This is a genomic window from Flavobacteriales bacterium, from assembly GCA_021296215.1.
Taxonomy (GTDB): Bacteria; Bacteroidota; Bacteroidia; order Flavobacteriales; family ECT2AJA-044; genus ECT2AJA-044.
The window spans coordinates 1-45,957 of record JAGWBA010000010.1; the positions used below are offsets into that span (position 1 = coordinate 1).

Consider the following 45,957-nt stretch of genomic DNA (forward strand, 5'->3'; position numbering starts at 1 on the left):
CGGAGCTAAGCTCCGAGGATAATCCCTCGAACAACTCTTGTAAGCCGGCTTTCGATATTTCTTGCTTTTTCATATCACAGTGACACACTTTTCTGAACAGACTCTGCCCCACCGAAGGATGGCTTTCAAAATTCTATTCATTCAATCAATTGAAGTTCTTATATCTCAGGAAGTCTTATCACCTTACTGAAATCCGTTTTCCATATATCAAGTTCGAATAAATCACCATTGTTGTCTAAGTTTAAAGAGGCAATTACTTCTATACCATCTTGGTCAGTAAATTGAAATTCACTAACCGACTCTCCAAAACTTCTATCATCTTCTTTTATCTCACCTTTTGGAAAAAGACATAAACTGCCCATTCCATCATCATTCATAGAACGAACCAGTAAACCTTCCTTCCAATCTGTAGGAAGTATAACTGAAGACTGTTTAACTAAGATGGATAAAAGATTTTCCTCTTGTGGTGTAAGTTTTCTATTTGACCCCATGTATCCTCCCTATATTAAATGTACCATTAGGTAGTTTAAATGCAGTATACTGTATTCTTTGCCCACCTATATTAATAATTTGATTGAAGGGCTTACCTGCTACTACTTGAGATGATACTGTTTTAAAATGTGTTTCAACTGACGACTGGACAAGTGACCTATTTAATCCTAACTTATCAGTGTGCCGAAATGCATGACTAACCTGATTTGCTCCTTTACCAAACTGAATTGTAAGCTTACTACTCGACCTAGCGGCTAGACTCGCCACCTCTCCCAAAATTTCATGATCTGGTCGTACCTCTTTTTCTGAAAGTACTCGACTTAGCCCACCAGTAAACCCCGTATCTGCCCAAATCGAACTTTTAGTTTTATCATAGGTATAGGTTTCTGAGATACCAGTATGATGACCTGATTCAAAAATGATCGGACTTACTGAAGCAGTTACGCAAAATTGAGAAATGAAAATAGCTATTAGGCTGAGAAGTATTTTCACCAACCAAGACATACTATATTTTAGTACTTCACTCATTCTCCTTTTTGTCAATGGCTACCAAAACTTTTTCTCCTTCAAGTTCTCTCTGCTCCACACTGACTTTAGTACCTGGCAGAAACTCCCACTCTTCATCCTCTGGATCAAAAATTTCTTCTCCCTCCAGTTGATAGATATTCTCACCTACTTCAATAGCCGGAACAGGTCGATAAGCAAGCGTTCCTTCCCCTAAAAGCTGTATGTATATTACCTTTTTCATTTCCTTAGTATTTGAATCCCGGACCGGGTCTGAAATCAAATTTACCAACACACAGAAAATCAATTGTTAAACCCAATAGCTCTGCTAAATTAATCGGTAATTTCTGTCCAATTTATAGAGGGTGGGGGTCAATACAAAAGAACTTCGGTTTATCCAACTTCGTGGAGGGTTCTGGCTGGAGGACCGTCATCATACCCGGTACCGAATCAGCTACCGACTTCAGTCGCATGGGGAAAATAAGATACACGCTAGATTTTTCTGCCTACGGTGGAGCAACCATTAAATTCAAAAACACCCCGGCACGGGATATCGCGGTATTCGTAGAGTAATCCGTCAGCCCATTGTTTTTTGCGATTCGCCAGCGGCGAAAAAAATTGAACCACAAGTTCATTCGCTTACCCCGAGTACATTCGCTCTACGAGCGAGTAGAACTGGCCACTTCTCTTGTAAAGCATCCACTAGACTTCAGTCTAATTGACTCAGGCGAAGCCTGAATAGATCTTAGCTTTGCTAAAGCTCAAACCGCCCTCAGAAACTTCATCACGTTCACCCCATCGGCGTACTGCCACAACTCGGGATTTTGGGTGAATCCGGGCTTTACGTGCAGTGGCCAGCTGTCGTCGCGACTTACGATGCACTGCAGTTGGTCTTTTTGGGTCGATAAGTGCTCGCGTACCACTTCGGGGTCGGTATACTCCTCGTAGAACAAGGTGCTCACGGGGGCCGACAACTTTTCGGAACGCTTCAAAAGCACGAATCCGTTCTCGAAAATATCGTCGCGATTCATTAAAAAGATCGCCTTGTGGTAGTCGTAGTTATTCGCATACTTGTTGTTGTCGATAACGTACTTGAAGGGGGAAAACGCCCCAAAAAGCTTGTTGAGGTCGTACCCTTCGGGCACATAAATCTTGCTTACGCTGCGGCAGCCCTTACCGAAATAGCGGAACACATCTTCGGCCAATCCGGCCAATTCCTCATCGCTCTCCTCCCCGTCCAAGATCGCCACACTACTGCGGTTTCGGCGGATCAGCGCCGGCATATCTTTAAAATAATATTCGAAATAGCGCGCTGTATTTCCCGAACCGGTAGCGATAACGGCATCGACCTCGCCCAATCGCTCCTCGGTAAAGGTCATGCGCCCTCTCAAGGCCGGTGCCAATTCTTCGAGCAGTCGTCCAATAACGGGTAAAAGTCGCGCGTCATCGCTACTCAGCTTGGCTACGAGCTTATGCCCTGCGGCGATCACACTCAACATATCGTGCATGCCCACCATGGGAATATTGCCGGCCATGATAACGCTAACCGTACGGTCGGAGGTCTCCGCTAACACGTTTTCACGATCGAACCACTGATCTACCGCATCGGCCCGTAGGGCCATACCCCAAGCCCCCACAGCGTGGCGCATGTTATCGGGCGTAAACCAGCCATTCTTGGTGAACTGGTGGTCCAATAATGTTGCGAAAGCATCGTAGTAATTGGCGTTGAGCGGGTGGTCAAGGGTCACGCCCCTAGGGCCAAATTGACTCAGGAAACTACCCAGTGAAACAAGTGCGTTTTTGCGATCATCGATCGGAAACATTGGCAAAGAATTGTTGTTATATTTGCGATTCAAAGGTACGACGATTAACACAAAAGAGTTACCCGATGGCCATCAAGATAACCGACGAATGCATCAACTGCGGGGCTTGCGAGCCCGAGTGCCCCAATAACGCGATCTACGAAGGCGGTCAGGAATGGCGCTTTAGCGACGGAACCGACCTCAAAGGCGGTGTAACGTCCAAAACCGGTATCTTCGCCGATGCCGACGATGCGCAAGAGCCCTTAGATTACGACGTTTACTACATCGTTACCGACAAATGCACCGAATGTAAAGGCTTCCACGAAGAGCCGCAATGCGCCGCCGTTTGCCCGGTCGATTGCTGCGTGCCCGATGAAGACCACGTGGAGACCGGAGAAGAATTGCTGGAGAAGAAAGCTTTCCTGCATTTGTAATCAATTTTGCCATGATCGAGGGCCGCTTCTGCAAAGGAGTGGCCTTTTTTGTATCATCGTAGTCGAATTCCGCGTTAAACTAGTCATGCAAAGACTCCTATTACTTTCCCTTTTTATTTTCTGCGCCTACGGCGCGATTGGCCAGTCCGGCGATTCGGTCACGACTTACGGTATCGAAAAGACCACCATGGACCTCTGGGAAGACGAACTGGGCATGATGGGCCAGGTGGTGCTCAACGGGCGCAGTGACTCCCTCAAACACTACCACAACGAGGTCATGCGGGCCGGGTTCCGCGAAATGCTCAAACAAAAGGAAAGTTACCGCTACCCTTTCGACCGACTCACCACCGTCTCCAAGCTCATGGCACCGGACGAAAAATTTCGAATCTACACCTGGACCCTTCCGCTCGAGAACGGCATGCATGAGTTCTACGGTTTCATTCAGATTCCCGCCGAAAACGAATTCCGCGTAGTTGAACTGTTCGACTCCTACCCTACCTACGAGAATCGCGATTTCGCTACGGGCGATGCCGATTCGTGGTTCGGAGCCATCTACTACGAAATTCAAAAGGAGAAGTACAAAGGCGATACGTACTACACCTTGCTTGGCTGGAACGGCAAGGATATGTTCTCGAACATGAAGGTGCTCGAGATCCTGTACTTCGACGTTGCGGATCGTCCGCGCTTTGGTAAGCCCATCATACACGTCGATAAAAATCCGCGTACACGATTCATTATGGAGTATGCCGAAGATGCCGGGGTTAGCCTGCGATGGAACCGCAAATTGGGCATGTACATCTTCGATCATTTGGTGCCCAAGGACGGCGCCCAACCCGGTATGTTTGCCTTTTACGTACCCGACTTCAGTTACGATGCCCTCGAATTTGAGAACGGGGAATACTGGCTACGCGAAGATGTTGAAGTGAACAACCGATAACACCATCGTGCCGTAGGCAAAAAGTAATAGTCCGGTCACACAAAAGGGCAACGAGAATCCTTACTTTTGCCCCGTAAATGCCTGTTCTATGAAAAAACACAACTACAGTGCCGGACCGTGCATTCTGCTACAATCGGTATTCGATCAATCAGCCGAAGCTATTAAGGATCTGGACGGAATCGGGCTCTCGCTGCTCGAGATCTCGCACCGATCCAAGGAATTCGTTGCCATTATGGAGGAGGCGCGCAGCCTGTCGAAAGAGCTGCTCGGATTCGGAGACGAATACGAAGCCCTGTTTTTGGGTGGTGGTGCCAGCATGCAGTTTCTGATGGTGATCTACAACCTCATGAAGGCGGAGAACGGCAAGGCCGCGTACCTGGATACCGGAACCTGGGCGAACAAAGCCATCAAAGAAGCGAAGCTTTTTGGGGAGGTCGACGTGGTCGCCAGCTCCAAGGACGCGAACTATAATTTTGTTCCGACCGAGTACAGTATTCTGACCGATGCCGATTACTTCCACTGCACATCGAACAACACCATTTTCGGTACGTCGATGCCGGACTTCCCGAAGGCGGACATTCCGATGGTGTGCGATATGTCGTCGGACATCTTTAGCCGCGTGATCGACTTTAGCCAGTTCGATCTCATTTACGCCGGCGCACAAAAGAATATAGGTCCGGCCGGAGCGACGCTCGTGATCGTCAAGAAGGACATCCTGGGTAAGACCGGCCGCACCATTCCGAGCATGCTCGACTACAGCGTGCACATCAGCAAGGACAGTATGTTCAACACGCCACCGGTATTCCCGATCTACGCGAGTATGCTGACCCTGCGTCATCTCAAGGAGAATGGAGGAATTGCCGAGGCGGAGAAAAAGAACATCGCCAAGGCCGAGTTACTTTACGGTGAAATCGACCGCAATCCGCTGTTCAAAGGAACGGCCGAGAAAAACAGTCGATCAAAAATGAACGCTTGTTTCTTGCTCGAGAACGAGGAATTAGCGCCGCAATTCGACGCCTTGTGGCAAAATGCGGGCATCAACGGGCTCAAGGGTCACCGCTCGGTAGGTGGTTACCGCGCCTCGATGTACAATGCCCTTCCGCTCGAAAGCGTACAGGTGTTGGTCGATGTAATGAAGAACCTAGAAGAGAAATACGGTTAACATGAAGATTTTGGCAAATGACGGCTTGGCTGCCGTGGGTATTACCATGCTCGAAGAAGCCGGACACGAAGTACTATTGAACAAGGTCCCTCAAGAGCAGTTGGCCAATTTCATCAACGATAACGATGTTTCTGCCCTCTTGGTGCGCTCTGCTACCCAGGCTCGGAAAGACCTCATCGACGCTTGCCCAAGACTCAAGTTCATCGGCCGCGGTGGTGTAGGAATGGACAATATCGACGTTGCATACGCTCGCGAAAAAGGCCTTCGCGTGCAAAACACGACGGCCGCATCGAGCGAGTCGGTAGCTGAGTTGGTATTCGCCCACCTCTTTGGAGGCGTTCGCTTTTTGTACAGCGCCAACCGCGAAATGCCACTCGAAGGCGAGTTGAACTTCAAAGGCCTCAAGAAGGCCTATGGAGGCGGTCGAGAGTTGCGTGGCAAAACCCTCGGAGTGCTCGGATTCGGACGCATTGGACAAGCCACGGCGAAGATCGCTCTGGGTGTAGGAATGGACGTGGTGTATCACGATCCCTTCCTCGAGGAGGCTACCTTAAAGGTGGAATTCAGCGGTGGAAAAAGTCTCGACTTCGACTTTAAGAGCGTAAGTAAGGACGAGCTGTTGTCCAACTCCGACTTCATCACCCTGCACATGCCGGCTCAAAAGGACGGCAAGTACGTATTGGGTGCTGCCGAGTTCGGTAAAATGAAGGCCGGAGCCGGAGTCGTGAACGCCGCCCGTGGCGGTGTGGTCGACGAAGTGACTTTGTTGAAAGCCTTGGACGACGAGCATTTGAGCTTTGCGGCGTTGGACGTGTTCGAAAACGAACCTACTCCACCCGTACAAGTGTTGATGCACCCAAAGCTGAGTTTGAGCCCGCACATAGGAGCGTCAACGGAAGAAGCGCAAGACCGCATTGGTTCAGAGATGGCCGGCTACTTAATCGAGTTCTTCGGGTAAAAGCTCTGAATTCTTAATTCTTAATTTTGAATTCTTAATGGGCAGTGAGCGAATGACCTCGAGCGCAGCTCGAATTTCCTCGCTCGAAGAACGAATGTACTTCAGCCCTGCTGAAATGTTCTTGAGCGCAAGGCTCCATTAAAGGTTTACATTAATCAGCCTGTGGCCTATGGCCTATGGCTTATGGCTTATAACTATTGGCAAAGATCATCCCCTTTAGAGCTATCCGCCCGCCGCGCGATGTGGTGCATTTGGTCGCCTCGCGTTCGTACGTGAGTTACGATAAGGCCTCGCTGTGCGATAAGCTCGAGAACAACCCCTACACCTTCTTGCACATCATCAATCCCGATTGGCAAGGCGAGGAACTAAGCGGAACCGACAAATATGAAGCTGTTCGTAAGGCGTTCGATGATTTTCGTGCCGCAGGCACCTTTATTCAAGATTCGGCACCGTGTATTTACTTGTACGAGCAAATTGCCCACGGCGAAAGCTTTATGGGCTTGGTGGTAGGCGCTGCGGTTGAAGACTACCGGAACGGGGTCATTCGCAAGCACGAGGACACGCTGAGCCACCGCGAGAACATGTTCAAGGAGTACTTAAAGGTGACCGATTTCAATGCCGAGCCCGTGCTCCTCACCTATCCGGATGCCCCGGGGATCGACGAGCTCATTGCCGCGAAAAGCGAGGAGCGGCCCGAGTACGAGTATTACACCACCGACAAGCACCTGCATCGACTGTGGGTCTTTGAAGAGGCGCGGGACCTCCAGCACATTCAGGAGTATTTTTCGCACATGACGGCCCTGTACATCGCCGATGGGCATCACCGATCGGCATCGAGTAGTCTGCTGGCCGATGAGCTCCATCAAGAGCTGGGAACCGAGGGCGAGCAGCCCTTCGACTATTTCATGGCCTTTATGATCCCGGAGAGCCGCATGCACATCTGGGACTACAATCGTCTGCTGCGCGACCTCAACGGTCTGTCGAAGGAAGAGTTCTTAGAAAAATTGGAGGGATCATTTGAGGTTTACCGCCTCTCGGCGGGAACCGATCCACGTCCGCGCAGTAAACACCATTTGTCGGTGTATATCGGTGGCGAATGGTTCGCCCTCACCTACCACGACGAATCGCTCGACCCTACCGATCCGGTGGCCGATCTCGATGCCCGTATTTTGACGGTAGAGGTGCTGCGTCCGATCCTCGGAATCGAAGATCTGCGCACTAGCGATCGGGTCGATTTCCTCGATGGCCGAAAGGGAATGAAGGGTCTTGAAGCCGCCGTGGATTCGGGAAAATATGCAGCGGCTTTTGCGCTGTACCCGGTTTCGACCGAGCAGTTAAAGCGCATTTCGGATGCCGATTTGACCATGCCGCCTAAGAGCACCTACATAGAACCTAAACTTCGGAGCGGGTTGACCGTTTACCCTATAGAAGGTAAAAAGTAAGACTATGTCCACCATTGCCAAAAACCTCGATCGTATCAAAGGCGAATTGCCCGGGCACGTGACCTTGGTGGCGGTGAGTAAGACCAAATCGAATTCCGCCGTCGAAGAAGCGTACGCTACGGGGCACCACGATTTCGGGGAAAACAAAGTTCAGGAGCTCCAAAAAAAGCAGCCCGCCTTGCCCGATGATATTCACTGGCATTTCATTGGTCATCTTCAGCGGAACAAGGTGAAGTACATGGCTCCTTTCGTTCATTTGATCCACGGGGTCAATAGCCTTCGTTTAGCCAAAGAAATCGACAAGCGCGCGCGTCAAAACGAGCGAAAGATCAATGCGCTGCTGCAGGTACATATTGCCGAGGAAAGCACCAAGTTCGGGTTCGACTTCGATGAACTCAAGGCGCTCGTAGCATCGAATGACTTGGCCGGATTAGAGCATTTGCGTATTCGGGGCCTCATGGGTATGGCCACCTACACCGACGATATGGATCAGGTGCGTCGCGAGTTCAAATCGTTGAAGTCCGCATTCGACCATATAAAAACTTCCTTCGCCGATTGCGACATACTCTCCATGGGGATGAGCAATGATTATAAAGTCGCCATTGAAGAAGGAAGCACTATGGTGCGTATCGGCACCGATATCTTCGGGGAGCGGAACTATTAGAACCGGTAACCCAACGAAAGGATCAACTGACTCGTTCTGGAATCTACATCGAACTGCTGGCCGGCAAAGGTCACGTGGTTCGTCTGTGAGTTGAATCCATCTTCGTATTTAAGGTCGATCAATATCTTCCAAAGATCGAGTCCGATACCGGCTTGGAAACTCCAGAAGGAACCGTCCTGAAGGTCTATACTAATACCTTCGGTTTCGTTGGTGATCACTCGGCTGGCAATTGGTCCGGCATTCACGCGCACGGGTCCGAGTTTGAGTCCGACCATGATCGGGAAGTCGAGCCGTGTATAACTGATTCGCGCATCGTCGGTATTCCCGGTAGGCATGCCGTTCTCGTACTCATCGATGGTGATCTCGGTATTGAGCTTGGTGAACAATGCTTCGGGCTGCACGTACAATCCGAGGAACTTGAATCGGGTGTACAATCCGAGGTGGTAGCCATAATCTTGCGTACCGCTGGTGAGTTTTTGCTCGAGTTCATCGTCCATGTCGAAAATCTCGTTGACCGCTACATCGGCTCGGTTGACTCCGGCTCGTGCACCGATTTGAAATACCTGGGCGTTCAGGGACCCCAAGGATGCAAGGCCTAAGGCGAGGGTCATCATCAACTTTTTCATCACTGTGTGTTTTTGTGTTCCTATTTGGCCAGGAATTCCCGGATGTTTCGCTCTACGCGCTCTGCGACGTTTTCCGTGTCTGCCTTCTCGAACTTTTCACCGGTGATTTGCTCATAGAGCTCGATGTATCGCTCGCTTACCGAAGACACGTAGCCGTCGGTCATTTCCGGAATGGTCTGATCTTCTTTGCCCTGGAACCCTCCGGCGATCAGCCACTGTCGAACGAATTCTTTCGACAACTGCTTCTGCTTTTCGCCACGCGCCTGGTGCTCTTCATATCCTTCGGCGTAGAAATAGCGGCTCGAGTCGGGCGTGTGGATCTCGTCGATGAGCACGATGGTGCCGTCTTCGAGTTTTCCGAACTCGTACTTGGTATCGACCAAGATGAGTCCCCGCTCCCGAGCCATTTCAGTTCCTCGGGCAAACAAATGGCGCGTGTAGTTTTCCAGCTGCGAATAGTCAGATTCAACAACTATGCCACGTTCGATGATGTCCTCTCGGCTGATGTCCTCATCGTGCCCCTCTTCCACTTTGGTAGCGGGGGTTATGATGGGTTCGGGAAAAGCGTCATTTTCATTCATTCCCTCCGGCATGGGCACTCCACACAGCACTCTTTTACCCGCCGCGTACTCGCGAGCGGCGTGGCCCGACATATATCCGCGGATCACCATTTCAACTCGGAAGGGTTCGGCTTTGCGCCCCACGGCCACCTGTGGGTCGGGAGTCGCCATGAGCCAGTTCGGAACAATATCTTCGGTCGCGCGCATGAATTTCGCCGCGATCTGATTCAATACCTGACCTTTGAACGGAATGCCTTTGGGCAACACTACATCGAACGCCGAAATTCGATCGCTGGCCACCATGACCAACAGGTCGTCGTTAATGGTGTACACATCGCGGACTTTACCCCTGTAAAACTTGGTTTGACCCGGAAGGTTAAAGTTGGTCTCTTTCAAAGGCTGGGGCATGAATTCTTAATTTTTAATTCTTAATGGGCAACGGCCAACGGGTTAAGCGTTATTGGCTAATGGTTCATGGTTCATAGCCATTAGCTAACTAAAAATTCAAAATTAAACATTAAGAATTCTGTTCTTTTTCTTTTTGCTCCTGCATTTCATAAGCTTTGATCACCCTTTTCACGAGTCTATGGCGAATAACATCCTTTTCGTCGAGCTTTAAGATCGCGATCCCATCTACATCGTGCAGAATATTCAAGGCCTCTAACAGGCCTGAACGTTGATTGCGCGGCAGGTCGATCTGCGAAGCGTCACCCGTAATGATGAAGCGGGCCGATTTCCCCATCCGCGTCAAAAACATCTTCATCTGCGCGTGGGTGGTATTTTGCGCCTCGTCCAAGATCACAAAGGCATTATCGAGCGTACGTCCACGCATGAAGGCCAATGGAGCGATCTCCACCACGTGGTTCTCGATGAAATACTGGAGCTTTTCATTCGGTATCATATCGCGCAGCGCATCGTACAGCGGCTGCAAGTAAGGATCGAGCTTCTCTTTGAGGTCGCCCGGCAAAAAACCGAGGTTTTCTCCGGCCTCAATGGCCGGACGCGTGAGTACGATCCTCCTTACCTCTTTGCGTCGAAGTGCTCGAACCGCCAGGGCTACTGCCGTGTAGGTCTTTCCCGTTCCGGCCGGACCGATCGCAAACACCAGATCGTTCTTCTCAGAGAGCTTCACCATCTTGCGCTGGTTGGCCGTACGGGCCTTGATCATACGTCCATTAGTACCGTGCAACAGCACATCGCCCCCTTCATCACCTAATTCCTGCGCATCCTCGACCATCAATCGCTCAATGTTTCCTTCGGTTAGCTGATTGTATTTGTTCAGATGCTCCATGAGCAAGTTGAACTTGATCTCGAATTGATCAATGTGGTCATCGGGCCCGATAACCGTGATCGAGTTTCCTCGAGCAACGAGTTTCAGTTGCGGAAAATAAGTTTTGACCAGCGAGAGTTTCTTGTTCTGAGCCCCTAAAAAATCGAGGGGATCAACGTTCTCTAAAGGGAATATGCGTTCGCTCAAATTGGTTACTTTTGGGGCACGCAAATTACGGAACTTTCTCCTACTAAACAGGCGATCTGCGCACCCATGGCCATCATAACGCTTACCACGGATTACGGAACTAAAGACTACCACGCCTCGGCGGTCAAAGGCTCCATTCTCCGCGAATTGCCCGATGCCACTATCGTGGACGTTACACACGAGATAAGGCCCTTTAACCTCAGCGAGGCCGCCTACATTTTGCGCAACGCCTACAAGGATTTTCCCAAGGGCACCATTCACATCATCGGTATCGATTCAGAACTCACCGAAGACAAACCCCATTTAGCCGTAGAAGTTGACGGCCACTATTTCATCGGTGCCGACACCGGTATCTTTGCATTGTTGTTTCCCGACTTGCGGCCTTCGGCTATCATTGAGCTCAATATCGCGCAGGAATCGGACAGCTACAGTTTCCCGGCTCGCGACGTATTCGTGAAAGGGGCGTGTCACCTCGCGAGGGGCGGAAATATCTCCCTGCTCGGATCGGCCCGCAGGGCCTTTGTGGAGCGTAAGAGTATTCAGCCCAGCGCCTCGAGCAACGGAAAAGAGATCACCGCGGCGGTGGTGTACATCGACCATTTCGGGAATGTGGTCACCAACGTAACCCGACAGTTCTTTAAGGACGTGGGTAAAGGGCGCGATTTCAAGATCCACTTGCCGCGCATGCGCCACAGCAAAGAGACCATCAAAGTGCTCCGAAAGTGCTACAGCGAAATGGGCGAAGGTCAGGCCCTGGCATTGTTCAACTCGGCCGGACACTTGGAGATCGCGATCGCCAAAAGCGACCTTCAAACCGTTGGTGGCGCTAGTAGTTTGCTGGGCATCGGCTATGGAGAAACCATCAAAATCACCTTCGAATGATCATCCGTATCGTCAAGATGACCTTCCGGCCGCAGGCCGTTACCGAATTTTTACACATCTTTGAGCAAAGTAAAGAGCACATTCGCGGCTTCGAAGGGTGCGAACGACTCGAGCTTCTGCAGCACGCTGAACAAGAGCACGTTTTTTTCACTTACTCTTGGTGGCAGCACCCCGATCACCTCGAAGCCTACCGACATTCGGAGCTCTTTAAAGAAGTTTGGGGAAACACGAAGGCATTGTTCGGCGATAAGCCGGAGGCGTGGAGTTTGACGAAAAAAGTAGAGTTGTAATGTGGAGACTCTTCCGCAAGGAGATCAGCAGTTTTTTGAGTTCGATCATCGGATACCTGGTGATCCTGGTGTTCTTATTGATCACCTCGCTATTTCTGTGGGTGTTCGACGGCGAATTCAATATCCTCAACGCCGGGTACGCCTTACTGGACCCGCTGTTCATCATTGCCCCCTTTGTATTTCTGTTCCTGATCCCGGCCATCACCATGCGCATGTTCGCCGACGAGCACAAGGCCGGAACCATGGAGCTCCTGGCCACGCGCCCCATCAGCGATGTGGGCATCGTACTGGCAAAATTCCTCGCCGGCTGGACCCTCGTAGCCCTGGCCCTGCTCCCTACCCTATTGTATTACTACACCGTGCACTCCCTCGGCGCCCCGGTCGGAAACATCGACAGCGGCGGCACCATCGGTTCGTACATCGGCCTATTGCTATTGGCCGGCGCCTACGTGAGCATTGGCCTCTTTGCGTCGAGCCTCACCAGCAACCAGATCGTGTCGTTCATCATTGCCCTGTTCCTAAGCTTTCTGCTGTACTTGGGCCTCGATAACCTGGCTTCGTGGTCACTGTTCGGGTCGTTCGACTACCTCATTCAGCAGCTCGGCATGAGCAACCACTACGTCAGCATGAGCCGCGGGGTAATTGATTCGCGCGACGTCCTTTATTTCTTTTCTATAATGGCGGCCTTCGCGGCCGGATGTGTAACTGTACTCCAAAGCAGAAAATGGTGAAAAAGCGGAACCACATACTTCGGCTCGTCCTGCTCCTCGTCATTTTGGTGCTGCTCAACGTGTTGGGCTCGTTCCGGTATTTTCGGCTCGATCTGACCGCTGAAGGGCGTTACACACTTAGCGACCCAACCAAAGAGGTCCTCGATCAGCTCGATGACAAGGTCCTTTTCCGGGTTTACCTGGAAGGGGAATTCCCGGCCGGATTCCGCCGATTGAGTAACGAAACCAAGCGCATGCTGCGCGAGTTCCACGCGTATTCCGATTACATCGAATTCGAGTTCGTAGACCCCGGCGCGGGCGAAAGTGAAGAAGAGCGCCAACAGCTCTACCGCCAACTCAGCGACAAGGGCATTGAAGGCACACAGCTGCAAATGAAGGAGGGCGATCAACGCAGCTCACAGATCATTTTTCCGGGCGGAGTAGTATACTACATGGGTCGTGAAGGCGTATTTACCTTGCTGAAGAGTCAGGCCGGGGCGAGTCCTGAGGCGCAACTCAACACTTCGGTACAGGCACTTGAGTTCGAGCTCGCCAATGCTTTGCGGAAACTTCAGATCAATGACCGCAAAGGCATTGGCTTCGTCGAAGGGCACGGTGAGCTCAGCGATGTTCAGACGGAGGGAATCGCCCGCGTCCTCAAAGAAGCCTACGACATGGCTCGCCTCGATTTGCGCGCCTTTGTCGTCGATAGCGTAACCGGACAAATCAGCATCGCCGAAAAGCAAGAACAGCTCAATCGGTTCGATCTGCTCGTAATCGCCAAGCCACGTGAGAAGTACGCCGATCTCGACAAGTACCTCATCGATCAATACATCATGCAAGGGGGTAAGGTTATTTGGCTTATCGACCGAGTATTCGCCGATATGGATTCTCTGGCCACCAAAAGCCAGGCACTCTCCTACCCGCTCGATCTAAACCTCGACGATATACTGTTCCGATATGGCGTTCGACTGAACGACCAGCTGGTGCAAGATGCCTTGTGTGCCGAAATCCCCGTGGTGGTGAATCTGGTGAATGGCGTTCCACAGTACGAGTTCTTCCCGTGGCTGTATTTCCCGTTGGCCATGCCGTATCAGGATCACCCGATCGTATCGAACATCAATCCGGTCAAATTCGAATTCCCCTCGAGCATCGACACCATCGTAACGCCTGGGGTAAAGAAGACCGTCTTGCTTACCAGCTCCCCATACACCAAAGTGTCGCAAGTGCCGACCAATATCAGTCTGAGCACGTTGAACGAGCAACCGCAACCGGAGGAATTCACTCAGCAGTTCCTACCCATGGCCGTGCTGCTCGCAGGAACCTTTACCTCGAATTTCAAGAACCGATTACAACCCCGCGATGGAAATGGCGAGCAATTATCGCTCATCGAAGAAAGTGAGCCAACCGCTCAGATCGTCATTGCCGATGGAGACGTTGTACGCAACCAGTTCCAACGCGGCGAGGCCCTTCGTTTGGGGTACGATAAGTTCACGGGCAATCAATACGGCAATGAGGACTTCATTTTGAACGCCGTGGATTACCTGCTGGACGATTCGGGTCTAACCGCCGTGCGCTCGCGCGAGCTCAAGCTGCGATTACTCGACGCTGCGAAACTGCAGGGAAATAGAACCTACTGGAAAACCTTGAATACCGCCCTTCCGTTAGTACTAGTAGTACTGATCGGAATATTGTTGAACTACTGGAGACGAAGAAAATACGCGAAGTAACATGAAAAACAGAATTTGGCTCTACGTAGTATTGATCGCCCTATTGGGCGGACTGGTCCTTTGGATGGCTTACTTCCAAAACGAAAACACCACGCGACCTCAACTGTACAATTTCACCGTGGAAGACACCTCAGCGGTATATCGTATCGTCATTAAGGATAAGCGCCCAATGGAAACCGTGCTTACTCGAACGGCCGACGGTTGGATGGTCAACGGTGAACACCATGTGCGCCCCGACGCCATGGAGGTGCTGCTCGAAACGCTGAAGCGCCAAGAGATGCGCAGCTTTGCCCCTGAAATGGCCAAAGAGCGCGTAATGAATCAAATGAGCTCCCGAGGCGTGGAGGTGATCGTCGAATCCAATGGTGAATCCGTAAAACATTTTTACGTGGGCGGAAACGCACCCGACCTGCTCGGAACTTATATGATGATCGACGGGTCCGATGGCCCTTACCTGGTGCATATTCCAGGGTTCAATGGATTCTTGAACACCCGCTATTTCGCCGACCCGGCCTTGTGGCGCGATCGCTCCATAGTGGGCGTAAGCCCGGAACGCATAGAGTCAGTAAGTATTCAGTATCACCGCGAACCAGAAATGGGATTCCGCGTGGAGCAACCCGAAGTGGGGGTCGTGAAAGTGGTCACCATGCCCGGAGAGCAAGCTATGAGCTTCGATTCTACAGCGGCACTGGGTTATTTGCAGGAGTTCCGCCGCATTTACTTCGAGGGCTTGATCACGGAGGACGATCGCATCTGGGAAAAGAAGGACAGCATTCTCAATAGTGAGCCGGTTTTCACCCTGCGGGTGGATGGTGAAGGTGGTCGCGATACCGAACTCGTCGCCTACTACAAGAGCGCCCCTCCGGGAACCACGAATTCAGACGGTAACCCACGCGCGTACGATCTGGATCGCTTTTATGCGCTGTTGAACGGTAAGGATTTCATCCTCATCCAAAACTACGCTCTGCGCAAGATCCTGCGCGATCGGTCCTACTTCGAAGGGAGCGCTGTTGTTAAAAAGTAGTTGATTTCTTTTCGGGCCGTAGGCCCTTAAAAATATATATTTGCCCTTAGGCGAAAACTGGGTCAAAAGGCCCTCAATCAACATATTCATCAGATGAAATTCATTGTTTCGAGCACGCAGCTCTTGAAGGAGCTTCAAACGATTGGCGGGGTCATTAACAGCAGCAACACACTGCCGATCCTCGACAATTTCCTCTTCGAGATCAAGGAGAACGAACTTAAGATCACGGCTTCCGATTTGGAAACCACGATCTCAACCCGATTAGAAGTGCAGAGCGACGAAGAAGGCAGTGCCGCCATTCCGTCTCGCCTGTTGCTCGATACGCTCAAGACCTTTCCCGAGCAACCACTGACCTTCTTGCTTGATTCGGAGTTCAAAAAAGTTGAACTGAGCTCGGACTACGGTAAGTATTCGTTGAGCTACCTCGACGGTGATGAATTCCCTAAAGCACAGGAACTCGAAGATCCAAGCAAGGCTACGATTCAGCCCGAGATCCTCGCTAACGCCATCAACAAGACCATCTTCGCCAGCGGAAACGACGATCTGCGTCCGGTGATGTCGGGTGTGTTTTTCCAGTTCAGTTCGGAGTACGTTCGCTTTGTAGCTACTGATGCCCACAAGCTCGTGCGCTATACGCGTACCGATGCGACCACCGATTCATCAGCCGAGTTCATTATGCCCAAAAAGCCATTGAACCTGTTAAAGAGTATCTTGGCCGGAGCCGACAGCGAAGTTTCTATTGAATACAACGACAGCAATGCGTGCTTTGTATTCGACGGCATCGATATGAGCTGCCGCCTCATCGACGGTAAATATCCGAATTACGAAGCGGTGATTCCACAGACAAACCCGAACAAGCTCACCGTGAACCGAGTCGCTTTCTTGAGCTCTGTTCGCCGTGTCAGTATCTTCTCGAATAAGACCACCCATCAGATCCGCCTCAAGATCGCCGGAAATGAGCTGCAGATCAGCGCTGAAGATCTCGATTTCGCGAACAAGGCCGATGAGCGTTTGACGTGCCAATACGAAGGTGAGGACATTGAAATTGGTTTCAACAGTCGTTTCCTCGTTGAAATGCTGAGCAATCTCGAGAGCGAGAACGTTAACCTCGAAATGTCCGCTCCTAACCGCGCCGGTATTCTGCTCCCGCTCGACGGTAGCGAAGACGGCGAAGACGTGCTGATGCTGGTGATGCCGGTGATGTTGAACAACTGATCGGTTTAGTAATTCCTTTCGGAATTGTGATTTAAGGGCGAAAGATTCTTTTTATTCGCTCTCGACTTCGCCTAACTTGAGTGAAAATTCAAGTTATGAAGACGTTATTCACTATTCCCATCCTTTTTTTGGGCCTCATAGTCTTGGGGCAGGGATACCCGTTCATTCAGTTCAATGAAATTTTTGGTCCGGGAGACGATGAGGTCAAAGAGCTCTCTATAGCCGAAGACGGAACTAAGATCTTTATCGGGACAGGAAAGCAGATTGGGGTGTCCGGCCATTCCGATATGGTCTATACGCATCACAACTACGACTTCATCGGTGAACTCAATGACGATGGTACCAACTGGAGGCTGCGTTTACCTCAAGGGAGCATACACACTTTCAGTTCACTAAATAATCATAAACTGATCTTTGAGTACGAGAACAAATCGGTCGGATTGGGTGATTTGCCGGGCCCACATTACTACAATCGCTCGCTGGTTCAAATGTCGAACGATTCGACCATAGACTGGAAATTTCCATTTTATGGTGAAGTACCCTACAACACTTTAGAACGTCAATTCCTTGACCAATTGCCCAACGGAAACATACTGTATGCGGGCTACTTTCGGAAGTTCTCGTATTGGGGAACAAATGCGGTTCATAAAAGCAGACCTCACTTGGCTGTCTTAGAGATCGATCAAACCGGAGCATTGATCGATCAGGCCGCCATCCCAATTGAAGGCAGAATTGAGGAATTCATGGGAATCTCTCAAGACGATGGCTACTATTCATTTGCCTTGGTAACGAAGGAAAATGCAGTTGCTTTGAACGGCGCTGTACTCCAGGGGGACATGAAAAACAATATCGTCGTTATTCGTTATCATCTCGCCTCGAAGTCCAGCTTCTCCCTTCACGCTGCGAGTATGGATGAGCGACCATATTTAAATCACTTACATTACTCTACGGACGGACACCTTTTTCTGGGGTTCTCAACACACGCGGAACGCGTGAAATACGGCGGGGATGTTCGTTATCACCAACCTAATTACACCACCGCTTCAAACTGGTTGTTGAGCTTAAACTCCCTTGGAGAACCGGTTGGCTGCACTCCGTTAGTCCTTAGTCAAGGAAGTCGCCTGGCCGGGTTGACCGATCACTCCGCCGGAGTTGGGGTCTTTTTATCCAGTCTTACCCCGGTATTTCGCTTGGTCGGTGATCACCCTTTCCAATTATCACCGGAAGACCACCGACATTTTGGGATGCTATCATTAACAAACACCCTCGATTTCGCATCGTTTGAGCCGATCAATAGTCTGCCGGCAACCGCCACTATGATCTGGGAAATTCGGGAAAAAGATAACCGAATCTATGTCCTGGGCTGTGAGAATCACTGGAATGAATTCACCGCCTTTGGGCTAACGATCCCTCAACTTGTTTACGGAGAAGGAAGCTTATTCGAACATGTCTCCATGGAGTCTTTCATCGTGCAGTTCGAAAACCCTCAATCGGTTGGTGTTGATGATGAACCATTTTCAGCCGACTTCAAGCTTTTCCCGAATCCCGCAAGGGACAATGTCAACCTGGCATTTACCACAGAGGTGCCTACCCGTGTATCAGTGGTAGATTCGCGTGGGATAACGGTTAATCAGGTAGATGTTCATGATGGTAGAACCACCTTGGAACTAAGAGGATTTGCCCCCGGACATTATTTATTGCGCATCGAGTTTAAGGATGGGTCCTTTGCCATCAAAAAACTCGTGGTTCAATAAGCTTTAAATAACGCTGATATTTTGTTGAAAGTGGACCGACTTATTACCTTTCGCTTGTGGAAAGATCCAAGCTTTTTGTGGTCGGTGACGTACACGGGTGCCTCAACACATTTGAGGCCTTGGTGGCGAAGCATTGGAACCCCGAAAAGGAGATCTTAGTTCAGGTTGGAGACCTCATCAATCGCGGTAACTATTGTATTGAAACCATTGCCTTTTGCAAAGAGCTCGAAGATAGGTATCCGGGTCGGACCGCGTTCATGAAAGGCAATCACGAGTGGGATCTTCTTCAGTATTTAAAGGGAAGTCCTCGACTTAAATGGCTGCGTGGCGGTGGTTCAAAACTCCTGAAGCAGTTGTACGAAAACCCCGAGGAATACGCTCCTTTTGTGGAGTGGATTCGCAAACTCCCCCTGTCGTGGGAAAATCAGTCGACCTTTGTGAGTCACGCCGGTTGGTCAATCACCACCTCTAACCCCTTTGAGGAAGATAATCGCCTCAGCGTACTCAACAACCGAAGGCCCATTTTGAACATCGGCAAAACTCAAGTGATCGGCCATACCCCACAAAAAAGCGGCAAACCCAAGTACGATAAACGGGGGAACTGCTGGACCGTTGATACCGGGGCGTATTTGGGTATAGGATTATGCGGAGTGAAGGTGAGTAAAAAAGGAAATGTAAAGGAAGTGTGCTACCTTTCAACAGATAAGCGCGACATCAAGTAATTGTACTGCATCATTGACATAGAGACCACGGGCGGAAGTGCGCGGAATGAGCGTATTACTGAGATCGCTATGTACAGACACGACGGCTACAAGATCGTTGCGGAGTGGCAAAGTCTCATCAATCCCGAAAAGCGCATCCCCAAACACATCGCCGGATTAACGGGGATCACGAACGAGATGGTCGAGAATGCACCCAAGTTCTACGAAGTTGCAAAAGAGATCGTGGAGTTTACCGAGGATTGCGTCTTCGTGGCTCACAACTCCAAATTCGATTACTGGTTTTTCAAGGCCGAGTTCCGATCGTTGGGTTACGAGTATGAGCGCGAAACTTTGTGCACGGTAAAGCTGAGTCGAAAGCTGCTACCGGGTAAAAGGTCGTACAGCCTGGGCAAACTCTCTGCTGAGTTGGGCATCGAAATATCGGCCCGTCACCGAGCGGCGGGCGATGCACGGGCTACGGTGACCTTGTTCGAGATACTATTGGCCGCGGATAATGACGGGCTTATCGCCGACGGTTCCGCATCTGCCCGAAAGGGCGATTACGTCTCCGGTTTGTCACCAAAAGTGATCCGAAAACTCCCTGCCAAGACGGGGGTATACTACTTGTACGATGCGGAGGGCATGCTAATCTATGTGGGCAAGAGCACGAACATCAAGTCGCGGATCATGCAGCACCTCAACAACTACGACACCGAAAAGGGCGTGCACATGATGGAGGAGATCGCCTGGGTGGATTACGTGTTGACAGGAAGCGAATTGATTTCGCTATTGCTCGAGAGCCACGAGATCAAGAAGAATCGCCCCAAGTTCAATCGGGCATCGCGCCGAAACAGCTATACCTACGGCCTATATGAATCCATGAATGACAGCGGTTACCGCGAGTTAAGGGTGAAGTTGCAAAAAGGGGAAGACATACCGCTATGCACCTACTCCACCGCGACGGAAGGAAGACGGCACCTCGAGTATTTGAATGAGGAGTTCGATCTGTGCCCGTGTTTGTGTGGCCTATATAAAAGCGACAAGGGCTGCTTTCACGTTAGTGTGGGTCAATGTGAGGGAGCGAACCTGGGAAAGGAGTCTCCGGAAGAATACAACTCGCGGGTAGATAAGGTCCTCGAGCACTTCGCTTATCCGAAGCCCAATTTTTTCATTCTGGGCGAAGGGCGCGACGAAAAGGAACAAAGCGTGGTATTGATCGAGGAAGGTCGCTATCGAGGATTTGGATATGTTCCTGTGAATCAGCCAATTGAACTAATAGACCAGCTGCGGTTGTTCGTTACCCCCTACGAGGACAATCGCCATACGCAAAGTCTGATCCTGGGCTTTTTACGCCAACAAAAAAGTGCCGATATTCGCTACTTTGAAACGCAGTTTTGATGCGGTCGGATGTGTGGAAGTTCCTATCTTTATTGGATAAATTCGAGCTTATGAGGTATTTATCCATCCTTTTGATCGCCTTTGTGGCCTATTCGTGCAACCCGGGCGTAGTTGATAACGGAAACGTTACCTCGCGTACGATTCCCGTAGGCGAATTCGACGAGATCGAAGTCAGTGGCGCATTTGAGATCTAGGTTCGCCAAGGCAGTGAATGCGGTCTGGAGATTGAACTCGACGAAAACCTGTTCCAGTATCTCGATATCGACGAGAACGGCAGAGAATTAGAGATCTCGGGCGAACGCACGATTCGCAAGGCCGAGGCGCGCAACATCTATATTACCGTCCGCGACCTGCAGAAGATCAACATCAACGGCGCCAATGAACTCGAAACGCGCGGCGGAATTCGGGGGAAATCGCTGAAGGTCGAAGCCAACGGAGCGTCAGAAATGCGGCTCGAATTCTACGGCGAACACCTTCGCGTGCATGCCAATGGAGGTAGTGAGCTCCGATTCAAAGGCGAAGTGGACGACCTGGAGATCGAGGTTAACGGCGCATCCGAGATCGAATCGCTTGAAATGCGGGCCCTGCGGGCCGATGTGGATGTATCCGGTGCGGCCGACGTTAAGCTGTGGGCTGTAGACAAACTGCAAGTCAACGCCAGTGGCGCCTCGGAAGTTAATACCGCGGAAACCCGCAAATCAGCAAAGACACCTACGGAGCGAGTTCCGTAAATCAAATCGATCGATAAACCTATAACTTGATCTACACCATGATCGAACAAGCCATCTTAGACAAAGCCAACGAATGGCTCAACGGCAACTACGACGAAGAAACCAAGGCGGCCATCCGCTCCATGATGGACAGTGACCCTAAGGAGCTTACCGATTCATTTTACCAAAGTCTGAGCTTTGGTACGGGCGGAATGCGCGGTATCATGGGACCGGGTACCAATCGAATCAATAAATACACATTGGGAATGGCCACTCAAGGCCTTTCGAATTATTTGATCCAGTGTTTTCCGAATGAAGAATTAAAGGTGGCGATCGCGTACGATTGCCGGAATAACTCGGGCACTTTCGCCCGACAGGTAGCTGAAGTATTCAGCGCCAATGGAATAAAGGTGTACTTATTCGAGAGCCTCCGCCCAACACCTGAGTTGTCGTTCACCATTCGCCATCTCGGGTGTCACAGCGGTATCGTGCTGACCGCTTCGCACAATCCTAAAGAGTACAACGGGTATAAGGTTTACTGGAACGACGGAGCACAGATCGTTCGACCTCACGACAAAAAGATCATTGAAGAAGTACAAAAGATCACGAATCCGGATCAAGTAAAATTCGAAGGAAACGAAGGGCTTATTGAGATCATCGGCGCAGAGGTAGATCGCGTGTTCCATGAAGCCTCCGTAGCCCAAGGATTCGACGTACGGGGAAAGGACGAATTTAAAGTCGTCTTTACCTCCATTCACGGCACAAGCATCAAGGGAGTTCCTCAAGTATTGGGAATGGCAGGTTTCAGGAACGTATACATCGTTGAGGAGCAGGCTGTTCCTAATGGAAACTTCCCTACGGTCGATTCACCTAACCCGGAAGAGCCCGAAGCTCTGAGTATGGCATTGGATTTGGCCGATGAAAAAGGGGCCGACATGGTGATCGGTACGGATCCCGATTCAGACCGTATCGGAATCGCCGTTCGGGATGATCAAGGGAAGCTGCGATTGTTGAACGGAAATCAAACCGGAGCCGTGATGACGGACTACCTCATAGATCAGTGGAAAAAGACCGGTAAGCTCGAGGGTAATGAATTCGTAGCCTCAACGATCGTGACCAGCGAGCTCTTCATCGATATCGCGGCGGCCAACGGGCTCGAGTGTCCGGTGTGTTTAACGGGCTTCAAGTGGATCGCCGAACTCATTCGCGAAAGAGAAGGCAAGAAGACCTTTATCGGCGGTGGCGAAGAGAGCTTTGGCTATATGGTCGGAGATTTCGTTCGAGACAAAGATGCGGTAACAAGCGCGCTCATAGCCTGTGAGATCGGCGCGGAAGCACAATCGCGTGGATCGTCGTTCTTCGATCGACTGCTCGACGTATACATGAAGTACGGCTTCTACAAAGAGCGTCTGATCAGCATCGTCAAGAAAGGTCGCGACGGAGCTGCGGAGATCAAAGCCATGATGGACGAATACCGCACGAATCCGCCCGCGACGATCAACGGCTCCAAGGTTGTACGCATGCTTGACTACGCGAGCTTGGAAGAAAAGGGTTTAATGAACGGAACAACTAGCGCCATTGACCTGCCGTCGTCCAATGTGCTGCAATTTTACACGGAAGATGGATCCAAGATCTCAGCTCGACCTTCGGGCACCGAACCGAAGATCAAGTTCTATTTTTCGGTAAAGGGAAGTTTATCGGACAAAAAGAACTTTGGGGCCGTTGAAGCCGCGCTTGAATCGCGCATCGATGCCATCATCGCCGACCTCGGATTTTAAGCGGGTGCGGGAGTTGTGCATCGGCCCGTAGGGCCAACTCATTGGTTTTAGGGAAATTGTGTATATTTGGCACTTCCATTAACTGAGCTTAGGGATCAACCAGCCCTTTTTTACTACAGAACACCTATGAAGAGAATCTTTCTCCTAATCGCTGCGTTCGGTTTATTTACTGCCAGTGCGCAATCCATTACATCCGTGGTCGTTTCGGCCAATCCGGTCGACTGCCAAAGCTGGACCATTACGGTTGACGGTATGAAACCCATGCCGCAGTTTTACGTGCAAGGCGATAGCTACAGTGTATCGGGGTCGACATTGACGGTGAATATTGACTTCAATGCTCCGCCGATCGGAAACCCGATGTTTGCGCCATATACACACGTGATTACGATTCCTGCGAATGGCGTGCCACCGGGAGCGTACTCATTGAACGTAACGACTTTTAATATTCCTGCGAATCAGTCCGCAGGGAACTACAATGGTTCCGTAACCGTGGGGTCTTGTTGTCCGGCGGCGGCGAATTTTACCGTATCGGATAGCTCGTTTTGCTCTGTTGATACCGTGTATGTCACTGATCAAAGTGCCGGAACACAGAATGTTGAATGGTGGGTAAACGGAGTCCTGGATCATACAGGTCCGGGCGACTTCAGTTTGACGGGCTTATCTGGAGTCATTGAGATCGTGCAGGTTGCCATCGACTCGGCCTGTACCGACACCGTAACGCAATCCATTTATGTGAATCCGTTGCAAGCCATGGGCTTCAGCTCGGTTCAGGTGGGACATCAATTCACGTTTACAGCTGGTGGGTCGAGTGCCTTTACGTACGAGTGGGATTTCGGAGATGGAAGCACGGAAGTGGGAGCGCTTGTGTCGCACACCTACTCACAAGACGGAAACTACAACGTTTGTTTAACAACCACGGGTGCGCAAGGATGCTCAGGCGACTCTTGCCAGAGTGTAACTTACTCGACGGTCGGATTACCAGATGGGAAACACGAATTACGTATTTATCCAAACCCGGCACGCGACCACATTACCATTGAAGGTTCAGTGGATGGTCCAATTCGGTGGTACAACGAGTTGGGTCAGGAGATCAAAGTGCCGCTTCACAATGGCTCACAAGAATACCTATGGATCTTTGATTTGGCCGATATCCCAGCTGGTGTTTACTACTTACAGTGGGCCGATCGGGTGCAGAAGCTCCTTGTAAGGTAAGCAGGAACGATCAACGATACAGACGCTGCTGATCGAGCCAATTGCGGTATCGCGCAGCGTTGTGATTGTGGGCGGTGAGGTTCGTTGCGAACTCGTGATAACCCGGCCTTTCAACACTAGCGCACATAAACATGTAGCTGTGTTCTTCGTAATTGAGTACCGCCTCTATGGCCCGTAAGCTCGGAACCCCTATTGGACCAGGAGGTAATCCGTCGTACAAATATGTATTGTAGGGCGAATCGATCTGCAAATCCGTGGTGAGCACTCTGCGAATGACCGTATCCGTATGGTCTTGTTTTAATGCAAACACGACCGTGGGGTCCGATTGTAACCTCCAACCTCTTCGAAGGCGATTGATATACAATCCGGCAACGGTCTTCATTTCGCGAAGCTGAACCGTCTCGCGTTCCACGATGGAAGCCAAAGTACTGACTTGATTCGGGTTCATGCCGATCGACTTGGCGGCACTGGTTCGCCCTTCGTGCCAATATTGATCGTGCTCTCTAAGCATTCGCTCTATGAAGGCCTCGGCACCCGTATTCCAATACATCACATAGGTATTGGGTAAGAAAACCCCCAGAATGGTCTCGCGGGTGTACCCTTTAGCTCTGAGATAGTCGGGATCGGTCAACAAGGTTACAAGTTCTGTAGAGTCGGCTTCGAGTTCGCTGCTGACCACTCCAGCCAGTTCGTATACGTTATCGATGTTGTTGAAGGTGACATCTACGGGTGTTTGTCCGCCCGATCGCAGCAAGTTCACGATGTCATTGTTCGACATGCCACTCTTCAATAGGTATTTCCCACTTTTGACCTTTCGATCGTATTTCTTCAACTTAGCGACCCATTTGAAGCTCTTGACCGAAACAAGAACAGAGTCGGTGCGCAATTGCTCCACCACAGAGTCGAAGCGACTATCGGATTCGATATACAGATCGTACTTTTCGAATCGCTCGGTCACGTTCGACGACCAGATCGCCGAATAGGTTCGCGAAGCGATCAGCGCCACGATGGCCACGACGGCTACCAACGCGATCCTAAACCACTTACGCCGCATCATGGATAAACCTGTTTGAGTTGTTCATATACTTGATTGGCCCGCGGGTGATTCGGCTCGATCCGCAATATATGCACCAAATCGCGCTCGGCATCGGCCCATCGTTCTTGGTACAACGCAAGTCCCGCCCTATTCAGCAACCCGGGGACGTAATCCGGATCCAAGGCGATCGCCTCATCGTACAGCTTGGCAGCCCTTTCGAGGTCGCCTTCCCTAAGCCAATAAAAACCCAAATTATTCAAATTCTCCGGGTAGTACGGATACTCCTTATAAACGAACTCGAGCTGCGAAAGTGCCTTCTCGCGAAGCCCCATATCCATCATCAAGGTGGCTATCTTGTTACGAAACTCGAGTTGGTAGGGAGCCAGGGAGATCGCCCGGGATAAAAAGTCAAAGGCCTCTTCGTTTCGGCCGATATTCCTATAACTCTGGCCAATACGGTAGGCGGTCCACGCATCGTTGTTCGTAAAATCCGTCGACCTCAGCGCATCCAAGGCATTCGCCCTTCCCCGCTGATCGATGTAGTCGCAAAGCCCATCGAAGTCCTCACTCAGGAAGTGCCAATTCACCACCTCATACAACGGCTCCCCCGCTCGATCGATGAACACCTTGGCCGAATCCAAAAACTGCGGATACGCGGTAAATTTCTCATACTGCTGCAGGTAGGACCTCGCCTTCGTGCGATCGTTGGGCGAACCTTCGTTCACACTTACAAGTCCCATGAATTTTCGAATCTTTTGCGCCTGCGGCGCGATGTTCTCCTCCCCGGCCATGTCCAACTCCGGAACCCGGATCTTGTGATCGTGCACCGTTACGTGGGGTATATCGATGCTCGTGCTACTCGGCATATGGCACGCCACACAGTTGAAGTCATCGGCCGCCACATCCTCCTGAGGAGCCCTACATCCGAACATCGGCGTTTCACCGTGGCAATCACCACAGGTGGCGTTGAACTGCTGAATATTGGTCTCGCGCACACTTTTATGCGGATTGTGACAGCTGATGCAGTTGAAGGTCTCCTCGGCCCCCAAGTAGCATTTACTCTGCTTGAACCGATCGACGTGCGAGGCCATGATGAATTCATCTTCGCCGCCCTCATAACGGGGCAAAAACACGCTCATGACCTCAGACAAGCGCATGCCCGGTTTAAAGTCGTACCAGTCCTTTCCGGGCTTCAGTACCGCATTCCCCTGTAAATGACATCGCTGACATACCTCGAACTGCAGGTCGCCTTCCAACTTGGCCGGATTCACGATGCTGTAATCGATGAATTTACTCGTGTCGACCACTATGCCCTGCCCTTTCTCGATCACGTGGATCTGACCGGGCCCGTGACAGCGCTCACAGCTAATGCCGTCCGGAACGCCGTTGAACTTGTTCTCTGAACCCAGTACGAACTCTGGCAGGGAGTTGTGGCAACTCATGCATTCGAGCCCAATGGTTCGACTAAATCGCGTGTTGTTCCCGTTCTCGAATCCGGGCGGAAAATCGAGCTTACCGCTTTGGGTGTAGTACGTAAATGGCACTTGATGTAAGTAGCCGTTGACATTGTAGATATGCGAGTTCGTATGCTGACCCGAGCCGATGATGTAGTCGACCGATTCGATCCGCTTGTATGTGGTGTCGAGCCCATGGAGCCGGTATTCGAGCACCTTCAACTCTTCCCCTTTCCAGAACGGGTGGTACCAGAAATCGCGATACTCATCGTAAATCTTGGAGTCGGGGCCAAGTTTGCTCGAACTCTTGACCCGCGAGGCCTTATCAAAGCTGAGTCCCATTCCGGTGTGTACATAGGTGTCGTAGATATCGCCATGGCAGGCCTTGCAGACCTGCTTGCCGACATAGGCGACGGTATCCGCGAGGTTCTTGTAGGTCGGGTGTTGTTCATCGGGCCGCAGGCCCAAATTCTCCTTTTCATCGGCACTGCCACCGCCCGAACAACGGGCGGCCAAGATCACGACCGCGGTGGTCATCGACGCAAGCACCAACCATTTCTTCATTTCGATTCTTTCAGTTTCTGCAGCAGGTATTCATCGTGCCACCGGCTGCCTTCACGCACCCACCGTTTTTTGAGTCCGACCGTCTCAAAACCCAACCTACCAAACAGGTTTAGACTCGCCTCATTACTGGAGAGTATGTTGCAGTAGACCTGTTCGAGATCGTACTGCTCAAAAGCGAAATCGAGTGCTACGGCCAGTGCTTCGCGCGCGTACCCGTGACGGCGATCGGCCGGCAGGGCTATGAAAACGCCTACGCCTACTCTTTTGTTAGCCGGATCGAAATCGAAGAAATCCACGGTCCCAAGTGGTCGATCGGCATTCACGTCTTCAATGACCAGGCGCAATTGGCGGTACTCGTAAAGATCCTTATGCGCATTTTCGAGGTACGATCGCAACGTATCGCGCGAAAACGGCGATTGCGTTTGGGTAATGAGCCATACGTCGGGGTCGTTCTCCCAAGCGAAAAAGACCTCGAGATCGGTCGATTCGGGCGCACGTAACTTTATATGTTCACTGCTGAGCTTTACCATTGAACTTCGCCTTTGAAGTTCTCTTCGGCCGGACCCGCAAGTTCGATGTCTGTGTATCGATCGCCATCGCTCCGCCAATGCACCTTCACTTCTCCGCCCGGAAACAGGAGTGAAACACTTCCTTTTTCGATGCCTTTTTTCGATGCCCAGACCAAGGCGGCAGCCGTAGCTCCGGTGCCACAACTCAGGGTTTCGTCCTCGACCCCGCGTTCGTAGGTGCGGATCTCAAGGAACGAATCGGTTTCGACAACGAAATTGACGTTGGTTCCTTCTTCGCGGTATTTCGGAGCGTAGCGCACGGCCCTGCCTTCGCCCACCACATCGAAATCGTTCAGCGACTTCACGAAGCGCACGAAATGAGGCGAGCCGGTATCGATAAAGTAATCGTCGCCGAGGCTTTCTATTCCTACAACATCACTCATACCGAGCGCCACCCCTTCGGGCACTAGTTCGGCTCTATGCACACCGTCTACGGCGCGGAATTCAGTGCGGCCCGAGATCATGCCCAATTGCGCGGCGAATTTAACGGCACAGCGGCCGCCGTTTCCGCACATGGATGCCTCGTGTCCATCGGCATTAAAGTATACCATTTGGAAATCGTACCGCACGTCATCGCGAATCAGAATGAGTCCGTCCGCCCCAATTCCGAACCGTCGATCGCACAAATAGGCGATTTGCCCGGCTTCCCCGGCCTTAAAAAAGCGTTTACGGTCATCGATCACAATAAAGTCGTTTCCCGTACCTTGGTATTTAACAAAGGGTATGATCACGTTAAAGTCTTGTTAAAGCTGCCGTAATTTGCAACTTGGAACTCCTGCCCGGCGTTATCTGTCAAAATTGCAGTGGCATGGCATTTGCCCTGTTTCATCGACACCAAACATAATAATAATAAACCCTATGAAGAAGTTACTCGGAACCTTTGCGGTCGCACTACTCGGCGGCGCGGTAGCTTTAGGCGCATATACTTATTTCTTTCCCCAAAATCCATACGAGGTACGCATGGTAGAACCCGCTTCGTATCCAACGAGTTTTCGCCCTGCGGGCGGAAGCACACCTTTGTCGCGATCGGCCAGCTTATCGGCCGTGGCGGGTGCACCGGACTTCGTCAATGCTGCCAACAAAACCTTAGCATCGGTGGTACACGTAGAGGCGATCGGCTCTCAGGAAGTGACCTATAACAACCCGTTCTATGAGTATTTTTACGGTCAAAGCCCGCGACGCTCTACCCCGACTTTGAGCTCTGGCAGCGGGGTCATCATCGATTCGGATGGCTATATCGTAACCAACAACCACGTTATCTATGGCGCCAGTAAGATCCGGGTGACCATGGACGATAACCGGGTATTTACCGCTTCGCTCGTGGGCACGGATCCTACTACCGATATCGCTTTGTTGCAGGTCGACGAAAACGATTTGCCCTTTATCCCGTTCACCAACAGCGATGAAGTCCGGGTGGGCGAATGGGTATTGGCCGTTGGTAATCCGTTCAACCTCACGAGCACGGTGACAGCCGGAATCGTATCGGCGAAAGGCCGAAGCATCAATATTATACCGGAACGCTTTGCCATTGAATCGTTCATACAAACCGACGCTGCGGTAAATCCGGGGAACTCGGGCGGAGCGTTGGTAAATACCGACGGAGCGTTAGTCGGGATCAATACGGCGATATCGACCCGCACGGGATCGTTCGAAGGATACAGCTTTGCCGTTCCGGCCAATATGGTGAGCAAGGTAGTGAGCGATCTCAAAGAATACGGTACGGTTCAGCGCGCCTTTATCGGAGTCAATATTCGCGATGTCAATGCTCAATTGGCCAAGGAGTTCGACCTCAACCTGAATAACGGAGTGTATGTGGGCGGCCTAACTGAAGAAGGAGCTGCGGCCGATGCCGGAATGAAGGTCGGAGACATCATCGTGGCCGTGAATGACGTACCCGTGCAGCGCGTGACTGAACTACAGGAGCAGATCGCCCGTTATCGCCCCGGGGATCGTGTGAATGTGTTGGTCAACCGCGAAGGACAGGAACGCAATTTCAGCTTGGTACTGCGCAACATGCAAGGGAGCACCAGCCTCATCGACCGCGAAGAACTCATGGCGAGTCGCATACTGGGTGCGGAGCTCGAACTTCCCAGCCAGCGCGAACTCAGCGCCTATGGCGTCGATCACGGGGTGCGCATCAAAGCGCTTGAAAGCGGAAAGCTTCGCAGTGAGGGTATTCGCGAAGGGTTCATCATAACCGAGATCACCGTTGACAACCAAACCTACGACATCAAACGGCCGAAAGACGTGGGCGATGCGCTCAAGGGGCGCGAAGATGTAGGCGTATTCGTTAAAGGGTTTTATCCGGGTGGAAAAGTGCGCTACTACGCCTTTGGACTGTAAGGTAAACGAATTAAATAGAACGATGGCGGCCCAGTTTTTACTGGGCCGTTTTTGTTGCTAGTGCCATGGCCGGGCACGGAGCTGTTTTGGATGTGGGCGTTGCCCATCGGGCCGTAGGCCCAAAGAATTACAAGAATCCCGGAACGCTTACTCGGCGTAGGGGGTCAATGAAAGCGCGTGAGGTTGCGGTTTAGAAATTAGTTAGCGCACTTTTCATGGTTTAAAAGGTGCCTCAATAGGTGCTAAAGTTCTACTTTTGCAGCAGTTTAAGACTTCACTAACTACACAAAAGAAAAGTCATGCCCCAGTCTTATGAGGAGCATATTTCGCTTCGCGTTCAGCAGGATAAGGCCGCAGCAGAATTCGTTAAGATCGTTACCGATCTGTGGCTCGACAAATCCATTGAAGTAACTCTTTTCCGCAAGCCCTTGCTCGATCAGAGCATCAGTGAGATCCTGAACACGCATCACTATGCGCGTCAGATCAAGGACGAACCCATTACCATCGAGATCACGTTGGATCTATTGCGCACCATCTCTAAGGTGGATGCCGCACCGGCGCGTTTGGATGTCGGTCGTTTAGCCGCTGAGTGGATCAAGGAGAAAGATCAGTTCGAGTCGATCGACTCGTTCGTTCACGACAAGTTGGATCACTTGATCGATGCGTCGAATGAGTTGACTCCGAAAGATGTGGTCTTGTACGGTTTTGGCCGTATTGGTCGTTTGTTGGGTCGTTTGCTCATCAGCAAGGAAGGTCGTGGAGAGCAACTGCGTTTGCGTGCGATCGTGACCCGCGACAGCTTTCCCGAGCAGCTCGAAAAGCGCGCCTCGCTGTGGCGTCAGGATTCGGTTCACGGTCATTTCCCCGGCACTGTTGAAGTAGATGTGGAGAATTACCGCTTGATCGTAAATGGTCGGCCGATCCAAATCATCAGCGCCAACAATCCGGAGGATATCGACTACACCGCTTACGGCATCAACAACGCCTTGGTGATCGATAACACGGGTGCTTTCAGGGATGAAGCAGCCTTGAGTCGTCACTTGAAGGCCAAAGGAGCCGACAAAGTACTTTTGACCGCTCCCGGTAAAGGAGTGCCGAATATCGTTCACGGAGTGAATCAGCGCAATTTTGATCCGGCCACTACCGATATCTGGTCAGCTGCTTCGTGTACCACGAATGCCATTACTCCTGTATTGAAGGTGATCGAAGACAATTACGGCATCTCCAAAGGGCATATTGAAACCGTGCATGCCTACACGAACGACCAGAACTTGGTCGACAACATGCACAAGAAGTACCGCCGTGGACGTGCCGCGGCCATGAACATGGTGATCACGGAGACGGGCGCCGGACAAGCGGTATCGAAAGCTCTGCCACAGCTCGATGGAAAGTTGACCTCAAACGCGATCCGGGTACCGACCCCAAATGGATCCTTGGCGATTTTGAGCTTGGCCGTCGACAAGAAGACGGACAAGGACGATGTAAACTTGACCATGCGCAAGGCCGCTTTATACAGCGACTTGGTAGAGCAGATCGAATACAGCATGGACGACGAGCTCGTGTCATCGGACATCGTGGGACGCACTGCCCCTTCGATTTTCGATAGCCCAGCAACCATCGTTTCAAACGATGGACACAGCATGAACTTGTACGTATGGTACGACAACGAGTTCGGATATAGCTGCCAGGTGATGCGATTGGCCAAGTACATTGCCAGTGTGCGTCGCTTGCGCTACTATTAAGCCACACGCTAAATCCAAACAAAAAGCCGTTACTTTACGTAGCGGCTTTTTTTATGCGACGTACTCTTCTCATATTCAGTCTGATATTTACCGCAGGGACCACACATGCCCAAATGGAATGGAGCGCTCAGTCGCAAGTTTCGTTCGGACAGCAGTCGAATGCCTTTCGCACCGGTGTAAATCTGCGGATGCGCGACCTTGTGGTCAATAGTGGACTCAGACTGGCCTTGCCGAGCACCGCGACCGTTTCAGGACCGAACTTCAACGGAGCTATATCGCCTCGGGATTGGTCCGAAGTTCCGGGATTCTATGTGCAGTTTGGAATTCCCATTGCCGTAATGCCCGATAGTTGCTGGTTTGTTTATGTGTTGGCTGACTATGAGCGTTTTAAGGGAACATACAGCTACCAATGGATCGGCTCTGACGGAACAGATCCACATGGAAACGTCAAAGTACCCTATGTCGCAACCGTTTCTTCCGAATTCTTTGCAGTGAATCTTCACGCCCTTACCGAATATCGACTCAACGAAAAAAGTTTTGTCTTTGCAGGTGTTCAACTGGGTCGATCAAAGTTCCTCAACGATGACAACATTTGGGTTCGCTCTGAAACAAGCAATTTTGCTTTCTACTTCGGGTTTCGCTACCGATTCGCCCAAAAAGCCAGGTCTCAGCGACCGGAAAAACTTTAAAGAAATTCGCGTAATTCGCGCAGGTGAGTGATCTCGTACGTGGGTTTCTCCGAATGAAGGGTCTTCTCCGGATTAAAGTAAACCTGATCCCATCCGGCCTGTTGGGCACCGAGGATATCAGCTTCCAGGTTATCGCCGATCATTAAGCTTTCTCTCTTCTCTGCTCCCGTGCGACTCAACGCGTAGCGGAAGATGTTCGCGTGAGGCTTTCGCACGCCTGCCTGTTCGGAGGTAACGATCACATCGAAGTGCTCGCCCAGTGTGCTTTCGCGCAACTTGATGTGCTGAACTTCCTCGAACCCGTTGGTGATGATGTGCAGCACATAGCGTTGACGGAGGTATTCGAGCGTTTCAATGGCTTCAGGGAAGAGGTGTTTTTTGTAGGGCGATCGGTCGAGGTATTCGAATTCCATCCACTTTGCCACGGCACGGTCCGCGATCCCGAATTCCTCCAATGCTCGTTGAAACCTCGTGGTACGTAAGGTAGCCTTGTCGATCTGACCCATCCGGTAGTGTCGCCACATTTCGTCGTTGTGTACGCGATAACGTGGAAAGAACTCCTCTATCGAGATCCGCTGCATTCCTTGATCAGAAAGCTCAGCGAGCAGTTCGGTAAGGGTTTCTTGTGCATTCTTTTCGAAATCCCACAGCGTGTGGTCGAGGTCAAAGAATAGGTGCTTGTACGCCATGTCAGAGTTTTGGTCCGAAGGCGAGGTCACCCGCATCACCGAGTCCGGGCACGATGTATTTTTTATCGTTCATTTCCTCGTCTACCGCGGCAACGTACAGTGTTCCCAAGCCCTTCATCTCGCGCGAAACGTATTCGACCCCTTCTCGACTCGCGATCACGGACAGGCAATCGACCCGCTTGGGCTTAACTTTTGTTAGCAGAGCCTCATAAGCCAAAACCATGGAACGGCCGGTCGCCAGCATAGGATCGCAAAGGATAACATGGCGGTCGGTCAAGTCCGGACAAGCCAGGTATTCCACCACAACCTTAAAGCTGTGGTCTGCGTGCACCTCTCTGTAGGCACTTATGTAGGCATTGTCGGCTCTATCAAAGACCTCGAGCACTCCGCTATGAAGAGGCACCCCGGCCCTTAAGATACTGGCTACCACCGGTTGCTCACGGGGTACTGACACTTCGGAAACTCCCAATGGTGTTTGAACTGATTGACTCGAATAGCTGCAGTCTTTGCTGAGTTCGTAAGCCAAGTGAATTCCAATGCGCTCAATGTTTCGCCTGAATCGCATACGGTCTTGCTGAATCCCTTGGTCGCGGATCTCAGCCATATACTGGTTAACGATGGTCGGTTGCGCGCTTAAGTCTACTATTTTCATGCCTCGGGTCGATACCAATTGAGGTGCCAAGGTAGGCGATTCAGGTAGAATTCGGGAATTAATTTAACATCGGGGTACAGGGCATTTACGAGATCGTGGCCCTCGGCGGAACCATACCATTCGACCCGTACCGAATAGGGCTCGGCCTCTTTGAGGATATGCCAGAGCAGTCGACGCTCTTCGCGGCGATCTTTCTCGTTTCGACCGGCCAAAGTCACGATCGTAATACATTCGGCGTCGTACAGCATATAGGCCCCAGCCGAAAGCGTATTACTACGATCGTACAGGCTCCACACCTGACCGCGACGCTTGTAAATACCCACGTGCATCAGGTGCTTCAGACGTTCCCGTGCATGCCGATCGAACGGGTGTCGCTCAGTGCGCTTTCGAAACATCAGCTCGATCAAGGCCTCGGGCGGATCGTTCTTGAACAAGGTGTAATCTTCATTATCGGCCAACAGATGTTCATCGGCCCGTAGGGCCAAAGACTCGGGACCGCACTGCCACCAAAAGAGTTTTTGCCGCCCACCCTTTTCCGAATCGCCCTGCAAACCGGGCAGCCGAGTGTACTTGATCTCGGCAGGCCAATGCTCGCGAAAAAGGGCGCACATCTCGGCCTGCTTTTCTGGGTTATGGGCCTGCGGCCCGATTGGGAACATCGCGTATACCCAAGGCGGCGTTACGCAATATTCTACTCCAAACGGCTTATAGCTGGGCAACGGCATAATCCATTCGTAGTCTTCGTAAACGAGTGCATTCCAACGCTCACAAACCGTGTCGAGGTACCAAGTGAATAGAAATGGCCGGCCTTGACCGTGCTTTTTAACGCACTGGTTCCAGGCGTCTTCGTCGAGCTCTTGTTGGCGAATGAATTTGACCATATGCAAGGAACACTCCTTATGCGGAATTGTTGTCAGGACCTCGATGCGTGGATAAGCCCTTCGTAGAAGTCGCGCCACCCTTTCCACATGGCATTTTCGCAGGCCGATTCATTGTGCCAGAGCGAGATGAAAGTGCCTTGGACCTCCTTCACGGCGTCCACCACAGGCAATACGCGCTCCAGCGCTTTTTGCGGTCCGAGGTTTTGATAGAACTTCAGTATACCTTCCATTACGGCAAAGGGGTGGATACGTAGCGGGGTCATGAATTCGAGGTCGAGATCGTAAAAGTAAAACGAACTACACGTACCTGCGCGGAAACCGATCTCCGAGGCATAACCCATGGTGTAGTCATCTGTGATGTCGAGGTCGATCAGGTTCCTGTAGGTTTCGGGAATGGTCAATTTCAGAAAATGCTGGCGGCTGCGGGTCACTTCTCGGTGGATAATGCCCTCGAATCGATTGACTTCGGCCTCCAGTTTCGATTTCTTTTTGTTGCTACCGTAACTCGGGTGAATCCCCACCATGGCATAGTCGGCAACATCCTTGATCAAACTGCGGAAGCGAGGATTCGTGTACGGAACGTTCTTATCGTTAAGTCCGTAATCGGCCAGCAAGAAGAAATAGATCGTTTTTAACTCATAGGTCCGTTGTAGATCCTTGAGGTAGGCGAAAGTATCGTAGGGGTCGGGGCGTAACCCCAAGGTGACCAATAGCCGATCTAAAAATTCGCGCCCTTTAAGCTCTAGGAGCGAACGTGCGAATCCGCCCAAGCTTCTCATGAGCCCTTTGGCCTTATAGGCGTAGGCATTATCGATATCGATGGTATTCACGAACTCGAACTTTCGCTGCGGCCATACAAAGTCCGGAAAGCGAACTGAAATGATATCCTTGATCATCAAGGCCCACTGATCAACCACGGGGCGTTGCAGGAATCCCGCCTTATACGCTATGCTCGACTCTGCCGAAAAGCGCTCGTGTTTATCCTTAATGTGCGGAAGGTATTCTTCGTATCGCGAGATCAAGTAAAAAGTGGCGGCAAATGGGTCGAACGGAACTTCCGAGGGCTCCGGTACCGGAAAAAGAGTTGGAGTATCGCGGTACTCCCCTACTTGAATGTCCCATTCGTTGATTCCGGACTCGAACAACAACTCACTACTTCTAAAATTAAGCTCCTTCCCAAAAGGTCGCTGCGAATAGCTCAGCTTGGGTCCTTTGTGATCGATAAAGGTGGATATATCGCTTGTCAACTCCACCGAAACCCCGAGGAACTGTTGAAATACTTGCCTGAACGTGTAGATTACGCGCGGCGTTCGTTTATGTGAGTAAACGAGTATCATCCGAATACCTTCCAAATTTCACGAGTGATCTGCTCAGCGGCATCACCATTTCCGAAAGTACCGTTGATCTTATCGAATCCCGGAGATCCTAAAAGTCTGTGCCAATGGTGCGCTAGAAGGTCGCGATCGGCGTCGACCAACGTTGCAAAGGTATTCTCTACCAATTCGTTCCATTCGGTCTCGGTCCTTAAGATAATGCTCGGCGTACCAAAGAAGTACGCTTCTTTTGGAATCCCTCCCGAATCGGTCACAACGAAACGCGCGTGTTTTTCCAAGGCCAAGGTCTCGAAGTACGTCGTTGGCTCTTTAAAATGAAAATGGCCTTTATCGCGAATGAGCTTCCAAAACTCGGGATAGTGCATATCGATCGCCGTTCTCGTGCGCGGATGGCAAGGAAAGTAAACTGCAATACCCGTGTCTCTACTTAATTCGAAAACCGTTTTAAGCAAAGCCTTTAGTCGCGGCCCGTCGTCGGTATTGCCCGCTCGGTGCAAGGTGAAAAGCACAAAGTCATTTTCTAGCAATTGCTGAGGCAACCTCGATTTCGACTCGAAGTACAAGGCATTGTCGTACATGACGTCGCCACATAAAATCACTCTCGGGTTTACTGAATCTGGTGAACTTGTTTCAGAATCGGTTATTCCTTCCGCCGCTAATTGCTCCACGGCCTTTGGCACAGGGCAGGCCAGTATAGAGCTCAAGTGATCGGTCAAATGCCGATTCACCTCTTCGGGCATGCCTCTATTGTAAGATCTGAGGCCGGCCTCAACGTGAATGAGCGGAATCTCGAGATCGCTGGCGGCTAGTGCTCCACCCAATGTGGTGTTGGTATCGCCGTACACCAGAACGGCATCGGGGCACTCTAGCTCCCATAGCTTGTGCAGTTCTATCGTGATCATGGCCGTTTGTACGGCCGGGCGTCCCGGTTTAACTCCAAGGTTATGCTTTGGGTTCTGTAATTCAAGCTCCCTGAAGAATGACGCGGACATATTATCGTCGTAATGCTGGCCGCTGTGGATCAGTGTTTCTTCGATCAATCCCGAATAGTACGATCTCAGCACTCGGTCCAGTGCCGAAGCTTTGATGAATTGTGGGCGTGCCCCAACGACCGTGTGCAGCTTTACCATGACTTAGAGTTGCTGTTCATCAGCAAAGCTAAAATATTCTTGCTCAGTGATGATGAGGTGATCCAAGACTTTAATATCGAGAACCTCTCCAGCCTGTTTTACCCGCTCCGTCAATTTTCGATCGGCCTGACTCGGCCGTAGGTTTCCGCTAGGGTGATTGTGAGCCATGATGATCGATGTAGCTCCGCAATAAAAACACTCGCGAAAGAGCACTCTGAGGTCGACCACCGTGCCACTGATGCCTCCTTTGCTAATAGGCATTTTACGGAGCACCTTGTTGGCGTTGTTCAAGAACACCACCCAAAACTGCTCGTGATCGAGATCGACGAGTGATGGATACAGGATATCGTATGCTTCGCGGCTCGATTGAATCACGGGTCGTTCCAAAGCTGCGGTTCCCTCCCTTCTCCTTCCCAGCTCTATGGCGGCCAAAAGACGCGAGGCCTTTGCGCTTCCGACACCTTTCATAGCACACAAACGGGCATGGTCGAGCTTCCCGAGTTCTTTGAGGTTTTCGTCGACCGTATCTAGGATTCTACGCGCAAGCTCAACCGCACTCATATTACGCAGTCCAGAACCCAGTAAGATCCCGATGAGCTCGGCATTGCTCAGGTGATGCCTGCCCCAGCGAGCCAGCTTTTCGCGAGGCCGATCTTCTTCGGCCCAAGATTTAATTTTAGTCGTCCTTTGATAAATCACTGACGCAATTTGCATCTAGCGAGGGCCATGCACAAGTACTTTACGGACTAAAATCGCACGACCATCGATCAGTCCCGATTCGCTTAACTCAAACTGTGTCGATTTCACCCGTTTTCACTAAGTTCGATATCTCTCTCTTTTGAATCGAACGCCGTGAATCTAAAATCCCTGACCCTTGCCCTATTGATAGGCTTGACATGCCATGCTCAATTATGGCCCGGAACCCATGTGCGAGAAAATCTGGATTATCTGATTGCCAGTATTCATCAATATGAGCCCGCATTGGACGAATACGCTCCTTATTTCGATAAAGAAGCATCAAAGATCATGTCGGAGCTTCAGCCCGAGTGCACGGCTTTCGAGTACTTCACCTATGTCAGTCGCATTTGCGCCTTGGCCAAAGAGGGGCATTTTGGGGTGGGAAATTGGTCCGGCACCATACACAGAGGCATTCCCAAAAATGCCTATGCCTATTTGCCTGTAGAGGTAAAGATCATTGACGGTCGAATATTCGTCTGGGAGGATATCTCGAACGAAGCAGTACTTCATCGAGGCGACGAGATTCTTTCGATCAACGGTCGCTCCGTACGCCAAATCATCGAGACACTATACGCCTGTACACCAGGTCACGGAGCTATTTATAGTTACTTGGAACGTACGATCGAAATGGTATTTCCCTGGCTTTACTATTTCCACATAGAGCAACCCAAAACCTTCGAAGCTGCCTATCGCGCTGCAGGAGAAATGGCTACGCTTTCAGCTTTGACACGCGAGCAACAAGTCGAAAATTTCAAAGAGCGAAACAAAAGCAAGGCCAAACCGGAAGACGAGCCCTTTGCATTCGATATAGACGGAAACAAAGCTTACTGGTATTTGCCCGCGTTTGCCCGCGGAAAAGCGGAGTCAATGGGCATCAAAGCAAAAAAAGAATACAAAGCGAACTTCAAGGAAATGCAAGAGCGGGGCGTTGAGATACTCGTGATCGACCTGCGTGGAAACATGGGCGGACTCCACGAATTCGCCGACGAAATGGTCCCCTATATTCTACAGAACGATCCGGATGAAACTTGGCTCAAGGCATCGGAATCATGGGAGGGCAAAACAAAGAAGCACAAGCTACCCAAAGCATCGAAGTATCTCTTTACCGGACAGATCTACGTGCTGGTCAATGGTAGAACTTTTTCGAACGGCAGTACTTTGACCAGATACCTGAAAGAATACGGCGATGCGATTGTAATTGGCGAGGAAACGGGCAGCTGCTATGAAGGGTATGCCGCAGGATCGAAACAATTCATCACACTTCCGCATTCTAAGATGAGTATCGGAATTCCGAGGTATCATATATCGTACCCATCGGCGGTCAAACAAGCAACCAGTGATCGCGGTGTAATTCCCACGCACATCGTGAAGCCGAGTATAGAGGACCTTATGGAGGACCGCGATGTAGCTGTACTGTTACTGATGCAGTTGCTCGACAAACAAGACTGAAGCTATGAGCTGTAGTATATTAGATCTGCGCATGTTTGAACCGCTTGAATCGGTTCCGGAGTCGGAGCTCAATTGGTTGATCAAGCGCGCCGAGTACCGGGAACTCGAAGAGGGGGCGTTCCTATTTAAGAAGGGTGATCCGGCAGACGAGATGTTTCTGATCATCGAGGGTGAAGCCGTTTTCTACATGTTGCAAAATGGCGAGCGTCGCGATTTTGGAAGTGTTAAGAAAGGGAGCATAACCGGGTTACTGCCCTATTCCCGTATGACCCATGCTTCTGGATATGGGATCGTTACCAAACCAGTGAGACTGTTGGCCGTTTGTCGGAAAGACCTTCGCGATTTAATCGTGGAATGTCCTGAGATCACGACTGCTCTCGTTCATCACATGACTTCGAGGGTACGCGATTTTACCAGCACTCAGCAGCAAGTTTATCAACTTGCTGCTTTGGGTAAGTTATCCGCCGGACTTGCACACGAGCTGAATAATCCGGCCGCGGCGATCGTCAGAAGTGCGGATTCATTAAAGGAATATCTCGGCCATGTGCCGGATAGATTCAAGAAAGTCATCAGCTTGCAGCTCCCCGAAGAAGCCATAGACAGCCTTAACGAATTCACGAGCAGGAAAATCGAAGCGGGTGTTCGAGATATTGGGTTGCTCGAGCGGAATGACCTCGAAGATGAGCTTTTCGACTGGCTCGACGATCACGACATTTCCTACGGCGATGAATGGGTTGAGCAATTGGTTGATTTTGACGTTCGCATCGAAGAGCTCGAAAAGATTTGTGAAACTACTGGAGCCAAAGCACTGGGTCCACCTTTGGGCTGGCTGGTCAATGTATTGACGACGGAAAAAATGGTGGACGAGATCCAAGATGCGTCCAAGCGGATATCGGAGCTGGTTCAATCGGTGAAGACCTACAGTCACATGGACCAAAGCACGGACCGTCAGCTGTTGGATTCCCTTGAAGGGCTGCGCAATACAGTACGGATGCTAGGTCATAAGGCTCGCAGATTTCAAATCAAGATTCGCGAAGACTTTGATCCGAATACGGGCAAGGTTTTGATCTACCCATCTGAAATGAATCAAGTGTGGACGAATTTGCTCGATAATGGACTCGATGCCTTGGAAGGAAAAGTCGATAACCCGCAGATAACGCTGAAAACGGGGCGTCACAGTCAAACGCTAGAGATCTCGATCGTAGACAATGGCCCCGGAATACCACTTGAAGTGCAAGACCAGATCTTTAACCCGTTTTTCACTACCAAAGCCATGGGCAAGGGTACCGGACTGGGCTTGGACGTGGTAAAGCGAATTATAGATCGACATGGCGGGCGGATCGAATTGGACTCAGTAGTGGGTCGACCGGAATTTAAAATCGTATTGCCGACGAATTAATGGAGCAAAAACCGATCATATTCTGTGTGGACGATGATCCACAAATATTGAGAGCGATACAGCGCGATCTCCGTTCGGAGTTTCGCCGGGAGTACCGCGTCAAGAATACGTCATCGGCCCGCGAGGCCTTAACGGCCCTCGAAGAGTTGAAGAAAAAAGGGGAAACGGTCGCCCTATTTCTGTCGGACCAGCGCATTCCCGAAATGCTCGGGGTTGAATTCCTGGAGCTCGCCAAGAGGTTTTATCCGACCGCAAAACGCGTACTCTTAACCGCCTATTCGGATACCGATGCGGCCATTAAGGCGATCAACGACGTTCAATTGGACTATTACCTCCTCAAGCCTTGGGATCCGCCCGAAGAAAAACTGTTTCCAGTCCTCAAGGATCTATTGGACGATTGGTGGGCTCAGTACACTCCTGAGTTTCGCGGGGTTCGATTGATCGGTTATCAATACAGTCCCAAGAGTCACGAGATCAAGGATTTCTTGGCCGGGAATCTGATCCCTTACGAGTGGATCGAATACGAGAATACCGAACGGGCCGCGCCGTTTGTAGAGCGACACTCGTTCGATGCAACTCATTTGCCCGTTCTTGTGACCGAAGGCGGCGAAGCACTATTAAAGCCCACCGTACAAGAGGTGGCGCGAAAGCTTGGAATGAGCTTGACCGCAAGTGAAAAACCCTATGATGTAGTGATCATCGGCGCGGGTCCGGCCGGATTGGCAGCTGGCGTTTACGGCGGCTCTGAAGGGCGTGTAACGGCGCTCATAGAGCGGTGTGCTCCCAGTGGTCAGGCGGGGACATCGAGCCGAATTGAGAATTATTTGGGGTTTCCGAACGGATTGAGCGGGGCAGACCTCGCTCGACGGGCCATTACACAAGCGACGCGGTTCGGAATCGAGTTCTTGTCGCCGACCGAAGTGTCGAGCATTGAGCGCGTGAATCCTTACAATATCCTCAAACTGAAAGAAGGTGGAGAATTGAAGGCTCGCGCAGTAGTGGTCACCACGGGCGTCAACTACCGAAAACTAAGCGCTCCGGGGATGGATCGGTTTACGGGCGCGGGAATCTACTATGGGGCGGCCACTACTGAAGCATCTGCCTGCCAGGACGGCGACGTATATATCGCGGGCGGAGGTAACTCGGCGGGGCAAGGAGCCGTGTACCTCAGCAAGTTCGCGCGAAAGGTCCACATCTGCATTCGCCGCGAAGATCTCACCTCGAGCATGTCGCAATACCTCATCGACCAAATAGACGGAATAGAGAACATCGAAGTGCTCTCGAAGACCGAAGTGATCGAGGCACATGGCGACGATCGTCTCGAAGCCCTGACCATCAAGAACATCGAAAGTGAAGCGACTGAAAAGGTATCGGCCCGAGCACTCTTCGTTTTCATTGGTGCTCGCCCCTACACCGATTGGCTGAGTGCCGATTTCAAGCGCGACTCCAAAGGCTTCTTGCTCACGGGCAACTCCCTCATGAACCACGAATCGTTCAAAAGAGAATGGTTACTGCAGCGCGACCCTTTCACCCTCGAAACATCCGTACCCGGCGTTTTCGCGGCGGGCGACGTGCGAAGTGGTGCCATGAATCGCGTCGCTTCAGCCGTAGGTGAAGGAGCTATGAGCATCAGCCTGGTACATCAATACCTCAGCGAAAACTAATTTATGATCGACCGCTACAACGCCATTAGACAACGCACTGAAGACCTCTGTAAGCCGCTCGAGATCGAGGATTACGTACCTCAGTCGATCGTCGATGTGAGTCCGCCCAAGTGGCATCTCGCCCACATGACCTGGTTCTTCGAGACCTTCATTCTAAAGCCGAATGATCCCTTTTACAAGGAATTCCACCCGAAGTACAACTACCTCTTCAACAGCTACTACGAATCGGTCGGTGATCGTGTATTGCGCGATCGCCGCGGCCATATGAGTAGGCCCACGGTCGCCGAGGTCTACGCGTATCGAGCACACGTGAATGAAGCCGTGAATCGCCTAGCTCAAAAGCGCGGCTTCGATGGGCTGGAAGACACGCTTGCACTGGGTTTGCAGCACGAGCAGCAGCATCAGGAATTGCTCATCACCGACCTCAAATACACGCTGGCGCACAGCCCTTTGTTTCCGGCCTATGACGAAAGCTGCGACTGGGAAACGAATTTTCCGGCGCCTAGCGGCGCGATGGTGGAGCTCGCGGAAGGATTGTACGATATCGGTGCCACAGGAGATCGGTTCTTTTTCGACAACGAACAAGGAAGGCATAAGGTGTATTTGGAAGGTGCGCGCATCAGTGCCGATTACATTACCAACGCCGAATACCTCGAATTCATGGAGGGCGGTGGGTACGGCGATTTTCGCCATTGGTTGAGTGAAGCCTGGGGAATGGTTCAAGAGGAGCATTGGCGAGCCCCACTTTACTGGTACAAGGTCGACGGCGACTGGTACCAGTATCAACTGAATGGACTGGTGGCCATCGAGCCGCAGGCTCCGGTTAGGCATATTAGTTACTTCGAGGCCGATGCCTTTGCACACTGGGCGGGCAAAAGGCTGCTCACGGAATTCGAGCGCGAGGCGGTGGCCGATCAGCTGAATGGCGGTTGGCTTTGGGAGTGGACTTCGAGTGCCTACCTCCCCTACCCGCGATTCCAGGCGGCCGAGGGCGCTATGGGTGAATACAACGGCAAATTCATGGTGAATCAGATGGTACTGCGCGGTGGATCGTTGGCGTCGCCACCGGGACATGTCGACCGGCCGACGTATCGAAACTTTTTTCATCCTCACCTTCGTTGGCAATTCAACGGAATCAGGCTCGCAGAAAAATGATCATTTACACCCCGAATAAAGCTTTTGGCCGCGACATCCTACATTTAGGCCACAGCCGGACCATGCGCAAGCTCATGTACTACACTCTGGGCGTTGGCGTCGTGACCGCTATTCTTATCGCCCCTATCATTCATTTAGAGATCTCGGAAGAGCTGAAAATGAACCCGACCGTTTTCTCTTTCCTCGGGATCGTGCTGAGCATACTACTCGTATTTCGGACCAATTCGGCCTACGACCGCTGGTGGGAAGGCCGCAAACAGTGGGGAGCACTGGTGAACAACACCCGAAACCTCGCCATTCTGGTTCAAACGGCATTTCCCAAGGACGACGAACAGGTGCGGCATTTCATGGCCACGCGGATTAGTAACTTTTGCCTGGCGCTCGTGGAGCATTTGCGCAACGGGGTCATTATGGAAGAGCTCATCAACTTGACCGATGACGATCGACATCGCTACGATCAAAAGGACCATGTGCCCAACTACATTGCCACAGGGATTCAGCAGAAATTCCACGACGCCTACAAGGCGCACGTAATAGGCCCTGAGGATCACCGGAACACCATGCAGGTGTGGAGGGGTTTTCTGGATATTCTGGGCGCTTGCGAGCGAATCAAGAAAACCCCTATCCCCTTTAGCTATGCGGTACATATAAGAACCTTCATCCTGGCCTATACGGTGCTTCTTCCCTTTGCCTTGGTAGCAACCTTTCAGTTTTGGACGGTGCCCTTGGTCATGTTCATTTTCTACGCGTTCATGGGCGTGCAGATGATGGCCGAGGAGATCGAGGACCCCTTTGGGACGGATTGCAATGATTTGCCCACCAGTACCATTGCCCATAACATCAAGAATAACGTTTTCGAGATACTGGAAGACAAGCACCACGTCAAAACGGAATCAACTCAACGCGACTACGATAAAATTCATTGATATGACCTCTTTTGCCGACGACGTCCGCACCGGATTCAGCACTGAGCGAAAACATATATCGTCGAAATACCATTACGACGACAAAGGCAGCGCCATTTTCCAGGCTATTATGCGCATGCCGTCGTACTACCTGACCGATAGCGAGTTTGAGATCTTCGAGACCAACAAGGCCGATATACTGGCGCAATTCGATCCGTCGGTCGGCCCATTCAATCTGGTGGAGTTCGGCGCAGGAGATGGCCAAAAGACCAAGGTCTTGCTCGAGTATTTTCTGGAACAAGGAGCCGACTTTACCTATGTGCCGATCGATATCTCGAAATCGGCCTTGGATGATCTGTGCTATGATCTTTGTGCACGCTGGCCCGAAATGAACGTAAGCCCGCTCAACACCGACTACATGAGCGGGTTGGATGTGCTGCGCAAAGGAGATCGACGAAACATCGTGCTCTTTTTGGGCTCTAATTTGGGCAACTTCTCGCGTGAGGCCGCGGATCGATTCTTGACCGAGCTGCGTTCACATTTAGCACCGAACGACGCTTTATTCATAGGACTCGATTTGCAGAAGGACCCCAAGGTAATCCTGCGCGCGTACGATGATCCTGAAGGTATTACCAAGTCCTTCAACTTGAATCTGCTTACACGTATCAACCGGGAGCTCGGCGGACACTTTGACCCGATGAAGTTCGATTTCTACTGCAGTTATTCACCGGAGACGGGCGAGGTTCGCTCCTATTTAGTGAGTAAAGTAGAACAAGATGTGCGCATTGATGCCTTGGGTGAGTCGTACCACTTTGATCAATGGGAGACGATCCACACGGAGATCAGCCGAAAATTCAAGTTGAGTAATCTACCCGGGTTGGCCGAACGAAACGGGTTCGAGCACCAGGCGAATGATTTCGATTGCAAGCACTATTTCGTGAATAGTTATTGGAAGGCGGTGTAGCTAGCCTAGGACCTGGGTTGGTTATAGTCGTGGAGGACCGCATCGGCCCGTAGGGCCAAAAAAAAGGTGCTGTATTAAATCGCAAGTGAACGTGCGATTTAATACATTTAAACTATAAAGACGTCTACTACTGACGAT

At 51.2% G+C, this 45,957-nt stretch carries 45 protein-coding genes; 28 read left to right on the forward strand and 17 right to left on the reverse strand.

What is annotated here, in order from left to right:
* Positions 1-158: 158 nt before the first annotated feature.
* The 4 genes from J4F31_02985 to J4F31_03000 all read right to left on the reverse strand — a co-directional run bounded on the left by J4F31_02985 (position 159) and on the right by J4F31_03000 (position 2,819).
* The gene (locus tag J4F31_02985) at positions 159-491 is read right to left on the reverse strand and encodes a hypothetical protein (protein MCE2495533.1); all 333 of its coding nucleotides are present in this window, start codon (positions 489-491) and stop codon (positions 159-161) included.
* Complete coding sequence (locus J4F31_02990) at positions 478-1,020, reverse strand: hypothetical protein (GenBank protein ID MCE2495534.1); 543 nt, start codon at positions 1,018-1,020, stop codon at positions 478-480. Before J4F31_02990 ends, J4F31_02985 begins: the two co-directional genes overlap by 14 nt.
* Entirely contained in the window at positions 1,013-1,240 is a 228-nt protein-coding gene (locus tag J4F31_02995) for a hypothetical protein (protein MCE2495535.1), read from the reverse strand. Before J4F31_02995 ends, J4F31_02990 begins: the two co-directional genes overlap by 8 nt.
* 517 nt (positions 1,241-1,757) lie before the next feature.
* On the reverse strand, positions 1,758-2,819 hold the full coding sequence (locus tag J4F31_03000; GenBank protein MCE2495536.1) for an acyl-CoA reductase: 1,062 nt from the start codon (positions 2,817-2,819) through the stop codon (positions 1,758-1,760).
* A gap of 65 nt (positions 2,820-2,884) precedes the next feature.
* Between J4F31_03000 and J4F31_03005 the strand changes: the two genes are divergently transcribed.
* The 6 genes from J4F31_03005 to J4F31_03030 all read left to right on the forward strand — a co-directional run bounded on the left by J4F31_03005 (position 2,885) and on the right by J4F31_03030 (position 8,395).
* Entirely contained in the window at positions 2,885-3,232 is a 348-nt protein-coding gene (locus J4F31_03005; GenBank protein ID MCE2495537.1) for a 4Fe-4S dicluster domain-containing protein, read from the forward strand.
* 85 nt (positions 3,233-3,317) lie between these two features.
* Positions 3,318-4,169 carry a hypothetical protein gene (locus J4F31_03010; protein ID MCE2495538.1) on the forward strand — a complete coding sequence of 284 codons (852 nt, stop codon included), beginning with the start codon at positions 3,318-3,320 and terminating at the stop codon, positions 4,167-4,169.
* A gap of 88 nt (positions 4,170-4,257) precedes the next feature.
* The gene (gene serC / locus J4F31_03015; protein MCE2495539.1) at positions 4,258-5,331 is read left to right on the forward strand and encodes a 3-phosphoserine/phosphohydroxythreonine transaminase; all 1,074 of its coding nucleotides are present in this window, start codon (positions 4,258-4,260) and stop codon (positions 5,329-5,331) included.
* 1 nt (position 5,332) lies between these two features.
* A complete protein-coding gene (locus J4F31_03020; protein MCE2495540.1) occupies positions 5,333-6,289 on the forward strand; it encodes a D-2-hydroxyacid dehydrogenase in 957 nt (318 codons plus the stop codon).
* Positions 6,290-6,486: 197 nt separating this feature from the next.
* The gene (locus J4F31_03025) at positions 6,487-7,731 is read left to right on the forward strand and encodes a DUF1015 domain-containing protein (protein MCE2495541.1); all 1,245 of its coding nucleotides are present in this window, start codon (positions 6,487-6,489) and stop codon (positions 7,729-7,731) included.
* Between the two features lie 4 nt (positions 7,732-7,735).
* Complete coding sequence (locus tag J4F31_03030) at positions 7,736-8,395, forward strand: YggS family pyridoxal phosphate-dependent enzyme (GenBank protein ID MCE2495542.1); 660 nt, start codon at positions 7,736-7,738, stop codon at positions 8,393-8,395.
* On the opposite strand, the gene J4F31_03035 is transcribed toward J4F31_03030, so the two are convergent.
* The 3 genes from J4F31_03035 to J4F31_03045 all read right to left on the reverse strand — a co-directional run bounded on the left by J4F31_03035 (position 8,392) and on the right by J4F31_03045 (position 11,058).
* Positions 8,392-9,021 carry a hypothetical protein gene (locus J4F31_03035; GenBank protein ID MCE2495543.1) on the reverse strand — a complete coding sequence of 210 codons (630 nt, stop codon included), beginning with the start codon at positions 9,019-9,021 and terminating at the stop codon, positions 8,392-8,394. The genes J4F31_03030 and J4F31_03035 overlap by 4 nt on opposite strands.
* Positions 9,022-9,041: 20 nt before the next feature.
* Positions 9,042-9,989: a phosphoribosylaminoimidazolesuccinocarboxamide synthase gene (locus tag J4F31_03040; GenBank protein ID MCE2495544.1), complete on the reverse strand. Its 948-nt coding sequence runs from the start codon at positions 9,987-9,989 to the stop codon at positions 9,042-9,044.
* 109 nt (positions 9,990-10,098) lie between these two features.
* Positions 10,099-11,058, reverse strand: coding sequence for a PhoH family protein (locus J4F31_03045; GenBank protein MCE2495545.1), 960 nt, complete (start codon positions 11,056-11,058; stop codon positions 10,099-10,101).
* 66 nt (positions 11,059-11,124) lie between these two features.
* Here J4F31_03045 and J4F31_03050 point away from each other — a divergent pair, with 66 nt between their 5' ends.
* The 13 genes from J4F31_03050 (at position 11,125) to J4F31_03110 (ending at position 24,462) form a co-directional block, all read left to right on the forward strand.
* Positions 11,125-11,940: an SAM-dependent chlorinase/fluorinase gene (locus tag J4F31_03050; protein ID MCE2495546.1), complete on the forward strand. Its 816-nt coding sequence runs from the start codon at positions 11,125-11,127 to the stop codon at positions 11,938-11,940.
* Positions 11,937-12,230, forward strand: a complete 294-nt coding sequence (locus J4F31_03055; protein ID MCE2495547.1) for an antibiotic biosynthesis monooxygenase — start codon at positions 11,937-11,939, stop codon at positions 12,228-12,230. Before J4F31_03050 ends, J4F31_03055 begins: the two co-directional genes overlap by 4 nt.
* Positions 12,230-12,961 (forward strand): gliding motility-associated ABC transporter permease subunit GldF, encoded by a 732-nt coding sequence (gene gldF, locus J4F31_03060; protein ID MCE2495548.1) that lies wholly within the window; start codon positions 12,230-12,232, stop codon positions 12,959-12,961. Before J4F31_03055 ends, gldF begins: the two co-directional genes overlap by 1 nt.
* Positions 12,958-14,670: a gliding motility-associated ABC transporter substrate-binding protein GldG gene (gene gldG / locus J4F31_03065; protein MCE2495549.1), complete on the forward strand. Its 1,713-nt coding sequence runs from the start codon at positions 12,958-12,960 to the stop codon at positions 14,668-14,670. The genes gldF and gldG overlap by 4 nt, the downstream gene beginning before the upstream one ends.
* 1 nt (position 14,671) lies before the next feature.
* Positions 14,672-15,694, forward strand: coding sequence for a DUF4340 domain-containing protein (locus J4F31_03070; protein MCE2495550.1), 1,023 nt, complete (start codon positions 14,672-14,674; stop codon positions 15,692-15,694).
* A gap of 93 nt (positions 15,695-15,787) precedes the next feature.
* Entirely contained in the window at positions 15,788-16,909 is a 1,122-nt protein-coding gene (dnaN, locus tag J4F31_03075; GenBank protein ID MCE2495551.1) for a DNA polymerase III subunit beta, read from the forward strand.
* A gap of 95 nt (positions 16,910-17,004) precedes the next feature.
* A complete protein-coding gene (locus J4F31_03080; protein ID MCE2495552.1) occupies positions 17,005-18,663 on the forward strand; it encodes a T9SS type A sorting domain-containing protein in 1,659 nt (552 codons plus the stop codon).
* A gap of 56 nt (positions 18,664-18,719) precedes the next feature.
* Entirely contained in the window at positions 18,720-19,385 is a 666-nt protein-coding gene (locus J4F31_03085; GenBank protein ID MCE2495553.1) for a serine/threonine protein phosphatase, read from the forward strand.
* On the forward strand, positions 19,386-20,762 hold the full coding sequence (locus J4F31_03090; GenBank protein MCE2495554.1) for a GIY-YIG nuclease family protein: 1,377 nt from the start codon (positions 19,386-19,388) through the stop codon (positions 20,760-20,762).
* Positions 20,763-20,812: 50 nt separating this feature from the next.
* On the forward strand, positions 20,813-20,956 hold the full coding sequence (locus J4F31_03095) for a hypothetical protein (GenBank protein ID MCE2495555.1): 144 nt from the start codon (positions 20,813-20,815) through the stop codon (positions 20,954-20,956).
* 24 nt (positions 20,957-20,980) lie between these two features.
* Entirely contained in the window at positions 20,981-21,493 is a 513-nt protein-coding gene (locus J4F31_03100; GenBank protein ID MCE2495556.1) for a DUF2807 domain-containing protein, read from the forward strand.
* Between the two features lie 38 nt (positions 21,494-21,531).
* On the forward strand, positions 21,532-23,250 hold the full coding sequence (locus tag J4F31_03105) for a phospho-sugar mutase (GenBank protein MCE2495557.1): 1,719 nt from the start codon (positions 21,532-21,534) through the stop codon (positions 23,248-23,250).
* A gap of 126 nt (positions 23,251-23,376) precedes the next feature.
* A complete protein-coding gene (locus J4F31_03110) occupies positions 23,377-24,462 on the forward strand; it encodes a PKD domain-containing protein (GenBank protein ID MCE2495558.1) in 1,086 nt (361 codons plus the stop codon).
* A 10-nt stretch (positions 24,463-24,472) separates the two neighbouring features.
* Here the strand turns inward: J4F31_03110 and mltG are convergent, their stop codons facing one another.
* From mltG to J4F31_03130, 4 genes are read right to left on the reverse strand one after another with little or no spacing between them, the layout of a single operon-like run.
* Positions 24,473-25,519: an endolytic transglycosylase MltG gene (gene mltG, locus J4F31_03115; protein ID MCE2495559.1), complete on the reverse strand. Its 1,047-nt coding sequence runs from the start codon at positions 25,517-25,519 to the stop codon at positions 24,473-24,475.
* A complete protein-coding gene (locus J4F31_03120) occupies positions 25,516-27,516 on the reverse strand; it encodes a tetratricopeptide repeat protein (protein ID MCE2495560.1) in 2,001 nt (666 codons plus the stop codon). The genes mltG and J4F31_03120 overlap by 4 nt, the downstream gene beginning before the upstream one ends.
* A complete protein-coding gene (locus tag J4F31_03125) occupies positions 27,513-28,046 on the reverse strand; it encodes a GNAT family N-acetyltransferase (GenBank protein MCE2495561.1) in 534 nt (177 codons plus the stop codon). The genes J4F31_03120 and J4F31_03125 overlap by 4 nt, the downstream gene beginning before the upstream one ends.
* On the reverse strand, positions 28,040-28,816 hold the full coding sequence (locus J4F31_03130) for a diaminopimelate epimerase (protein ID MCE2495562.1): 777 nt from the start codon (positions 28,814-28,816) through the stop codon (positions 28,040-28,042). Before J4F31_03130 ends, J4F31_03125 begins: the two co-directional genes overlap by 7 nt.
* A 127-nt stretch (positions 28,817-28,943) precedes the next feature.
* Here J4F31_03130 and J4F31_03135 point away from each other — a divergent pair, with 127 nt between their 5' ends.
* The 3 genes from J4F31_03135 (at position 28,944) to J4F31_03145 (ending at position 32,859) form a co-directional block, all read left to right on the forward strand.
* Positions 28,944-30,428, forward strand: coding sequence for a trypsin-like peptidase domain-containing protein (locus J4F31_03135; GenBank protein MCE2495563.1), 1,485 nt, complete (start codon positions 28,944-28,946; stop codon positions 30,426-30,428).
* 299 nt (positions 30,429-30,727) lie between these two features.
* Entirely contained in the window at positions 30,728-32,170 is a 1,443-nt protein-coding gene (locus J4F31_03140; protein ID MCE2495564.1) for a glyceraldehyde-3-phosphate dehydrogenase, read from the forward strand.
* Positions 32,171-32,223: 53 nt separating this feature from the next.
* Positions 32,224-32,859, forward strand: coding sequence for a hypothetical protein (locus J4F31_03145; protein MCE2495565.1), 636 nt, complete (start codon positions 32,224-32,226; stop codon positions 32,857-32,859).
* Here the strand turns inward: J4F31_03145 and J4F31_03150 are convergent.
* The 6 genes from J4F31_03150 to radC are packed head-to-tail and all read right to left on the reverse strand — an operon-like array spanning position 32,856 to position 38,259.
* Positions 32,856-33,548, reverse strand: a complete 693-nt coding sequence (locus tag J4F31_03150) for a YjjG family noncanonical pyrimidine nucleotidase (GenBank protein ID MCE2495566.1) — start codon at positions 33,546-33,548, stop codon at positions 32,856-32,858. The two genes, J4F31_03145 and J4F31_03150, sit on opposite strands and share 4 nt — an antisense overlap.
* Before the next feature lies 1 nt (position 33,549).
* Positions 33,550-34,200, reverse strand: a complete 651-nt coding sequence (gene upp, locus J4F31_03155; protein MCE2495567.1) for a uracil phosphoribosyltransferase — start codon at positions 34,198-34,200, stop codon at positions 33,550-33,552.
* Complete coding sequence (locus J4F31_03160) at positions 34,197-35,081, reverse strand: hypothetical protein (GenBank protein ID MCE2495568.1); 885 nt, start codon at positions 35,079-35,081, stop codon at positions 34,197-34,199. The genes upp and J4F31_03160 overlap by 4 nt, the downstream gene beginning before the upstream one ends.
* A gap of 32 nt (positions 35,082-35,113) precedes the next feature.
* Entirely contained in the window at positions 35,114-36,418 is a 1,305-nt protein-coding gene (locus tag J4F31_03165) for a polysaccharide deacetylase family protein (GenBank protein MCE2495569.1), read from the reverse strand.
* A complete protein-coding gene (gene wecB, locus J4F31_03170; protein ID MCE2495570.1) occupies positions 36,415-37,545 on the reverse strand; it encodes a UDP-N-acetylglucosamine 2-epimerase (non-hydrolyzing) in 1,131 nt (376 codons plus the stop codon). The genes J4F31_03165 and wecB overlap by 4 nt, the downstream gene beginning before the upstream one ends.
* 3 nt (positions 37,546-37,548) lie before the next feature.
* Positions 37,549-38,259: a DNA repair protein RadC gene (radC, locus tag J4F31_03175; GenBank protein ID MCE2495571.1), complete on the reverse strand. Its 711-nt coding sequence runs from the start codon at positions 38,257-38,259 to the stop codon at positions 37,549-37,551.
* Between the two features lie 213 nt (positions 38,260-38,472).
* Between radC and J4F31_03180 the strand changes: the two genes are divergently transcribed.
* From J4F31_03180 to J4F31_03205, 6 genes are read left to right on the forward strand one after another with little or no spacing between them, the layout of a single operon-like run.
* Positions 38,473-39,732 carry a PDZ domain-containing protein gene (locus J4F31_03180; protein ID MCE2495572.1) on the forward strand — a complete coding sequence of 420 codons (1,260 nt, stop codon included), beginning with the start codon at positions 38,473-38,475 and terminating at the stop codon, positions 39,730-39,732.
* Positions 39,733-39,736: 4 nt separating this feature from the next.
* Complete coding sequence (locus J4F31_03185; GenBank protein MCE2495573.1) at positions 39,737-41,131, forward strand: cyclic nucleotide-binding domain-containing protein; 1,395 nt, start codon at positions 39,737-39,739, stop codon at positions 41,129-41,131.
* Complete coding sequence (locus J4F31_03190) at positions 41,131-42,795, forward strand: FAD-dependent oxidoreductase (GenBank protein MCE2495574.1); 1,665 nt, start codon at positions 41,131-41,133, stop codon at positions 42,793-42,795. Before J4F31_03185 ends, J4F31_03190 begins: the two co-directional genes overlap by 1 nt.
* 3 nt (positions 42,796-42,798) lie before the next feature.
* Positions 42,799-43,950, forward strand: a complete 1,152-nt coding sequence (gene egtB / locus J4F31_03195; GenBank protein ID MCE2495575.1) for an ergothioneine biosynthesis protein EgtB — start codon at positions 42,799-42,801, stop codon at positions 43,948-43,950.
* Positions 43,947-44,876 carry a bestrophin family protein gene (locus tag J4F31_03200; GenBank protein ID MCE2495576.1) on the forward strand — a complete coding sequence of 310 codons (930 nt, stop codon included), beginning with the start codon at positions 43,947-43,949 and terminating at the stop codon, positions 44,874-44,876. Before egtB ends, J4F31_03200 begins: the two co-directional genes overlap by 4 nt.
* 1 nt (position 44,877) lies before the next feature.
* Positions 44,878-45,819, forward strand: coding sequence for an L-histidine N(alpha)-methyltransferase (locus tag J4F31_03205; protein ID MCE2495577.1), 942 nt, complete (start codon positions 44,878-44,880; stop codon positions 45,817-45,819).
* Positions 45,820-45,957: the final 138 nt, after the last annotated feature.

Excerpts from the sequence above, each read along its gene's own strand:
- J4F31_02985 (MCE2495533.1), bottom strand. The coding sequence starts at position 491 with ATGGGGTCAAATAGAAAACTTACACCACAAGAGGAAAATCTTTTATCC.
- J4F31_02990 (MCE2495534.1), bottom strand. The coding sequence starts at position 1,020 with ATGAGTGAAGTACTAAAATATAGTATGTCTTGGTTGGTGAAAATACTT.
- J4F31_02995 (MCE2495535.1), bottom strand. The coding sequence starts at position 1,240 with ATGAAAAAGGTAATATACATACAGCTTTTAGGGGAAGGAACGCTTGCT.
- J4F31_03000 (MCE2495536.1), bottom strand. The coding sequence starts at position 2,819 with ATGTTTCCGATCGATGATCGCAAAAACGCACTTGTTTCACTGGGTAGT.
- J4F31_03005 (MCE2495537.1), top strand. The coding sequence starts at position 2,885 with ATGGCCATCAAGATAACCGACGAATGCATCAACTGCGGGGCTTGCGAG.
- J4F31_03010 (MCE2495538.1), top strand. The coding sequence starts at position 3,318 with ATGCAAAGACTCCTATTACTTTCCCTTTTTATTTTCTGCGCCTACGGC.
- serC (MCE2495539.1), top strand. The coding sequence starts at position 4,258 with ATGAAAAAACACAACTACAGTGCCGGACCGTGCATTCTGCTACAATCG.
- J4F31_03020 (MCE2495540.1), top strand. The coding sequence starts at position 5,333 with ATGAAGATTTTGGCAAATGACGGCTTGGCTGCCGTGGGTATTACCATG.
- J4F31_03030 (MCE2495542.1), top strand. The coding sequence starts at position 7,736 with ATGTCCACCATTGCCAAAAACCTCGATCGTATCAAAGGCGAATTGCCC.
- J4F31_03035 (MCE2495543.1), bottom strand. The coding sequence starts at position 9,021 with ATGAAAAAGTTGATGATGACCCTCGCCTTAGGCCTTGCATCCTTGGGG.
- J4F31_03040 (MCE2495544.1), bottom strand. The coding sequence starts at position 9,989 with ATGCCCCAGCCTTTGAAAGAGACCAACTTTAACCTTCCGGGTCAAACC.
- J4F31_03050 (MCE2495546.1), top strand. The coding sequence starts at position 11,125 with ATGGCCATCATAACGCTTACCACGGATTACGGAACTAAAGACTACCAC.
- J4F31_03055 (MCE2495547.1), top strand. The coding sequence starts at position 11,937 with ATGATCATCCGTATCGTCAAGATGACCTTCCGGCCGCAGGCCGTTACC.
- gldF (MCE2495548.1), top strand. The coding sequence starts at position 12,230 with ATGTGGAGACTCTTCCGCAAGGAGATCAGCAGTTTTTTGAGTTCGATC.
- J4F31_03070 (MCE2495550.1), top strand. The coding sequence starts at position 14,672 with ATGAAAAACAGAATTTGGCTCTACGTAGTATTGATCGCCCTATTGGGC.
- dnaN (MCE2495551.1), top strand. The coding sequence starts at position 15,788 with ATGAAATTCATTGTTTCGAGCACGCAGCTCTTGAAGGAGCTTCAAACG.
- J4F31_03080 (MCE2495552.1), top strand. The coding sequence starts at position 17,005 with ATGAAGACGTTATTCACTATTCCCATCCTTTTTTTGGGCCTCATAGTC.
- J4F31_03095 (MCE2495555.1), top strand. The coding sequence starts at position 20,813 with ATGAGGTATTTATCCATCCTTTTGATCGCCTTTGTGGCCTATTCGTGC.
- J4F31_03105 (MCE2495557.1), top strand. The coding sequence starts at position 21,532 with ATGATCGAACAAGCCATCTTAGACAAAGCCAACGAATGGCTCAACGGC.
- J4F31_03110 (MCE2495558.1), top strand. The coding sequence starts at position 23,377 with ATGAAGAGAATCTTTCTCCTAATCGCTGCGTTCGGTTTATTTACTGCC.
- mltG (MCE2495559.1), bottom strand. The coding sequence starts at position 25,519 with ATGATGCGGCGTAAGTGGTTTAGGATCGCGTTGGTAGCCGTCGTGGCC.
- J4F31_03120 (MCE2495560.1), bottom strand. The coding sequence starts at position 27,516 with ATGAAGAAATGGTTGGTGCTTGCGTCGATGACCACCGCGGTCGTGATC.
- J4F31_03125 (MCE2495561.1), bottom strand. The coding sequence starts at position 28,046 with ATGGTAAAGCTCAGCAGTGAACATATAAAGTTACGTGCGCCCGAATCG.
- J4F31_03135 (MCE2495563.1), top strand. The coding sequence starts at position 28,944 with ATGAAGAAGTTACTCGGAACCTTTGCGGTCGCACTACTCGGCGGCGCG.
- J4F31_03140 (MCE2495564.1), top strand. The coding sequence starts at position 30,728 with ATGCCCCAGTCTTATGAGGAGCATATTTCGCTTCGCGTTCAGCAGGAT.
- J4F31_03145 (MCE2495565.1), top strand. The coding sequence starts at position 32,224 with ATGCGACGTACTCTTCTCATATTCAGTCTGATATTTACCGCAGGGACC.
- J4F31_03150 (MCE2495566.1), bottom strand. The coding sequence starts at position 33,548 with ATGGCGTACAAGCACCTATTCTTTGACCTCGACCACACGCTGTGGGAT.
- upp (MCE2495567.1), bottom strand. The coding sequence starts at position 34,200 with ATGAAAATAGTAGACTTAAGCGCGCAACCGACCATCGTTAACCAGTAT.
- J4F31_03160 (MCE2495568.1), bottom strand. The coding sequence starts at position 35,081 with ATGGTCAAATTCATTCGCCAACAAGAGCTCGACGAAGACGCCTGGAAC.
- J4F31_03165 (MCE2495569.1), bottom strand. The coding sequence starts at position 36,418 with ATGATACTCGTTTACTCACATAAACGAACGCCGCGCGTAATCTACACG.
- wecB (MCE2495570.1), bottom strand. The coding sequence starts at position 37,545 with ATGGTAAAGCTGCACACGGTCGTTGGGGCACGCCCACAATTCATCAAA.
- radC (MCE2495571.1), bottom strand. The coding sequence starts at position 38,259 with ATGCAAATTGCGTCAGTGATTTATCAAAGGACGACTAAAATTAAATCT.
- J4F31_03185 (MCE2495573.1), top strand. The coding sequence starts at position 39,737 with ATGAGCTGTAGTATATTAGATCTGCGCATGTTTGAACCGCTTGAATCG.
- J4F31_03190 (MCE2495574.1), top strand. The coding sequence starts at position 41,131 with ATGGAGCAAAAACCGATCATATTCTGTGTGGACGATGATCCACAAATA.
- egtB (MCE2495575.1), top strand. The coding sequence starts at position 42,799 with ATGATCGACCGCTACAACGCCATTAGACAACGCACTGAAGACCTCTGT.
- J4F31_03200 (MCE2495576.1), top strand. The coding sequence starts at position 43,947 with ATGATCATTTACACCCCGAATAAAGCTTTTGGCCGCGACATCCTACAT.
- J4F31_03205 (MCE2495577.1), top strand. The coding sequence starts at position 44,878 with ATGACCTCTTTTGCCGACGACGTCCGCACCGGATTCAGCACTGAGCGA.